The organism is Lactobacillus sp. N54.MGS-719 (assembly GCF_000980505.1).
Taxonomy (GTDB): Bacteria; Bacillota; Bacilli; order Lactobacillales; family Lactobacillaceae; genus Lactobacillus; species Lactobacillus amylovorus.
The window spans coordinates 1-40,457 of record NZ_LARO01000014.1 but is presented as its reverse complement, the minus strand read 5'-3'; the positions used below and the strand labels follow the sequence as shown (position 1 = coordinate 40,457).

Here is a 40,457-nt window from a genome sequence, read left to right as displayed (position 1 = left end):
ATTTAACTCGATTCTCCGGGAGCCATTTCCCGATTAGGCCTGTATTTCAAAATAAAATTGCTTAAAATCGTTGATAACACTTGACTTAGAGTAGAAAAATGCGGTAGAATTTTCTACCGCATTTTTTAAACGTAAAATAAAACTGAAAAGTACATCAAAATTGAACCCAGCATGACGAATAAGTGCCATATTGTATGAATAAATGGGACGTTGCGCATGCTGAACAAAATTGCACCGACTGTGTAGGCAATCCCGCTGCCAACTAACAGCCAAAATCCTGTTGGACTTAAACGGTTGTACAAATATGGTCCTGATAGAATTACCAGCCAGCCCATCGCTACATATAAAACCGTGTCCAAGATAACATGCTTGCCGCGGTTAAAGATGTAGTAGATAATGCCGAAAACTGTCAGTCCCCAAATTAAGCCAAATAAGGTCCAGCCCCAGGTACCACCGATTGCTACAAGAGAATATGGGGTGTAGGAACCAGCGATGAGCAAAAAGATCGAAGAATGATCAAAAATTTGAAAAACATGTTTTGCCCGGGTAAAGATTAAGCTGTGATATAGTGTTGAAAATAGGTAAAGCAGAACCAGACATGAACCGTAAATAGTAAAGGTTACGATTCTCATAGGGCTACCGGTATGAGCTGCCTTAACAATTAAGATGACCAAACCAGCCACTGATATGCCAAAGCCAATTCCATGACTGATGGCACTGAAAATATTGTCTAAAAGATAATATCTGTCTGACCTATGTTCAGGCTCTTGCCAGAGTTTGCTAATTTTCATTTTGCAACAATCCAATCAATCCTTTATTAATTAGTAAATTTTTTGATACAATACATTATATATTGCTCATATTTTATCATAAAACGGGTAAATAAATTAGAATTGAAGGCGAATACGTTGTCAAAGATCAAGGTTATGACGGATTCATCCGTCCAACTAACAAAAGAAGAAATTGAAAAATATGATATTACTGTAGTTCCGTTAACGATCACTATTGATGGCAAGTCGTATGTCGATGGAGTAGATATCACTAGAAGCGATTTTGTCAAAAAGATGAACGAAGCAGAAAACCTTCCAAAAACTAGTCAGCCGCCAATTGGCCGTTTTGTTGAAACGATCAAGAATTTGACAGCAGATGGCAGCCAAGTAATTGGCATTTTTTTAGCTAAATCATTAAGTGGAACAATTGACGCAGCTCGTCAAGCTGTAGAGATTGCTGAACAATCTGACAATGTTACGATCATCGATTCAGAATTAACTGATAGGGCAGAGGGCTTCCAAGTTTTAGCAGCTGCTAAAGATGCTCAAGCTGGCAAGACGATGGATGAAATTGTCGCTCATGTTGAAAAAATTAGAGATAACCAAAAATTGAAAATGATGGTTGTCAATTTGCAAAACTTAATCAAGGGCGGCCGTCTTGGTGCACTTTCTGGTAGAATTGCAACCATGTTAAACATTCGTATCGCATTGCAAATGCCTAAGGGTGAATTGAACGTCTTTAAAAAAGGCCGTGGCAAGAAATTTAGTCGCGCCTTTGATAAACGAGTTTTGGATGAAATTGCTGAAAATAAGGATCGAATTAAAGAAGTTGGTATTTCTTACGTTGATACGCCTGAACCAATGCATGAATTAGCAGCTAAGATTAAAGAAATTAATCCTGAGATTAATGTTTTAGTTGCCGAAACCAGTCCAATTATTGCTACTCATGCTGGTAATGGTGCTTACGCAATTTTATATTATTTGGAGTAATGTATGGCTTATCGAGAAAGTTTTTATCGTTATTTGATGACGCAAAGGGATGCTGATTCAACAGATGAGGTAGCTCAATTTGCTAATAATGCACAACATGATTTGACTTTTCCAAAGCAAGAACAAAATTATGAGAAATTGTCAGATTATTTAGAACTTAATGCTAGTTATTTACCAAGCATGTCAATTTTTGATCGTGCATACAGAATGTACGAAGACAAAATGATGTATTAAGCCCAAGCCTCAAACTCGCCTGGGCTTTTTTATTAAATTTAGAAATAAAACAATGAATGTAATAGTTTTTATCGGCTTTATCATGTTTGCTGTGGCTGTTGCAAACATGATTCAACAGCGCTTGTTTAGAAAAATCTCTGTCAATTATATTGCGATGCTCATCGGGATGGCCATTGCCTTAATTCCGCAAACCAATCAAATAATTGAAGGGTTTAGTTCGGAAATTTTTATGGGCGTGATTGTTGCTCCGCTTTTGTTTTTCGAGGGACAGCGGACGCGGTTGTATAATGTATTGCGCAGCTGGCGAGCTATCTTAGGCTTAACCGTGGTCATGCTCATTTTAGCTACGATAACCGCCGCCTTTGGTATCTATTTAAGTATTGGCGTCTCGCTGCCTTTGTCTTTTATTTTGGCGGCAATTTCTACGCCAACCGATGCAACTGCAACTGAGTCAGTGGTTCATGGACTTAAGTTGCCCAAGAAAATAGAATTTTACTTAAAAGATGAATCTTTATTCAATGACGCTTCCGGTATTATTTTGCTTAATATGGCGGTTGATTGGTACATCCATAAGCAGTTGCGCATAGGCGAAGCAATCGGCAACTTTATTTATTCTGCTGGTGGCGGAATCGTTCTTGGTGTTTTGATCGCCGTTTTCGTAATCTTCTTGCGACAATCTAGTTTAAGATCTAAACATCATTTGGCCAGCAGCGCCGTAATGCCAATTGAGGTGCTGTATTTCTTAACGCCACTGGTCATTTACTTTTTAGCAGAAAAAATTGATGTCTCAGGCATTATCGCGGTCGTAGCAGCTGGTTTGGTACATAATGTGGAATCTGAGCGCAGTCGTTTGACGAATGCGGTAGTTTTCTATGATAGTTATGCTTTTTCAGAAGTAATCATCAATATTCTGAATGGAATTGTTTTCCTATTACTTGGTATAATTATTATTCGCTCAATGCGTGAAGATGTTTTCAATCAGCAAACTATCGACGCGATTATTATCGGTGTAATTCTTTATTTTGCTAATTTGGCAATTAGATTCTTATATTGCCGTTTTTCTCTTACGCTGAGAGAAAAGATTAGCTCTAAAGATGCGTGGATCTTTAGTTTAGGTGGGATTCACGGTGCAGTAACCTTCGCCTTGGCTTATACTTTGAGCGAATTAAATGTCAATTTGGCTGACTTCCATTTGATTTTGGTTAGTGAAATTACTCTGATTCTTTTGAGTATGATTGTGCCAACCATTGCTTTTAGATTTATGCTGGAAAAGGATAAGCCGGATTATTCTCAAAGAGCGGAAGTTGACCGAGTTCGAGTAGAAATGGTGCAATATGCATTAAAGCAAATCGACAAGATTTATTTGCCGGTTAAAATTCGTAAGCAGTTGGAATTTGACTTAAGAGCGCAAATGAATCAAACTTCGGTCGAAGATTTTATTAAAGAAATTAGGCATACGGCAAGCCAAAAAGAACTGCCAGATGATCAAAAGGAATTTAGAGCAGTTGTTTACCGCTATGCTTTTAGACAAGAACGAAATTATTTAGGCAGAATAGCCCAAAGAGAACAAGAATATCGTCATGGTTTCTTGACTCTGTATAGGGAAATTTTGATGGCCGAAATTGTTTTCTTAACCGATGAAGAAAATTAATTATATTTAGAAAGAAGAGATATTATGGCAACAATTCAATGGTATCCAGGACACATGAACAAGGCCCGCAACCAATTAGAAGATAAAATGGGCCTCATCGATGTTTTAGTCGAAGTACTAGATGCAAGAATTCCAGAGGCTTCGAGAAATCCAATGATTGAAGAATTGGTGGGCAATAAGCCACATATTATTATTTTGAATAAGGCTGATTTAGCAGATCCTGCTTTAACCAAGGAATGGGCTAAAAAATTAAATGGTCCTGATAAATATGTGTTAGCTCTTGATTCTTTGCATAATACAAATATGCAAAAGCTAATTTCTTTAGTTAAAAAAGCAGCTTCAGAAAAGACCAAGAAACTAGAAGCACGTGGAGCTTCCAACCCAACCATCAGGATCGCTTTAACCGGAATTCCTAACTGCGGCAAGTCCACTGTAATTAACCGTCTTGTAGGTCGCAACGTAGCAGAAGTCGGCAATAAGCCAGGTGTTACTAAAGGGCAAAAATGGCTAAAGACTAGTGCAAATATTCAAGTGTTAGATACACCAGGAATTTTGTGGCCTAAGTTTTCAGATCAAGAAGTTGGCTACAAATTAGCCGCTTTTGGTGCGATTAAAGATAGTGTCTTCCATGCCGATGATGTAGCTTTATATGTTTTGAAAAACTTACGCGAATATTATGCTAAGGACCTAGTTAAGTTTTCTAAGTTAAATGAAGCCGATATTGCTAATATGGCAGATCCAGATCTTTTGCTGGCGATGACAGAGAAATATGGAATGCGTGACGATTACGACCGCTTCTCATTATTTATGCTGCAACGTTTACGTAAGTGTGCTATTGGAAGGATTACGCTTGATAGACCATGACCATTAAAGAGATAAAAGAGCTGTTAAAAACGGACGTTACTGAAGAACAAATCGCAGAATTAGAAAGTGATCCGCGTAGTGGCGTACAAAAATTATTAGTTAGCTATCGTAAAAGACAAGTCAAACTGTTGGAGAAAAAGCAAGCCTTTGAGCAGCGTTTTGCCTATGAGAAAGAATTCTGGGCTAAGAATCAATTGGTGGCTGGCGTTGACGAAGTTGGACGTGGTCCTTTAGCAGGTCCTGTCGTTACTGCCGCCGTGATTATCGATCATGATTTTGATCTAATTGATGTTAATGATTCAAAGAAATTAACGCCAGAAAGACGATTAGCACTTTATCCCAAGATTCTTGAAGAAGCAGTAAGCGTAGGAATCGGCGTTAAAAGTTCGCAGGTTATTGATCAGATCAATATTTATGAAGCAGATAGACAGGCAATGGCTCAAGCTGTTCGGGCACTTGATATAAAACCTGATGCTTTGGTGGTTGATGCTATGAATGTGCCGGTTGATTTGCCTCAAGTGAAATTGATTAAAGGGGATGCTAAGTCTAATTCGATTGCGGCTGCCTCTATTGTGGCCAAGGTGTTTCGAGACAAGTTGATGGATGATTATGATAAAATTTATCCTCAATATGGTTTTCAAAATAATGCCGGCTATGGTACCAAGGAACACATTGCAGCCTTGAAGAAATATGGTCCTACTGCCATTCATCGTAAAACTTTTGCGCCAGTCAGTGACTTTTTTGAGAAAAATTAAATCTTTAAAAAGAAAACACCGATTTTTTGCGTAATAAACAGTGGAGGCTTTTATGAACAAGACAGAATTTTTATTGAAACTGAAACTGCAAAAAGGAATTGGTTACGTAAAACTGCTGACAGTCGCTAAGCAGATGAATAGTGAGAAAACGATTGAAGTAGAAGATCTCAAGGAAATGGAATTACCCGAGCAATTAATGGAGGCGTGCTTAAAGGCTTTTCGAGATAAAGATCTTGATCGCTTGGTAAAGCAGATTTATTGTCAGTGCGATGTGATTGGCTTTTTTGATGAAGAATATCCCGAAAAATTGCGCCAGATCTATCGTCCGCCCCTTGTTTTGTTTGCTCAAGGCGATACTTCACTCCTTTCAAAAGAGATCGTTACAATTGTAGGTTCACGTTATCCAACTAATTACAGCAGACAAGTAATGGAAAAACTGGTACCCAATTTAATTGAACAGAACATGGTCATTGCTAGTGGCTTGGCCAAAGGCGTCGATGCTTTAGCACATCACACGACTTTGAATAATCAGGGTCGAACAATTGCGGTGATTGGCAACGGTTTAAATTATTCCTATCCTAGACAAAATACCTGGCTGCAAAATCAAATTAAGCAAAAGGGTCTAGTAATTAGTGAATATTTGCCTGATACGCCGCCGCGTCCATATCGTTTTCCTGAGCGCAATAGAATTTTAGCTGGCTTAAGCAAAAGCGTAATTGTGACAGAGGCTAAAGAAAAATCGGGTTCATTAATTACAGCAAGCATTGCTTTGCAAGAAAACCGCGATATTTATGCGGTGCCGGGTGCGATAACCAGTGAGCTCTCTGCTGGTCCAAATCAATTGATTGGAGCAGGAGCAACTCCAATCGTAAATTTCAAATTTAAAAACGGAAAGATTTGACAATTCATAAAGTATTAATTAATCTGTGGACTGTAATTATAAAATAATATTTTAATAAGGAGGCATTTAATGCCTACTAAAGCAAAGAGTAAACCAAAAACTAAAAAACGTAAGAAAACCTTGGTAATTGTGGAGTCACCTGCAAAGGCCAAGACAATTGAAAAATATTTAGGTAGAAACTATCATGTAATCGCTTCAAAGGGCCATATTCGTGACTTGCCTAAATCTCAAATGGGGATCGATTTTGACGATAATTACAAGCCAAAATATATTTCTATTCGTGGTAAAGGTGACACTATTAAAGAATTAAAGAGTGAAGCTAAGAAGGCTAAAGAAGTATATTTGGCTTCCGACCCCGATCGTGAAGGGGAAGCCATTGCTTGGCACGTAGCTCATGCACTTAATTTGGATGAAAATGCCAAAAACAGAGTAACTTTTAACGAAGTTACCAAAGACGCTGTTAAAGAAAGTTTTAAACATCCTCGTACCATTGATATGGATACGGTTGATGCCCAACAAGCTCGTCGAGTTTTGGACAGAATCGTGGGTTATTCCCTTTCTCCAATTCTTTGGGCTAAAGTTAAAAAAGGCTTGAGTGCAGGTCGTGTACAGTCTGTTGCTTTGAAGCTTGTTATTGACCGTGAAAAGGAAATCAAAGAATTCAAACCAAAAGAATATTGGTCAATCGATGCCGATTTCAAGAAGGGTAAAGACAGCTTTAAGTCAGCCTTTTATGGCGTTGACAGCAAGAAGAAGGAATTGCCTAATATTGATGCTGTTAAGGAAGTTTTAGCAAAGATCGATAAAAAGAAAGATTTCGAAGTTGCTAAAGTGGTTTCTAGACAACGTCGTCGTCAACCAGCAGCTCCATTTACTACTTCTACTATGCAACAAGAGGCTAACAAGCGCTTGGGCTACAGAACTCGTAGAACAATGAGCATCGCACAGCAACTGTATGAAGGAATTAGTTTGGGTAAGCAAGGAACCGTTGGTTTGATTACCTATATGAGAACTGACTCTAAACGTATTTCACCTGTTGCTCAACAAGAAGCATCTAAGTTTTTGCATGAAAAATATGGTGCAGAATATGCGGCTAAGAGTCAAAGACACTTCAAGAATCAAGAAGATGCTCAAGATGCCCACGAAGCTATTCGTCCAACTAGCGTTTACAGAACACCAGAATCACTTAAGAGCGTGCTTACAACTGAGCAATATCGCCTGTATAAGTTGATTTGGTCAAGATTCGTTGCTAGCGAAATGAAGCCAGCTGTTTACGACACTGTAAGGGCAGATATCGTGCAAAATGGCGTCATGTTTAGAACTACTGGTTCTAAGATGAAATTTGCTGGTTTTACCCAAGTTTACGATAACCAACAAGAAAAGAACGTTGACTTGCCTGACTTAGAAGAAGGCGACAAGGTCCAAATGACTAAGTCCGACAACAAGCAACACTTTACTCAACCACCAGCACGTTATACCGAAGCAAGTTTGGTTCATGCTTTGGAAGAAAACGGTGTAGGTCGTCCATCAACTTATGCTCCAACCATTGATACCATTCAACGCCGTTACTATGTCAAGCTTGAAGGTCGTTCAATCGTTCCAACAGAATTAGGTGAAATTGTTGATACTTTGATTGAACAATTCTTTCCAGATATTGCTAACGTTGACTATACTGCTCATCTTGAAGACGAACTTGATGAAGTTGAAGATGGTAAAAAGCAATGGGTTAACGTTGTCGATGAATATTACCAACCTTTCAAGAAGGAATTGGATAAAGCCGATAGTGAAATCGAAAAGGTTCAAATTAAGGATGAACCAGCTGGCTTTAACTGTGATATTTGCGGTGCCCCAATGGTGATCAAGATGGGTCGTTATGGCAAGTTCTATGCTTGTTCACGCTTCCCAGATTGTCGCAACACTAAGCCAATCGTTAAGGAAATTGGCGTTGTTTGTCCAAAGTGTGGCAAGGGTCAAGTGGTTGAAAAGAAGTCAAGAAGAAACCGTAAATTCTATGGTTGTTCTCGTTACCCGGACTGTGATTTTGTTTCTTGGGATAAGCCAATTGGCAGAAACTGTCCAAATGATGGTCATTTCTTGGTTGAAAAGCGCTCAAAGAAGGGCCCAGTAATCCTTTGTCCAAACGGCGACTACCGTGAAGATCCACAAGAAGATGAAATTGATAAGTAAAATTTAAAAATAAAGAAATAAAGGTGATTTGATGCCAAAAAATGTTACCGTAATTGGAGCGGGATTAGCCGGAAGTGAAGCTACTTGGCAATTAGCTAAGCGCGGAATCCATGTTGACCTCTATGAAATGCGTCCCAAGAAGGAAACGCCTGCACATGAAACTGGCGAATTCGCTGAGCTTGTATGTACAAACTCAATGCGTTCCAACCAATTGTCAAATGCAGTTGGTCTTTTAAAAGAAGAAATGCGTCAGTTGGATTCATTGATCATGAAGGCTGCTGATAAGACTCAAGTTCCAGCAGGTGGCGCATTGGCTGTTGACCGTGACAGTTTTAGCAAGTATGTTACTGACACGCTTCGTGATCTTGATAATGTGACTGTTCATGAAGAAGAAATTACCGAAATTCCAGAAGATGGCATTACAGTTATCGCTACTGGTCCATTGACTAGCGATGCTTTAGCCGAAAAAATTCAAGAATTTTCTGGTACAGATAGTCTTCATTTCTTTGATGCTGCAGCTCCAATTGTGGCTGCGGACTCAATCGATATGGACATTGTTTACAAGAAGTCTCGTTATGACCGTGGTGAAGCTGCTTACTTGAACTGTCCAATGACTAAGGAACAATATGAAAAGTTCGCTCATGAATTGATTAATGCGGAAACTGCTCAACTTCACGGTTTTGAGAAAAATGACGTGTTTGAGGGATGCATGCCAATTGAAGTGATGGCTGCTCGTGGTGCCAAAACAATGTTGTTTGGTCCATTAAAGCCAGTAGGCTTGGAAGATCCTCATACTGGTGAAACTCCATATGCTGTAGTTCAATTGCGTCAAGATAATGCCGCTGCTTCAATGTACAACATTGTTGGTTTTCAAACTCACTTGAAGTTTGGCGAACAAAAGCGTGTCTTCTCAATGATTCCAGGTCTTGAAAATGCTCGTTTCGTTCGCTATGGCAAGATGCACAGAAACACCTACATGGCTTCTCCAGATGTTTTAACAGCTAGCTATGAAGCTCAAAATAGACCAGGCTTGTTCTTTGCTGGTCAAATGACTGGTGTCGAAGGTTATGTAGAAAGTGCCGGTAGTGGTTTAGTTGCCGGTATTAATGCAGCAAGGGAAGCATTAGGCGAAGAGACTGTTGCTTTTCCAAAGGATACTGCATTAGGCTCAATGGCTAATTATATTACCACTACAAGTGCTAAGAATTTCCAACCAATGAATGCCAGCTTTGCTCTTTTGCCAGCTCTTGAAGGCAAGAAGATTCGCAAAAAGCGTGAACGTCATGAAAAGATTAGTGAACGTGGCTTGGCTAGTTTAGATAAATTTAAGGCAGAAGTCCTAGACTAATGAAAAATGACATGGATGAACTAGATCAATTTATCTCTTACTTGCAATTTGAGCGGTACTATAGTAAAAAGACAATATCGTCTTATGCTACGGATCTGCATGAGGCAAAAAAGTTTTGGCAGGAAAACGGTGGCTTTGCTGGCTGGAAAAAGGTAACTGAACGCGATATTCAGATCTATATTCAGCACTTGGGCGACCGCAAGCTTGCCCGCAGCAGTCAAGCAAGACAAATGTCGAGTCTGCATTCGTTTTACCGTTTTTTGACTAGGAGACGGATCGTGAAAATAGATCCAACTCAGACAGTTGTCATCAGACGTGGCGAAAAAAAGCTGCCGCAATTTTTCTACCAACCAGAGATCAAGCAAGTATTTGATTCTTTGCAAGGAGACAAGCCGCTAACTGTGCGCAATCTGGCCTTGTTTGAACTGTTTTATGCAACGGGGATGCGGGTCAGCGAAGTTAGTGGCTTGACTTTGCCGCAGATTGATTTAGACTTGAAGACAATTTTAGTTCACGGGAAAGGCAACAAGGATCGTTATGTTGCTTTTGATGATCGAACTAAAAACTCCCTGCTTAATTATTTGAATAATGCTCGTCCGCGTTTACTAAAGGATAAAGATGAACAGCATGTTTTCTTGAGTAATCAAGGAAAAGCAATTAGTGATCGTGGAATTCAATATGTAATGCAAAAAACTTTTAATCAAGCAGGGATTAGTGGTAAAGTACATCCACATGAGTTGCGACACACGTTTGCAACGGCAATGCTAAATAACGGCGCTGATATGCGTAGCGTCCAAGAATTATTAGGACACAGCAGTTTATCTGCAACTCAGATTTATACGCATGTGACTACAGCTCATCTAAAATCAGATTATGAAAAATATTTTCCTCGTAATAAAGAAAGTTGAGGTTTAATAATGACAACAATTTGTTCAGTAAGATTTAACGGCAAGACTGCTATTGCAGGTGATGGTCAAGTTACCTTAGGTGAAAAGGTAATTGCTAAGGCAACTGCAAGAAAGATTCGCAGAATTTACCATGACCGCGTAGTTATCGGTTTTGCTGGTGGTGTTGCTGATGCTGTAAGCTTGCAAGAAATGCTTGAAGGCAAGCTTGAAAGCTACAGCGGTGATTTACGTCGTGCTGCTGTTGAAATGGCACAAGATTGGCGTAAAGACCCCGCTTTGCAAAAATTGAATGCAATGCTAATTGCGTTTAACGATAAAGACCTTCTACTTATCTCAGGTAATGGTGAGGTGCTTGAACCAGATGAAAATGTAGTAGCAATTGGTTCAGGTGGTAACTTTGCTCAAGCTGCTGCTATTGCGATGACTCGTCATGCTAAAGACATGAAGGCTGATGAAATTGCTCATGAAGCAGTTAAAATTGCATCAGGTATTGATGTATTTACTGATGATCAAATTATTACTGACGAAATTTAGGAGAAAAAATAATGGCTATTAAGACTCCAAAAGAAATAGTTAGAATTTTAAATGAATATATTATTGGTCAAGATGAAGCAAAGAAGTCAGTAGCGATTGCACTTTACAACCGTTACCGTAGAATGCAACTTAACAAAGAGATGCAAAAGGAAATCACACCAAAGAACTTGCTCATGGCAGGTCCTACTGGTGTAGGTAAAACTGAAATTGCTCGTCGTTTAGCAGATATTGTTGATGCACCTTTTGTTAAGGTTGAAGCAACTAAATTTACTGAAGTTGGTTACGTTGGTCGTGACGTTGAATCAATGGTCCGCGATTTGGTCAGTGAAGCTGTTCGCATGGAAGAAAAGGACCAATTTGAACGCGTAAAGCCACAAGCTACTAAAGAGGCAAATAAGCAATTGGTACGTCTTCTTGCACCTGGTGTTAAACGCGAAAATCGTGAAAGCCAAATGCAACAAATGCAAGACATGATGTCAATGCTGATGGGTGGCAACAACCAAAATAATAATGACGAAGAAGAAGTTACTGATGAAGTACGCAACCAAAGAATGGATGTTGCTGAAAAGTTGAACAAGGGACTTCTTGAAGATCGTGAAGTTACTATTGAAGTTGAACAAGCTCCTAAGGCAAACCCAATGAGCGACATGATGGGTCAAATGGGCATGGACATGGGTTCAATGCTTAATGACATTATGCCAAAGAAGAAAGTTAAGCGTACCTTGCCAGTAAGAGAAGCACGTGAAGTCTTAATTCAAGAAGAATCACGCAAGATGGTCGATTACGATACTATTTACCAAAGTGCGATCGAAAGAAGTCAAAACAACGGTATTATCTTTATTGACGAAATTGATAAGATTATTGCTGGTAACAAGCGTAATTCTGGTGAAGTTTCCCGTGAAGGTGTTCAAAGAGATATCTTGCCAATCGTTGAAGGTTCAACTGTAAACACTAAGTATGGTCCTGTTTCAACTGATCATATTCTCTTTATTGCCGCTGGTGCCTTTGCTGAAAGCAAGCCAAGTGATTTGATTCCTGAATTGCAAGGTCGTTTTCCAATCCGTGTTGAATTGAACGCTTTGACTAAGGATGATTTCGTAAAGATCTTGAAGGATCCACAAAACTCATTGCTTAAGCAATATGTTGCTTTAATGAAGGCCGATGGCATTAAGTTAGTCTTCACTCAAGAAGCAGTTGACAAGATTGCTGAAATTGCCTTCAGTGTAAACCAAGGTACTGATAACATCGGTGCAAGACGTCTTTCAACTATTCTTGAAAAGTTGCTTGAAGATGTTCTTTACGAAGGTCCTGACATGGAAATGGGTGAAATTACCATCACTGAAGCCTACGTTGAAGACAAGTTAGGCGATATCATTACTAATAAGGACTTAACTAAGTTTATCTTGTAGAAATTAAAAAGCAGTCTGTTGACTGCTTTTTTTCTTGGCTAAAATTTGCTCTAACTTATCGGGTCATTATGTTAGAATAGAGTAAAAGCGATTACATTCCGATTTTTGTTATTTGATTTGATAGGTAGGGATAAATAGTATGAATTATACAATTGAAAATAATATGATCAAAGTGGTTATCTCAGACCACGGTGCAGAAATTCAGAGCGTAAAAGGTGCTCATACTGGTGAAGAATATATGTGGCAAGCTGATCCTGAAATTTGGGGCAGACATGCACCTATTCTTTTCCCAATTGTTGGTCGTTTAAAGAACGATGAATACACATATAAAGGCAAAACTTATCACATGGGTCAACACGGTTTTGCTAGAAACTGTGACTTTGAAGTTGAAAATCATACTCAAGAAAGCATTACTTTCTTATTAAAGGACAACGAAGAAACACGCAAGATTTACCCATTCAAGTTTGAATTCAGAGTTAACTACAACTTGATGAATAACTTGCTTGAAGAAAACTTCAGTGTTGTTAACAAATCCGATGAAACAATGATTTTCGGTGTTGGTGGCCACCCAGGCTTCAATTTACCAACTAAGAACGGTGAAAAGAAGGAAGACTACTACTTCGACATGCACCCATCAGTAGCACGTGTTAGAATTCCTCTTAAGGATGCTAGCCTTGATTGGGAAAACCGTTCATTGGCTTCAACCGATAGTATGATTGGATTGAGCGACGGCCTATTTAAGAACGATGCCTTAATTTATGAATTGCACGGACATGATAATAAAGTTTCACTTAGAACTGACAAGAGCAAGTTCCACATTAATGTTTGGACTAGAAACGCTCCATTCGTTGGTATTTGGTCACAATATCCAAAGACTGCAAATTATGTCTGCATCGAACCATGGTGGGGTATCGCAGACCGTAATGATGCGGACGGCAAATTGGAAGATAAATATGGCATGAATCACTTGGAACCAGGCAAGGAATTCCAAGCAGGGTTCAGTATTACTTACCACTCAGATTCAGATCCTGAATAATATGAACTATGAGGCGTTTAAATTTTTAAACGTCTTTTTTCGTGTTCAATTTCACCTAAAAATGTATATTTGTAAGGAAAAGAAAAGGGTGGAAATATGAATGAGAATAAGATAGTTGATCTACTAGTCAAATACAAGCAGTTAACTTTTATTAAAATATTACAGCAAACGATGGTCTCGATCTTTCCGTTTGCCTTAATTGGAACATATTGCTGGGCCTTAGCTAATAGTTTTTTAACGACTAATAGTTTCTTTGGGCGTTTAACCAACATTATTAAGTGGTTTCCAGCACATAATTTTGCTAGTGCGATCGTTAGCGATGTAAGTTTAGCGACAACCGGCGTTTTAGCGCTCTATGCGGCTTTTATTAGTGCCGAGTTAACTATGCGCCATTATGGTAAAAATTCGAATATCGTAGGCGTAGCGAGCGTTGCATCGTATATTTTGATGTTTATTCATACGATCCGTAATACGCAGCAGTATGAAATGAATTATTATAATGCCACATGGTTTATTTTCGGGATCATTGTTGGTTATTTTGTAGGTTGGGTATTTGCCAAATTTGGCCACGATATACCAGAGGGTAAGGATAGAGACCTCGTTAAAACGATTATCGTTAATATCAAACCACTGCTGATTGTTTTAGCTTGTGCGCTAGTTATTCACTTGGGCTTTGCTACATATAGGCAATACCAGATGGACAGAATAGTTGCTCAAAGCGTGTCGACAGTAGCTAACCAACATAGTAGTTATGGTTTGTCGATTTTAATTTCATTGATCACTACTTTTACGATTTGGTTAGGATATGCTGGTACTTTAAACTTTAGCAGCAATATTTTTGGTAATGAATCAATTGCCAATTTGTCATATGCCCTATCGCATAAGACACCTTGGAACATTCCTTATCCATATACTTTGCAATCACTTTTCAACGGCTTTGGAGGAATTGGTGGTGTAGGAGCTACCTTGGCCTTAGTCATTGCTTTGATTTTGTTTAGTAATAAAAAACAAAAAAGAGCAATTGCAATGAGAAGTTCCGTACCAGTATTCTTTAATGTTAATTTCTCACTGGTAGTCGGTATTCCAACAATCTTGAATCCTATTTATGTCATTCCATTTGTTTTAAGTCCAATTGTTAATATGCTTTTGGGCAGTATCGCCATTTGGATTAAATTGTTCCCACCATTGGTTTATCCAGTTCCAGACGGTACGCCAGGAATTTTAGCACCATTGATGGGAACAGGAGGTAATGTCGTAGCTTTAATTTATACGATTTTCATTTTAATAGTAGATGTCTTAATCTATGTACCTTTTGTTAAGTTAGATAATCAAGTAGCTAATAAATACGAGGCAAGTTTAAAATGAAAAAATATAAAAGATGGCTTTACCCAATATTGATTTTAGTGGCAACTATTGTTTGTGCGATTCCGGCCGCAGTTTATGCTAATCAAAATGCTAACAAATTACAGATGCGGCGTGATTCACGCATGTCACCAGTAATTATGATTCCAGGGAGTTCTGCTTCAGTAAATCGTTTTGATACTTTGGTGCAAAAAATCAATCAAAGAGATCGTAAAAACCATAGTTTGCTTAAAGTCTATGTTAAAGAAAATGGCCAGATGATTTTTACTGGAAGAATTAGACGTAACGACAATGAACCATTTATTGTTGTCGGCTTCCAGAATAATCATGATGGCTATAGCAATATTAAGAAGCAAGCCCGCTGGTTTAATATGGCTTTTAATGAACTGAAGCGGCGCTATAATTTCAATAACTTCAAGGCAGTAGGGCACTCCAATGGTGGTTTGATTTATACTGCATTTTTGGAAAATTACTTTAATACGACAAGTAATCGTTTGATCAGAATCAAGGTTTTGATGACAATCGGTTCACCATATAACTTTGCGGAAACGTCAAACCGTCCTACGCAAATGCTCAAAGACTTTATTAAAAACAGAAAGAAACTGCCTAGTTATTTGACGATGTATTCAGTCGCTGGGACGAAGAATTACGTGGCTGATGGGATTGTTCCTGTTTCTAGTGTAGAAGCCGGAAAATACATCTATCAAGGTGCTGTGAAGCACTATACGCAGATTACGGTAACAGGACGCTTAGCCCAACACTCGGAACTTCCACAAAATAACCAAGTGCTGCAGTTGATTGAAGAATATGTTTTGAATAATAATCATCGAGGCAGAGGTCCAGCACCAAGGAATTAGATAAAACAAAAGACGATTGTTCAACTAGAACAGTCGCCTTTTTTAGTCTAATTTAAAATCTTCGGTTTCAACATAAAGAGTCATATTCTTACGATAATAGGTAAGTGATTTAAGGGTGATGCGTAAAGTCTTCAATATCTGGTTATCAGACAACTGGTGATCAGAAAGAATCGAATAAACGAAGCTCATACGCAATTTATGTGTTGTTAGCTGCATCCCAATTATTTGTCTGTCAGGTGCAATTCTCTGATTGATATTGAAGTCTGAGGCGTAGGGCTCACCATTTTTACGAGCAAAAATATAAGGATCAGCACTTTTGGAATAATCAGTATGATCTTTGATATATTGCTTAACTTCATCATTATCTACGTGCTTAAGCAAATCAGTGGTTTTTAAAACAACGATTTCTTTTGGTTTGAATCCAGCCGCAATGGCCGCCATCATTTTTACGGTTTCGGGATGAATATCCTTAATTTTGATTAAATCAGGCAAATAGGGCATCCAATTGATAATATATTTTTGCTTGCGATCAAATTTATTGCCACGCAGACTTAAGAGCGGGTAGGTGATGATATAGTCGTATTCACTTAAGAAAACAAAGTACATCTTAATGTGACTCAGGTATTTGTTAACTGTGTTGCTTTTGAAATGCAGTTTAGTTTCAAGAGAAGCCAAAAAATTGCGGATGTCACCAGCTCTAACATCGTTGACATTTGCATCTGAATCAACGTTAGCCGCATAGTAATTCCAAAAAGTCGTAACGGATTTATCTGCTAGAGAAATGGTTGAATCGGCTAGTTTTTTCTTTTGCTTACAATACGTGCGGAATTCTTTTTCATAAGGAAAATTCATTGTGCTCACCCTTTCTTTTGGATTAATTATATCATTTTCAAGTATATTGTTACTAAATTTGCACTTGAATAATTTTGGTGATTGTTGTATATTCAATATATTAATTAAATAGGTGATGACGTTCACCATTAACCGAGAAATCTAATGACGTCTACTTTGTCCCATAGGGGTAGAGTAGGCGTTTTTTGTTTGGAGGAATTGTATTTGTCTACGAAAATTAGTAACTATATTAGTGTGGCATTTTTCGCTTTCTTTGGCGGAGTGGCACGTGCAAGTTTAAATGCTGTTTTTAGCTTTTATGGTACTTTCTGGGGAAATATTATTGGCTGCTTTTTATTAGCATTTTTCACGTATTTCTTTATGGAATTTAAAACAATGTACCAATGGTTGACGGTTGGATTAGGTACCGGCTTTATTGGAGCCTTTACGACTTTTTCAACTTTTAATTTGGATATCTTGAAAAATATTCAGGCTAATTTGCCTGGTACGGCATTAATTTACTTTTTGGCATCGATCGTCTTTGGCTTTTTTTTCGCTTATTTAGGCATGGGCGTTGGTAAAGCTGTAGGTCAGTTATTGAGAAGGGAAGATTAAGTTGAATTTATTATTAGCTGGTATTGGAGCATCAATTGGTGCCATGATTCGGTATGCAATCACTAATTATGGTAAAAAGCACTGGGAATGGATCGGCAAAAAGTTTTCTAATTTGCCTATCCCAACTTTGTTTATTAATTTAACAGGTGCCTTTATTTTAGGTTTTGTATTTGGCATTAAAGCAAATGTCTTTGTTTATGCTGTTGTAGGGACAGGTGTTTTAGGTGGTTACACTACTTTTTCAACCATGAATACGGAATTAGTTGAATTATATAAAAGCAAAAATTATCGTGGACTAGTTTTCTACGCACTAGCATCATACATAGGCGGTGTAGTTCTAGTATTTCTAGGATATTACTTGGGTCATATTTTTGCATAGAAAAAGCATCTTTGCGTTTTGCAAGGATGCCTTTTTGATTATTAGTCTTTAGTTAATTCGTAGATTGCTTCTGCATAAATAGCAATTGAGTTGATCAAATCGTCAACTTTCATGTATTCGTTAGCTTGGTGCATGACCATTGGCGCATCTTCAGGTTGGGCACCGTATGCGACACCATGCTTAAAGAGTCGTCCGTAAGTACCGCCACCGATGACAACTTCATGGCCTTTCTTACCAGTTTGACGTTCATAAACTGCAAGCAAGGTCTTAACTAATGGATCATCACCAGGTACGTAGTGAGGTTCTTCAAATGAAGCAAAGCTTGGAGTTAAAATGTCGCCAAATTTTTCGCTAACTTGCTTAACCATCTTGTCTGGATCAGTGCCTTGTGGGTAACGAATGTTGTCTTTAAGAATAGCCGCGCCATCTTCAGTGTATTCAAAAATTGAAGGAGCGGAGGATAAATCGCCCATTAGATCATCATGATGGAAGACGCCAAGCTTTTTACCTTGGAAGTCTTCGTGTTCAACGTCGGCTAAGAAGTGAAGATAGTTTTTATCACGACCAGCAAAGTCAAATTGATCTAAGAAGAGACCTAAGAAAGTTGCAGCATTGCGGCCAACTTGAGGAGCTGAAGCGTGCGCACCTTGACCATTGAGTTCAATCTTAGCAATGTTATCGTTGATATCGAATTGACCTTCAAGCTTGTTGTCAGTCAAGAATTGCTCGAATTTGGCTTTAATTTCATCAAGGTCATCTGCTTGAATAGTAGCATAAGCCTTTTGTGGGGTAACGTTTTCTGCGATACCTGCCTTGAAGGATTTAAGAATGACAGCGCCTTTTTCTTGATCATCCTTAAAGTTAAGTACTAAAGTGTAGATCCCTTGTTCACCATTGATGATTGGGTATTCGGCATCAGGAGAGAAAACTTGGTCTGGAGTATGTTCATGCTTTAAGTAGTATTCAATACCTACCCAGTTGGTTTCTTCATTGGTACCGACAATAAAGTCGATTTTCTTCTTAGGTTCAAAACCAGCTTCTTTAAGTAAAAGCATACCGTAGTAAGCAGCTAATGCTGGGCCTTTGTCATCGGCAGAACCACGACCGATAATTTTATCGTCCTTGATGATCATTTTGAAAGGATCGGTTACCCAGCCATCACCGGCGGGAACAACGTCCATGTGACCGATAATGCCAAGATGCTTGTCACCTTCACCGTAATCAACACGGCCAGCATAGTTGTCAACGTTCTTAATGTGGAAGCCGTCGCGTTCAGCAAAAGACAAGAACTTCTTCATTGCCTTAACGGGACCTGGGCCAACAGGATATTCTTTAGAAGTGTTGTTTAAGTCTTCGGAAGAATCAATTGCGATTAATTCATCCAAGTCACGTAAAATATCATCCTTTTTTGCTTGAGCTAGTTTCTTGTAATCTAAGTCCATACTCATCCTCTTTTCTTATTTTAAGTTAGTTAAAATTTTATCGAAAAAATGGATTTTTGGCAAACGATTAAGAAAAAATTGATATATTTCATGAGCATTAAAATAGTATTATGTTTTAATCTCAAGTATACTTACACATAAAAATATAGTTAAAGTTAAAATAGAATGGATAAAGATTATGAGACAACATGTTCCCAATTTAGACACCAATTTAACTAATAATGACTTTTTAGATTTAATCGTTTCTTGTTTTCACTCTGCAATTTTTGGTACGGTTGACCAAAATGGTGAACCTCACACCAATATTGTTGACATTGACTTTAATGAAGATGGACGGTTAATCTTCGCAACTACTAACCAAAAGAACTTTTACCGTAACATTAAAGGCAATAACCGCGTTTGTTTAACTGCTTTACGCGGCAGAGAGACGCTAAGCAGCGTAGGTTTTACGCTTAAAGGCTATGTCGATGAGATTAGTCCATCATACATAGATAAGATTCTTGAGATTAAACCAGAAATGCATCGTATTTATGCAAATAAAACCAAAGATATTAATACTTTGCGTCCATTTGCACTTACGCCTGTTTTAGGCTCTGTTTATGACTTGAGAGAGGGTCGTGCATTTCAAAAGCAATTTGATTTTATGAATGAAAAAGAACCAGTTTAAGGTCAAGTGATCAAACTGAAGAAGGCTTAATTCCGGTTTTGTTCGGAATTGAGCCTTTTTTCTGTGCTTCATATTTTTGTAAGGTATCTATTTTGTTATTTAAAAATATAATCTTATACCGCAAATTTGGGATGTTGTGTTCCAAAGCTGGAATAATATTCTATTTTTATGGTATATACCAAAATCGCTCCAAACTATTGTCTTATTTTTTGTTCCTCTTAAAATAAGGATTGCGAATGTGATAAAAGGAATAAGGAAAAACGTTAGATAGGATATAGAAGATGAAGAATAGATATAGTTTACGAAAATTATCAGTAGGTTTGTGTTCTGTAGTATTGGGTTGTACGTTGTTGCAAAATGCGACTACCCAAGAAGTAAAAGCAGATGCTGGGACTACTGGAGCTACTGGAGCTACACAAGCTTAATCAGCAGGTTCTACTTCTGATGGTACTGCTACTGGCAAATCAGGTTCGAACCCTGGTGGTGATGAAACACGCACTGCTAATGAAGGTCAACAAGTTCAAGGACTGGAAGCTTCTGATTATCAAGAAGAAACTGTAACTTCTAAGGATTTGAAAGACAAGTTTAATTTTCATAAATATGATAATGGAACAAAAATAGACCTATCTCTTAAGCAAAATGAAAAAGAAATGTAAAATGATGATGGTTCGATTACACTAACGCATGTAAACAAGGGACCGGTGATGAAGAAGGATGGCAGGGTAGCGCCGTTTGGGCTGATCGATATCAAATTGGTCAGATCAATCTAGAAGTAATCAATTATGTTGACCAAAATGGCAATGAATTGGCTCCATCTACAACGCAAAAGATTACTTTTTCTAGAGAATTGAAACATGATTTAGTTACTGATAAATATACTGAAGTAAGTCATAAGGGTACAACTACATTTAATGAGGTTCCCGTAAATGCAGTTATCACTAAGAATGGTGTTGACTACAGACTTGATTATGTTGATCCAGGTTATGCTGCTGGCAATAAGAGTGTCAAGGCTATTAGTCCAGATTTGAAGTTCACAAATGCTAAGGAAAATAATAATTCAGAAGAAAAAGCCAAAAGGCACAATTACCACAAACTGGTGATAAGAAAGCAACTGGCTTAACTGTTTTCGGTATGCTTGTTAGTCTCTTGGGTATGGCTGACTTATCTGTTTCAGATAGGTTTAAAAAGTTGTCCAAAGCTAAGAAATCAAAATAAATAGAATATAAAAAAGGCAGATGAAGAAAAATTCATCTGCCTTTTTTGATTTACTAGATTAAACTAATTTTTACATCTCATCTTCACGGTTTTCTTCACGTTTACGTAACCATGGTAATAAGAAACCTAAACCGAAGAGTACGATAACAGTGATGATGTTCATCATTAATTGGTGGTTAAATGCGGCACTACCAAATGTTGCTTCTGCTTCTTGAGGGATGAAACCTAAAGTTGCACAGATAAAGGTGAAGATTAGGCACCACCAACCCATGATTAAGGCACCGGTTCTGTTTTTTATGAAGACATAATCTGAATGGTAGTTCTTTTCATGCATACGAAGCATTATGAAGGCGAAGAATACCCAGCAAGTCTTGTATGGTGAAATAATACCGTTGATGTTTAACAACCAGTTATAGATTGAGTTAATGTTTGGCAAAGTACCAGTAAGTAAAAGAAGGAATAATGCCAAACCACAAGTCAAAGTGTAAGAGTGAACTGGACGACCAGTCTTGTCCTTCTTACCAGTAAGCCACTTAGGCATGTATCTGTCGGCAACGTCACCAGCAAATACACGACTTGAAGCATCAAGTAAAACAGCTAATTGAGCCATCATAAAGATAGCTTGTACAACTGCGAAGATGTACATCAAGACTTTGCCCAAGCCTAAACTTTCACCTAAAAGTTGGAAAGCGTAGTAAGGACCGTTCATCTTAAAGTCATGTGGAATGTGGTGGGCATTGAAGAAGACTGCCAATGCCAAAGTACCAAAGATGGTTAAGAAACCAGTCATGATAGCTAACATCCACATAGCCTTAGGAAATTCGTGCTTTGGATCACGCATTTGAACAATGTAAGGTGCAGCAAGTTCGGCACCAGACATAGCGAAGATCAACAAACCAGTAGTTGAGAAGTATCTCAAACTAAATGATGGCTTAAATGAATCCCAGTTGAATGGTTGGGTGGCAATGTGGTGACCGTGCATCACTGACCAAGCTGCAAGTAAAACAAAGAGCATGGACATGATGAACATGGCACCACCACCGATTAAGGAAAGAAGCTCAAGTGAGTTCTTAATCGCATTTTCAATTAGGATAAATGCCAAGATAATTACAAAAGTCAAGATCCCGAACCAGAAAGTGGACATGTGCTTGTCCAAGGTGTTATTGCCCAAAATAATCCATGAGAATGAAACAATAACTGAGTTGGAAACGTCTACTAGGTAAGGAACGGTTTGTACCCAGTACATCCATGAGGTCCAGTAACCCAAAGTATCGTTAGATGAGTGACGAACCCATGAAGCAAGACCACCGGCTTGGTCTTTGAAAGTCAATCCCATTTGACTACACATTAATGCGTAAGGGATAACATAAGCGAATAACAGGAATATCCATGAAACAACTACAGATAAACCTTGGTTTTGAAATGGGTAAAAGATGTTTTCAAAACTGATAATAGTTACGAAGTCGATTAAGGCAATAACCGGCCATTTCATGTAATGTTTTTTGCCCGGCTCGAAATTAATGGTTTCGATTTCTTCTGACATAAAAAATATTTTCCTCCAAGAATGTATTTAATTGTGAAACAAAAAATTTATCTATCCCTGCGGAGGAGAACACGGCAAGTGCACTTGTCTAAAACCTCCAATGTTTATATAATAATGTGTACTGTAAATTACGAATATAGGCCAGATTGCAACCCTACTGTAAAAAAAGATTATAAAGATTTTTATAAGATTTGCAATAAGCAACTTAAAATTGTAATCAAATTGGAAAGGGGAAAGATGGATTTTTTAAAAATTGCTATTGGAAATGGAGTAAATATTAGTCAATTACGGGAATGGTCATCTGTTCCGCTTGATCAAATCGACAACAGTTCTGAATTAGCAGCTATTGTCATTAAAAATGGCGATCGAACTGCTAAGCAGGAAGCAACAGATTTGCGAGCACAATCTGATTTTCCTATTCCTGTGATTGAGGTGGATGGTCAAGCAAGCAAGGCTGATATTGCCAAAATCAACCAAGCTGCTAAAGACTATGAACAAAAGATGGTGCCAGGCTTTTTGACTGATTTAATCAACTTCGCTGAAGCAAAGCCAATTAGTTTTACTACGCCTGGCCACCACAATGGCCAATATTATGATTTGCATCCAGCTGGCGTTGTCTTTAACAAATTCTTCGGCAAAAACTTAATGTTTGCCGACACCAGTGACACCGTACCTCAATTAGGCGATACGATGACTCATGCTGGTACGCCTCTTGATGCAGAAAAATTGGCCGCCCAAACTTATCATGCCGATAAAGTTTACTTTTGTACCAACGGTACAACCAGTGCCAACTCGATTTGTGCCAGTGCACTTTTGTCAGAAGACGATCTAGTATTATTTGACCGCAACAATCACAAATCTTTATACAATAGTGCTTTAGTCATGAGTGGGGCAAAGCCAGTTTATATTCCAACTGACCGCAATGGTTTAGGCTTAATTGGAGAAATGGATCCCGACTTTTTAACTGAAGATAAAATCAGAGCTGAAATTGCTAAAGTCGATCCGGAAAAAGCTAAGGCAAAGCGTCCATTTAGATTAGCTATTGTGCAAGCTGAAACTTACGACGGTGTCTTCTATGATGCTAAGTGGATCGTTGATAAGATTGGCAAACTCTGTGACTACATCTTATTTGACTGTGCATGGGGCGGTTTTGAAGAATTTGTGCCAATTATGGAGCACCTGTCACCATTACTCCTTAACTTAGGACCAGATGATCCTGGTATCTTGGTAACCCAATCTTTGCATAAGCAACAAGTTGGTATGGCCCAAGCTTCACAAATTTTGAAGAAAGACTCACACATTAAGGGCCAAAAGCGCTACGTTGATCACAAGCACTTTAACCATGAATACTTGAAGTTTGTTACTTCTTCATATGCTTACCCACTTTATGCCTCACTCACTGTTAATTCATATGTCACTGCTGGAGAAGGCAATAAGATTTGGTGGGACAAGATCTTGCGCATGGGGATTGAATGGCGCAAGCAACTTTTGAAGAAGTCTAAGTTGTTTAAACCATTTGTTCCAGATAACTTTGCGGATATTTCAACTGATGAATTAGCAACTAACGCTAAGTACTGGAATATGAGCAAGGAAAATAACTGGCACGGCTTTACCAAGATGGGTCAAGGCGAAGCCATGATTGATCCACTTAAGATTACAGTTAAAACACCAGGTATTGACGTCAAGAATGCTAAATACGAAGAAACTGGTATTCCTGGTGCAGTTGTAGCGGAATTTTTGATGGAAAATCATATTATTCGTGCCAAGAACGACCTGAATTCACTTTTATTCTTGTTAACTCCAGGCGATACCAAAGAAGAGCTTGATACCTTGCTTGATGCATTTTTGAAGTTTGAAAAGTACTACAATGACGATGCTTTAGTAAAAGACGTCTTGCCTGTTTTGTACAAGGAATATCCTGACCGCTACAAGGGCTACACTGTTAAGCAGCTTTGCCAGGAAATGCATGAATACTACAAGAAGAACAATACTTTTGTTTTGCAGCAAAAGTTGTTCGAAAAGCCAGGGATGCAAGACTACAAGATGACGCCTTCAGAAGCTGATCAAATGTTTAAGCGGAATGAAAATGAAGTCGTTGATTTTGAAGATGTAGTTGGCAGAACGGCAGCTGAAGGTGCGTTGCCATACCCACCAGGTGTTTTTATCGTAGCTCCTGGTGAAAAGTGGGACACAGTTGATCAAAAGTACTTTGAAGTTTTAGCCCATGCCATTGAAAAATTCCCAGGCTTTGTACCAGAAATTCAAGGTGTATACTTGGATCAAAATGAAGATGGTACCTTAAAAGTACAGGCGGAAGTCATTAAAAAATAAGAGAAAAGGGAGTAAAAAATGAGTTTTTCTTGGAAAGAAAATTTACCAGAAGAATTAAAAGAAAAGGTAACTAAGGTTGAAAAGATGATTCAGCCTCGAATCGAAGAAATCGATGAACAAGTTTTATACAACCAACAAAGAGTGCTTGATTTGTTTAGAAAGCACCATGTTGGTGAAGAAGACTTAGTTCCATCAACTGGTTACGGCTACGATGATATTGGTCGTGACAAGATTGAGGATATTTATGCCGACTACTTCAAGGTAGATGATGCTTTAGTAAGACCACAATTTGGTTCAGGTACTCATGCTATTACCGTTGGTCTTTTCAGCATGCTTCGTCCAGGCGACACCCTTTACTACTTGACTGGGACTCCATATGACACCATTCAAGAAGTTATCGGTTTAGCAGGTAACAAGCCAGGCAACATGAAGGAATGGGACATCAACTTCAAGACCACTGAATTAACTGATGATGGTCAAGTTGATTACGAAAAGGCTAGAGAAGATCTTCAAGATAAGTCAATCAAGGTTGTAGCTATTCAAAGATCTCTTGGCTATGCAACGCGCAAGACTTTTACCATGGACAAGATCAAGAAGATGCTTAAATTTGTTAAGGAAGTTCGTCCTGACGTTAACATCTTTATTGATAACTGTTATGGTGAATTCTCAGAATGTGAAGAACCAACATTTTATGGTGCTGATATGATGGCTGGTTCACTTTATAAGAACGCAGGTGCCGGTTTGGTTAAAGGCGGTGCCTTCTTGGTAGGCCGTCAAGACTTGATCGATGGTGCCGGTTCACGTTTGACTGTGCCAGGTGCTGGTAAAGGTGAAGGCGCAACTTGGGGCTACTTACGTGATATTTACCAAGGCTTCTTCATGGCACCTCATACAACTGGTGAAGCACAAAAGGGTATGGTCTTTACAGCTGCACTTTTGGAAGAAATGGGCCTGGAAGTATCACCTAAATGGAGCGATCCTCGTAGTGACATTGTGCAAACTGTTACCTTTGGTAAACCAGATCCAATGGTTAAGTTCTGTGCCGCAATTCAACACTACTCACCAATGAACTCATTCGTTGATCCAATTCCTTACCACCAAGATGGTTATGAAGATGAAGTTGTCATGGCTTCAGGTTCATTTGTTGAAGGCTCAACTATTGAATTATCATCTGATGGTCCGCTTCGTGATCCATACATGTTGTACATTCAAGGCGGTTTGTCTTATGCTCATGATAAGATTGCCATCACGCATGCGGTTGAAGAAACATTTTACAAGTAATAAAGAAAGGCAGATAATGCCTTTTTTGTTTGAGCTAAGGATAATCAGGATAAGAAAAATAAGTAAAATAAAACTGCCTTGAAATAATTCTCAAGGCAGTTTTTTATTACTTATCTTCTTGTAAGATATCGTCAATTTTTTGAACAGCTTCATTAGAGCCAATCAAAGTAATTTGATCATGTGGATTAATGACATCTGTGGCAAGAGGCACCTCATTCAAGTGTCCATCATGAACAATGCCAATTACGTTAACGTCGTAGTTCTTACGAAAATCTAATTCGCCGAGTGACTTATTAAAGAAACGTGGATTTTCAACGCTAACTTCAATCAAAGAAACATTTTTAGAAAGGTGGAAGAAGTTAACCACGTTAGGGTGAAGTTGACGGAAAATCAATTGACGGGCCATATCTTGTTCAGGTTCAATCACATGATCAGCTCCAATTTTTTCAAGAACCAAGCGGTGATTGTGGTTATTGGCCCGCGTTGTAACGTCAGGTGCGCCAAGTTTCTTAGCTAGCATAGTTGCGATAATGCTACCTTCGACGTTTTCACCCATGGTGACAAAAACATGATCGAAAGAACCAATATCCAAATCACGCAGTTCATCTTCATCGGTGGCATCCGCAATAACTGCGTGGGTAACCAGATGGGCTACATCGTTAATTACTTCTTCGTTTGAATCAATTACTAAAACATCTTGTTCGGCTTTTAAAAGGGCAACAGTAAGTGCCATGCCGAATTTTCCTAGTCCTAAAACAGCAAAACTTTGATCAGCCAATGATAATTTCCTCCTCTGGATAACGATAACTTTGTTTTGTAGGATGTGACTTGAAGATAGAATACATGAAAGTGTAAATTCCAACACGTCCAATAAACATCAAAGCCATAATAATAATTTTGCCAAATAAATTAAGGTGTGGTGTAAGTCCTAATGTTAGACCTACGGTACCGAATGCGGAGACTGCTTCAAAAACAGCCTTGGTAACACCATTATGACCTAAACTTGGTTGGGTCATAGTTAATAATAGAGTCGCTAAAATGATTAATAAAATCGCAGAAAAGAATAGGGTTAAGGCGCGATTGATGTTATCACGAGTGAAGCGGCGGTGCGAAAAGGCAGGTTCTTTTCCAGTAAACGTACCGATACTTTGCAAAAAGAGAATTCCGATAGTTGAGGTTTTAACACCACCAGCGGTGGAGCCAGGGGTACCACCGATGAACATCAAGATAATGGTAATGGCAATCCCGGCCGTACTTAGTTTAGAATAAGGAACCGAGAAAAATCCGGCCGTTCTTGGTGTTACTGCCAAAAATAGGGTGTTAAAGAAACGATCTACGCCATTAAGACTACCACTGAATTGCTTAAGGTTTTGCTCACTGAACAAGAAACCGATGATTGATAAAACTAAGATAATTAAACCAACCGTTAAAGCAAAACGGGTATGCAGGGTGATCTTGTGGCGAATATGGTAAGTTAATAAATCACGCCAAACTAAGAAACCAAATGAACCAGCCCCAATTAAGAGCATAATCACAGTTAAAACATAAGGATTATTATTCAATTGCTCAAGCGACGGACCAAACAAGTCAAAACCGGCATTACAATAAGCAGCTACCGAATGGAAAAGACTGTACCAGATACCTTTGCCAAGGCCAAGTTTGGGTTCTAGAGCAATGAAAAGCAACCCTGCTCCGATTAACTGAATCACCAATGAAAGGCGAATAATTAAACGAACAACCCGAAATTGAGAAAGGTGGTTCAGATTAAGGGCCTCCCCCGTTAACATTCTTGCACCTAAACTCATGCGCTGGTGAGCAAAGTTGCTGAGCATGACGGCAAAAGTCATAAAGCCCAAACCGCCAACTTCAACTAAGATCATGATCACAAGCTGACCAAAAAATGACCAGTGCGTAGCCGTGGTAACTGTACTTAATCCGGTAACGCAGACTGCCGAAGTTGCAGTAAAGAGCGCGTCAGAATAAGCAGTGGCTTGGCCTGCTTTATCCGCAAACGGCAGCGATAAAAGAATGCTGCCGATAAGGATCAAGATTAAGAAACCAATGGTTAAAGCAAGTGAAAATGTGATACGTCGATGAAAAAGATGTATCAAGTTTTTTCCTTCTTTCTGAGATAGAATACTTTATTAATTATAAGGCAAAAGAATTTTCATTGATACTCTGCTAAAATAAAGAAAGTATTTCATGCAAGTTAGGAAAATTAGATGAATCCAGAAAAAGTATTAAAACAAACTTTTGGCTATGATAGTTTTCGTCCAGGACAAAAGAAAGTCATTGATTTAGTTTTAAATAAACAGAATGTACTAGCGGTAATGCCGACTGGTGCAGGGAAGTCGCTGTGTTATCAAGTTCCAGCCTTGATGAATGCTGGCGTTACCTTGGTTATTTCACCTTTAATTTCATTAATGAAGGATCAGATTGATACCTTAAAGCAAAACGGAATTAATGCGGCTGCTTTAAACTCTGCGACGCCGCAAAAAGAAGTAAATCCGATTTTGCGTCAGGCCTATAAGGGCAAGATCAAATTGATCTATATTACGCCAGAACGTCTAGCAATCGACTATTTTAGATATCAACTTAATTTCTTAGATATCGATTTAGTTGCAGTTGATGAAGCACACTGTATTTCTCAGTGGGGACATGATTTTAGACCGGCTTACCGACAGCTGCTTGATGGAATAAATTCTTTGAAGAGCAGACCAAATATTTTGGCCTTAACTGCAACTGCCACGCCAGCGGTTCAAGATGATATTTGTGAGCAGTTGAATATTCCTAAGCAAAATATGGTTATCACTTCATTTGCCCGTCCAAATTTGAGCTTTAAGGTGGTTAATTCACCGCAAAACACGCCACTTTATATTGCACAGTACATCAAAATGCATCCCGATGAAGCAGGGATCATCTACACCAATACGCGTAAGAAAGTAGAGAGCCTAACTGATTATTTAGCTAAAAAAGGTATCTCAGTTGGAGCCTATCATGGCGGGATGAAGACTAAAGAAAGAGACGAAGTACAAGAAGCGTTTCAATTTGATCAAGTTCAGGTAATTGTTGCCACTAATGCCTTCGGAATGGGAATTGATAAAAGCAATGTCCGCTTTGTCATTCATGCCTCAAGTGCTCGTAATATTGAAAGCTACTATCAAGAAGCAGGACGTGCTGGTCGAGATGGCGAAGAAAGTGAAGCAATTATGATCTACCATCCGGGAGATTTGCGCCAGTATCGCTTCTTTATCGATGAATCAACGGCTGATGAAAAATACCGCGAATTGCAGTATCAAAAATTGCAAGCAATCACCGATTATGCCAATACGGGTGAGTGTTTGCAGCAGTTTATCGTGCGCTATTTCGGGCAAGACTGTGAACCTTGCGGCAAGTGCTCTAATTGTTTAAACCAAGATGAATTAACTGATATTACGGCCGATGCGCAAAAAGTGATTTCGATGGTTTACGAACTTGATGGTCGTTTTGGTAAAAACGTTGTAGCGCAGTGTCTAGTTGGTTCAAATAATCAAAAAATGAAAGAGATGAATGCTTCACAGTACGATCATTTTGGTAGCTTAAAAATGAATCAAAAAGAGGCAATCAGCTTAATTGACTATCTAATTGCGTCTAGATATTTAGAAATTGAAGGCACGAAATATCCGTTAGTTCATGTGACTAATCGTGGTTGGGATGTGCTCGATGGCAAAATAACAGTAAAAAGACGAATTGCCAAGGTCCAAAAGAAAAAGCAAATTTTTGCTCAGGATGAAAATCCAGATTTATATGAAGCATTACGAAAGAAGAGAATGGAATTAGCCAGAAAGCAAAGAGTACCTGCATTTATGATCTTTTCTGATCGCAGCCTGCATGATATGGCTAAGATCAAACCACAAAATGAAGCAGAGTTCTTAGAAGTCAGTGGGGTAGGTCAAGCCAAAATGCAAAAGTATGGTGCAACCATGATTCAGGTAATTAAGAGCTTTTAGTTATTACTTATAGAAAAATTAGTTACCTTTATATTGGCTTACTTATTCTTTTTAATCTACAATAGGGGTAATAAACGAAAGGAAGACTAAAGATGGCTAAAAAAACTTTAATTTTGTATTACTCATGGTCAGGCAATACCAAGAAAATGGCTGAAAAGATTAATGGTGAAATTGCCGGTAGTGACATTGAAGAAGTAACTGTAGCTGATGGTACTTTCGATTCAGATATGTATAAGACTAATGACATTGCATTAGATCAAATCCAAGGAAAAGAAGAATTTCCTGAAGCACAAGTTATAGATATCGACTTTAATAAATATGATTTGATTTTAGTAGGTAGTCCAGTTTGGTCAGGTTATCCTGCAACCCCAATCAAATCACTTCTTGAAAAGATGAAGAACTACAAAGGCGAAGTTGCTTCATTCTTTACTTCTGCAGGAACCAACCATAAGGCTTACGCAAGTCACTTTAAAGAATGGGGTAACGGTTTAAATATTATTGGCGTTGCTCGTGACGATAGTGAAGTTAGCGACTGGGTAAAATAGTTAAATAAAAATTATTATGTAAAGTAGCTGATGGGCTGCTTTTTTTGTTAAATGAAAATTAAAGGTTGATTCGCTCGCTTTATTAATATAAAATTAAATTAATATTAATTATTAAATATATTAATGTGAATAAGGTGAGGATATGGATTTGATTAAACAAATTTCTAGTAAGGGTCTTGTTTTGGATGGTGCGATGTCAACAGCACTTGAGAAACAAGGAATTGATACAAATACAGATTTATGGACAGCTGTAGCTTTAGACAAAGACCTAGATAAAGTTTATAAAGTTCATATGAACTACTTCCAAGCCGGTGCTCAAATGGCAATTACCGATACATACCAAGCAAATGTGCAAGCTTTTGAAAAGCACGGTTATTCTGAAGACAAGGCTAAAGAAATGATTGCTGATGCGGTAAAAATAGCGAAAAAGGCGAGAGATGATTTTGAAAAGAAGACAGGTATCCATAACTATGTAGCCGCTTCTGTGGGTTCATATGGCGCTTATTTAGCCGAAGGCGACGAATTTCGTGGCGATTATGATCTAACTAAAAAACAATACTTGGATTTTCATTTGCCACGCTTGCAAGTATTGCTTCAAAATAAGCCAGATTGTTTAGCTATTGAAACGCAACCTAAGCTTGATGAGGTAGTTGTCCTTTTAGACTGGTTAAAAGAAAACGCACCTGAAATGCCAGTGTATGTGAGTTTTACTTTGCATGATACAACAAAGATTAGTGATGGCACTCCTTTGAAAAAGGTGATGGAAAAAATAAATGAGTATGATCAAGTCTTCGCGGTTGGTGCCAATTGCTTTAAGCCATTTTTAGCCACTACTGCAATCGATAAGATGCGCGAATTTACCAAGAAAAACATTATCGTTTACCCTAACTTGGGTGGCGTATATAACGAATTCGAGAGAAATTGGATTCCGTTTAATGCTAAGTTTGATTTTGGTAAATTAAGCAAGGAATGGTATGAGCACGGTGCTTGCATTATTGGGGGATGCTGCTCAACTGGAGTTAAAGAAATTAGTCAAATCGCCGCCTTTTATAAAATTTTGAATAATCAGAAGAGCAAGCAAAAATTAGATCTTAAACCCAATATAAATTTAATGAAGTCAACCAGATCAAAAGTGTAATTTTTTAAAACAAATCTCTTCCAATTTTTTAGATAATTTGGTAATATAATAGCGGGGCGTGTGATGAGCGCTCCGAGGATGAAAAGGCTAAGCAAGATGTCTCTTAGGGCATCTGCTGATAGGAAGAAATTTGAAGGTGTAGAAAAGCCATTAAGGACATTTTCCTTAGTGACTTTTTTTTGTAAAAAAAGACCACTAGCAAATGCTAGTGGTTATTTTTTTAGAAATCATTTTTTGCTGTTCTCGGAGTTACCTTGTCCCAAATTGCATCGACAATGCCAATCCACATTGCACCAAGTGCAACTGAACCACAGACATCTGATGGGAAGTGAGCATACAAGTAAACTCTTGAGATCATTACTAGAACAAGCCAGACGACCAAAAGTACGTTTAACCAAACTCTAGTAGTTCTGTTTTTGACTAATGCTGGAATTAAAATGAGCATTAACCAAAAGACGATGATTGACATGCCCAATGTGTGGCCACTTGGAAAACTGAAACCGTCATCTACTGCCAGGTGAGCAACTGGACGAGCACGTTGGACAATGTGTTTAACGATCCAACCAAACGCATCAGCAGTAATTAATGAAACGACAATGCTGAGCGAGAGGGGTCGCCGCTTTTCAATCCATAGAATAATTGCAATAAGTAGCATCCAAACCAGATCAACCTTGGTATCGGCCAAGAACGTAATATTGAGCATCAGGCCCTTTAAGCCAGGGATTGTATGCACAAGTTGTTCAAAGAAGTTGTCGAATTCATTGATCCAGCTCGCATGCATCATGATTGAAATCGCCAAAATTAAGAAGATTGGCAAACCAACACAAATAGCTGTGATATTTTTCTTTCGCATATTTTCCTCGAAGTAAATTAATTTTTAAACAACATGAAAAGTTTACCATATAAAATATAAATAATAAAGATAATTTTCTTGGTAAGAAAATTGAAAAATGAAAGTTTAGAGGAATTATCCTTATTAATAAGTAAAAATTTATATAATATGTAACTCCAATGAAAAAAATAAATGCTAAGATTATGCTATGAAGAAACTAACATTTCTGGAGGGTTTTGAAAACGAGACATTTTAATTTTAAAAGAATATTAATCAAAACGGCCATTTCGCTTACTGCTGTTTCTGCATTGCCAATTGCTTCAATTGCGACAGCTAAGACTGCAAATGCGGCAGATGATCAAACTGAAATGCGCAGTTTTGTAAGAAAAACAATTGCAAACGACTATGCAAGAGGAACTACTGTTGTTGTTAAAAATGGTCAACCACAACAAATTAGTTACGGCTATGGCTATTATGGTAAGCGTCTTGGCGCAGGCAACAGCAAGGTGGTTTATCCAGTTTGTTCATTGCAAAAAGTAATTACTGCGGCAATTATTACGCAATTGATTTATGCAGGAAAGTTTACGCAAGATACTAAGATTTCCAATTGGTATCCTAACTTGAAGGGTGCATCAAATATCACTGTAGGTAACTTGATGACTCATACTTCAGGTCTTAAGGCAACAGATACTGAAGTTAACCGTGGTCGCATTTATTCAGAAAATGATGCGATCAACTGGGTGGTTAACAAGTTGAACTCAACTACCCAAAACCAACCAGGCAAGTTTTCTTACAACAACACTAACTACATCTTGCTTGCAGGTATTATTCGCCAAGTAACCGGTAAGTCTTACAAGCAAAATGTCCAAGAACGTGTGATTAATCCATTAGGCTTGAAGAGAACCTACTTCCTTGAAGACATTCCTTCAGGTATGACCGATGGGATTTCATATACTTGGAACTACAAGAACTATCAATGGGCTCAATACGTTAAAAAGCAACAAGCTTCACAACTTGTAGGTGCTGGTAACTTGTTCTCAACCCCAATGGATTACTACAAGATCCAAGTTGGTTTGACCAATGGCAAGATTTTGGACCAAGCTGAATTCAATTATATGACTAACCTTGATACTAAGCCTTCAAACGGTTATTCAGGTGGGATGTACGTTAAGGGCAACCTTAAGTCCGCTTATGGTAACTTGTACAATACTCACTTTGGTAACTGGGTACAATTGACCAAGGATAATCAAAATGGTTTAATCATGTTCTTGAATCAAACTCAAAACGATGAAACTAGAAACAAGAAAATTGGTTACCAAATTTTGAACCACATTCAACCTAATACTTTTAGTTCAAAATAGAATATTATTTTAGTCCTGCTATTAACCTATGATAAGCTAGTAGCAGATTTTTATTTAGGAGTGAGGAAATGATTAATGGAGGAGTTTTAATCAGTCAGGACCTGTCGTGTGCAGGGCAAGTGTCATCTTCGGTAGCTCTGCCTATTCTTGGTGCATGTGGCACAAGGTCAACTCTTCTGCCTACGGCCATTTTGTCTACGCATACCGGTTTTCAAGGCAATACTTATCTAGATTTAAGTAGTGAAATGACTAAAATAGTTGCTCATTGGCAAAAAATTAATTTGAACTTTGATGCTTTATATTTAGGCTACTTAGGTCAAAATGCGTTAGATTTTTGGCTTGATAAGATCGAACAAATAAAACGTGCCGATCAGGTAGTTTTAATTGATCCTGCGATGGCCGATCATGGCAAGATGTACCGCGGCTTGGACGAGGGATATGTCAAAAAGATGCGCCAGCTGATCCCCAAAGCGACGATTTTAACGCCGAATATCACTGAAGCAGCATTTTTATTAGGCAAAGATTTAACAAAAGTATCATTAGAAAAAGCACAGGAATTTGCCACAGAATTAGCTAAAAAGTTTTCTATTCCCAATGTGGTAATTACGGGAATTTCTATCACTAAGGAGAAAATCGGTGAAGTTGGTGTAACAGATGGTAAAAACTGGTCATTAATTCAAAAAAAATTGTCTGGCAGCTTCTTTGGCACCGGCGACATGTTTGCTAGTGCATTTTTAGCAGCAGTTTTACATGGCAACAACTTAGAAAAAAGCTGTTCAATTGCGGCCGATTTTATTAGATTAGCAATTATGAATACGAAACAAAATCCGCTGTTTGGGCCTAACTATGCGGCAGGCTTGCCATGGTTATTGGATGAAATAGAAAAGTAGGTGTGAGATATGAGAAAAGATATTAATTCGTTACAATCTTTAATTTTTACTGGTTTATTTGCGGCAATTATTTATATCGGGATCTGGGTACTGCGTATTCCCGTACCAGCAATGGTAGGTCGTCCGTTTATTCACTTCGGTAATACTTTAACTGCTGTAGCGATCCTTTATTTAGGCTATCGCAACGGTATGATTGCCGGGATTATCGGGTTAGGTGGCTTTGACCTACTTAACGGTTATGCGGCAACTTCATGGTTGACGATGCTGGAAGTCGTAGTTGTAGCAACGGTTTTAACCGCTGTTTATCGCGGGATGAACTATCGCGACTCCAAGAAGAACATCATTATTTTAGGTATCATTGCTGGGGTGACGAAAATTTTTACTACTTATTGTGTTTCAATTGTCGAAGCACTGATGGTGGGAACTAGTTTACAAGTTGCTTATATTGGAGCTTTTGTCAGTCTGCCAGCAACCGTCATCAATTCAATTTCCACCGCAATCTGTACGCCAATTTTGTACTTTGCTCTAAAAGATGCGGTGAAGGCAATTATGAAAAAGGCCAATTAAAGAAACAATAGATTTTACACACGTATTGATGGGTGCTATATTAAGTCTATTGAATGATAAAAAGGATAGAATTTTATGAACGAAGATCTGAGGAAAAGAAATAAACGAAATAATCTGATCATCTTAGTGGTCGGAATTGTCATTATCATCGGTATCATTGCTGGTTTTAGCATCCATAATCACCGTGTTGCTACACAAACTGCAGCTGAAAAGTTTGCACGAACTCACTTTAATCCTAATGTAAAAATCGATGGGGTTAAGGTAGGCAAGTTAACTGTCAAGAAGGCTACAGATAAGGTTAATAAGAATGCAAAGAATGTAGTTACATTGAAAGACAACAAGTTGGTGTACAGCTATAGCACTACTAGTCAAACAATTGATGAGCAAGAAACTAGTGAGCTATTTAAAAAGCAACACACTAAGACACCATCAGACAAGAGCTACAGTTACACCACTAAGGATTTAGCTACTGCCAAGAATAAGTTGAATAGTCTTAAAAAGGCAACTATTAACTATAAGATTAATGGTAAAAGCTACAAGTTAAAGGCTAGCGAACTCTTAAATGATGTTTCTTACCAAAATGGCAAATACAAATTTGGCAACACAATTAAGTTGACTGACAAGTTGAACCAAATTGATAAAGAAGTTTCTACTTTGCATAAGAGCTACAAGTTTACTGTTCCAACTGGCAATAAAGTAAAGGGTAAGACCATTACTGTTAAGAACAAGACTTGGGGTTGGGGCGTATACGTACAAAAGACCCGTCGTCTCTTGCTTGATGCCTTTGCACAAGGTAAGACTACTTTTGATGGTGCAGATGCCATTTATGGTTTAGGTTACAGTACTTATGCTCACGGCTACGGCAGATCAAATCATGAAATCGGCAATACTTACGCCGTTGTTTCTTTGAAGAAGCAAGAAGTATGGCTTGTAAGAAACGGCAAGCTTAAAGTTCACTTAAGAGATGTCGTTACTGGTACTATGGAAGGTAGCAAGGGCGATCAAACTCCTCGTGGCGTTTGGTACATCCACTACAAACAAAGAAATGCCACTCTCCGTGGTAGTAACGATGATGGTTCAAGTTATGCTTCACCAGTTAGTTATTGGATGCCATTTACTTTGAGTGGTTGTGGCTTCCACGACGCAAGTTGGAGAACTGACTGGAGCAAGACAGCCTACTTAAAGGGTGGTTCACACGGCTGTGTCAACGTTAAGCCAAGTGAAATTAGAAGCGTTTGGAACAACATTTCTAAGAACGAACCTGTAATTATTTACGAATAATCAAAATCTTTCATTTATAAATTAAATTTAACAAATAAAGAAAATAGGACTACCATAACAAGTGGCCGGATGAAAATCCTTCCTCCTGAAGTGATTATTACATAACCTATTTTCTTCATTATAAATCTCGCTAAGGTCGCAGTAATGTTATGTACATTGCTGTGGCTTTTTTATAATTTAATGTTTATAACCATAAAAAGAATGTTATAGTAAGCAATGTAGGAAAAGAGGATTTTGAAAGATGATCGATATTTATAATGAGAAACTTGCAAAATATGCAGATGGTGAACGCCGTATTTTTACTGCAACCTTTTTGCGTCCTGATGATCGTAAGGGAATTTTTCAAAATTTGACAGTTAATAATGAAGACAATGTTGTAGTTAAACAAATTGTTTTACGAATGACCAAAGCCTTTAAGGAATTAAACCTTGAAAAAGGCGACGTTGTTCAATTTGAAGCAATCGTTAAGCAAAACAGTCGTGGTGAATACACTGTTGAACGTCCTACTGGAATGGAAAGAATTAGTTCTGGTCAAGATGAGGAAGACAGCGGTGTTCACGTTGTTGGTGATGACTGGGATTGGTTTGAAAAGTAAAAAATAGATTAGATATAGAGATATTTAAGCATGTTCTGTATGGAACATGCCTTTTTATTTAAGAAAAGAAAAAGAACAATATTTTAAAAAAGAAAAGCATCAATTTTTACGTAATAAATTATAGCAAAGAGCATTACTATGAATTCATAGTGAAATAATATATAATTATGGTGAATTAATGGATAAAGAATTTGCCGCCGATTGTAAAATTAAATTGAACACTTGATAGAAAATAAAAAGTCCATTTGGACCTGTTTGATAGAATGTTAATAACCACAAAAACATCTATGGAGGTCAAAATGGACTCACTACATTCTATCATGGACAAGCGTAAAAAAGGAACACATCTATCGCTTGAAGAGCGGGTTATTATTCAAACTCGTTTGAAAGATCATTGTTCTTTGCGTTCCATCGCTCGAGAAATTGGCTGTTCCCCTAGTACAATTCACTATGAGATCAAACGAGGGGCTGTTAAGCTGTATCACGGTAAAGTTAAACGTTATAAAGCCCAACAAGGTCAGAGTGTTTATCAAAACAATCGTCGATACTGTGGACGCAAATCGGATTTTCTTAAGAAGCATAAGTTTATTGATTACGTCCAACAGCACTTTTTTGAAGATAGCTGGTCGCTCGACGCCTGCAGTAATCGCTGCACTGCTGTAGGGAAATTTACCAGCAACGATATTGTCTGCACCAGGACGCTTTATAATTATGTCGATCAAGGCTTGTTAAACATCCATAACTATGATTTGCCAGAGAAACTCAAGCGCAATACCAAAATTCATCGCATTCGTAAAAATAAGAACAAGCTAGGCCGCAGTATTGAACAACGACCACAGGAAGTTAATAAGCGTGATGTGTTTGGGCATTGGGAATGTGATCTTGTTTTAGGCCATAAGACCAAGGACGACGAAGTGCTGCTAACTTTGTCTGAACGCATGAGCCGTGAGTTCCTAATTATTAAAATCCCAGATAAAACAGCTGCCAGTGTAATGAATGCCTTTAAAAGTCTGCGCAAGCAATACAGCGAGCATTGGAACGATATCTTTAAAACTATTACGACTGATAATGGTTCTGAATTTGCGGATCTATCTCAGCTGGAAGATATTTCCAAATCACTAGTTTATTATGCTCATCCATATACTTCTTGTGATAAAGGCACTGTAGAGAGGCATAATGGCCTTATTCGCAGATTCATTCCTAAAGGTGACTATATTCATAACTACTCTCTCCAACAAATCATTGACATTGAAACTTGGTGCAATTCATTGCCAAGAAAGATCTTGGCTTATCATACACCAGATGAAATCTTTGAAAGAGAATTAGATCGCATCTATCAAACAGCCTAAACAAAAGTGTTCAAGTTATTATTGCAATTTACGTATATTAATCATTCCAGTTTGTGGGAAGATTTCAAGTTAATTATTAAGACTGTATTAGTTATGATTCATCCCAATGGTGCGTATTAAGGAGTTTTTTATGAGCAAGGTATTAATTACAGGTGGAGCAGGATTTATTGGATCAAATTTAGCGAAAGCTTTGGTTGATGATGGAAATAAAGTAGTTGTTGTAGATGATTTGTCAATGGGGCAAATTAAGAATATTAAAGGATTAGATCTTGAATTTCTAGAACATGATGTGACTGATAAGGAGTTTATGCATCATTTGTTAAGAGAATATAAATTTGATTATATTTTCTTTTTGGCTGCCGTAGCTAGTGTAGCTGATTCAGTAGAACGTCCACTTGAAACTCATGCAGTAAATCAAGAAGCAGTTTTAGATACATTAGAATTTATTCATCACAATAATTTACCCCTCAAGCGTTTTGTGTTTACTTCTTCAGCTGCAGTATATGGTAATCTGCCAGATATGCCTAAGAGTGAGACTACCAGATGTCAACCATTGACTCCATATGCAGTTGATAAATATGCATCTGAAAGATTTACAATTGACTATGAAGGACTATATGGTTTACCAACTGTAGCAGTTAGATTCTTCAATGTATTTGGGCCTAACCAGAATCCAGAATCACCATATTCAGGTGTTCTTTCAATTATTACTGATAAGTTAAAAAATAATGAAACTTTTAATTTGTATGGTGATGGTTCACAAACTAGAGACTTTGTGTACGTTGCTGATGTAGTTAAAGCATTAAGGCTTGTGGCTACTAAAACACCTAAAGCAACAGTATATAATGTTGCGCAAGGCGAAGAAACTTCTTTATTAGATATGATTCATATTTATGAAGAAGTTAGTGGAGCAGCTGTAGCAGTTCCATTTTTTTATATTGGAAAATTAATGGGTGCTAAGACTGTATATATTGAAGTATTTGATCGTTATGATAAGCCAACCTTAACTGGCAAGTTGGTTTATCCAATAACAGATAAATTCATTGTTGAATGGGAAGAAATGAAGAAAGTCTACCCCAAAGCAATTAACTTAGGAAGTATTTTTTGATATAAATTATTATGAATAAACAGGCTGTATTAGTTATTGCTCATAAAAATAGCTATGTACTAGAAACGAATTTAAGATTATTAGATTCACCATATATAGATATATTCATTCATGTAGATGCAAAATGCTCGAATTTTAATTTTGAATATTACAAAGAAATTTTGAGATATTCAAAGTTAATATATGTAAAACCAAGAATAAAAGTATATTGGGCTGGATATTCTCAGGTTCAAGTTGAATTAATTCTGCTACAATTTGCACAAAAATATAGCGATTACTCATACTATCACCTTATTAGTGGGCAAGATTTATTAATAAAACCGGTAGATGAGTTTATTAATTTCTTTACTAATTCTAATAAACTTTTTTTAGAATCAAGAAAGATATCTAAAACAAATAAATGGAGTAAAAAAGTTTATTATCGAGTTTCAGTAAAACATATATTTATTAAATATGCTAGATATCCAAATAAGTTGATTCAATATAGTGCTAGACTTGTTAACAAGTTGTATGCTCATTTACAAGTGAAAATAGGTATTGATTTAGTAAAGAAAAATCAAATAGCTTTGAGATATGGTTCGCAATGGTTTAGTTTACCAGATGATTGTGTGAGCTATATTTTAAGTAAAAAAAATCAAATTCGCCGATTGTAAAATTAAATTGAACACTTGATAGAAAATAAAAAGTCCATT

General features: G+C 37.8%; 39 protein-coding genes, 1 pseudogene and 1 riboswitch. Of the genes and pseudogenes, 33 read left to right on the top strand and 7 right to left on the bottom strand.

Translation table 11 applies throughout. The features are described 5' to 3' along the window. Window positions 1-125: 125 nt before the first annotated feature. A complete protein-coding gene (locus WS44_RS04165) occupies window positions 126-791 on the bottom strand; it encodes a hemolysin III family protein (protein WP_046433276.1) in 666 nt (221 codons plus the stop codon). A 117-nt stretch (window positions 792-908) separates the two neighbouring features. Here WS44_RS04165 and WS44_RS04160 point away from each other — a divergent pair, with 117 nt between their 5' ends. The 14 genes from WS44_RS04160 to WS44_RS04095 all read left to right on the top strand — a co-directional run bounded on the left by WS44_RS04160 (window position 909) and on the right by WS44_RS04095 (window position 15,806). Further along, on the top strand, window positions 909-1,760 hold the full coding sequence (locus WS44_RS04160; protein WP_013437781.1) for a DegV family protein: 852 nt from the start codon (window positions 909-911) through the stop codon (window positions 1,758-1,760). Between the two features lie 3 nt (window positions 1,761-1,763). Next, complete coding sequence (locus WS44_RS04155) at window positions 1,764-1,994, top strand: YozE family protein (RefSeq protein WP_013437782.1); 231 nt, start codon at window positions 1,764-1,766, stop codon at window positions 1,992-1,994. 52 nt (window positions 1,995-2,046) lie between these two features. Continuing rightward, window positions 2,047-3,645, top strand: coding sequence for a sodium:proton antiporter (locus tag WS44_RS04150; protein ID WP_046433273.1), 1,599 nt, complete (start codon window positions 2,047-2,049; stop codon window positions 3,643-3,645). 24 nt (window positions 3,646-3,669) lie between these two features. Continuing rightward, complete coding sequence (gene ylqF, locus WS44_RS04145; RefSeq protein ID WP_013437784.1) at window positions 3,670-4,509, top strand: ribosome biogenesis GTPase YlqF; 840 nt, start codon at window positions 3,670-3,672, stop codon at window positions 4,507-4,509. Then, entirely contained in the window at window positions 4,506-5,264 is a 759-nt protein-coding gene (locus tag WS44_RS04140; RefSeq protein WP_046433268.1) for a ribonuclease HII, read from the top strand. Before ylqF ends, WS44_RS04140 begins: the two co-directional genes overlap by 4 nt. A 52-nt stretch (window positions 5,265-5,316) precedes the next feature. Continuing rightward, window positions 5,317-6,165 (top strand): DNA-processing protein DprA, encoded by an 849-nt coding sequence (gene dprA, locus WS44_RS04135; protein WP_013437786.1) that lies wholly within the window; start codon window positions 5,317-5,319, stop codon window positions 6,163-6,165. Between the two features lie 69 nt (window positions 6,166-6,234). Then, window positions 6,235-8,352: a type I DNA topoisomerase gene (gene topA, locus WS44_RS04130; RefSeq protein WP_013437787.1), complete on the top strand. Its 2,118-nt coding sequence runs from the start codon at window positions 6,235-6,237 to the stop codon at window positions 8,350-8,352. A 31-nt stretch (window positions 8,353-8,383) separates the two neighbouring features. After that, a complete protein-coding gene (gene trmFO / locus WS44_RS04125; RefSeq protein WP_014565793.1) occupies window positions 8,384-9,700 on the top strand; it encodes a methylenetetrahydrofolate--tRNA-(uracil(54)-C(5))-methyltransferase (FADH(2)-oxidizing) TrmFO in 1,317 nt (438 codons plus the stop codon). After that, the gene (gene xerA, locus WS44_RS04120) at window positions 9,700-10,608 is read left to right on the top strand and encodes a site-specific tyrosine recombinase/integron integrase (RefSeq protein ID WP_013641828.1); all 909 of its coding nucleotides are present in this window, start codon (window positions 9,700-9,702) and stop codon (window positions 10,606-10,608) included. The genes trmFO and xerA overlap by 1 nt, the downstream gene beginning before the upstream one ends. A 9-nt stretch (window positions 10,609-10,617) precedes the next feature. Further along, a complete protein-coding gene (hslV, locus tag WS44_RS04115) occupies window positions 10,618-11,142 on the top strand; it encodes an HslU--HslV peptidase proteolytic subunit (protein ID WP_013437789.1) in 525 nt (174 codons plus the stop codon). Between the two features lie 11 nt (window positions 11,143-11,153). Continuing rightward, window positions 11,154-12,551, top strand: a complete 1,398-nt coding sequence (gene hslU, locus WS44_RS04110; protein ID WP_013437790.1) for an ATP-dependent protease ATPase subunit HslU — start codon at window positions 11,154-11,156, stop codon at window positions 12,549-12,551. Window positions 12,552-12,690: 139 nt separating this feature from the next. Continuing rightward, on the top strand, window positions 12,691-13,587 hold the full coding sequence (locus tag WS44_RS04105) for an aldose 1-epimerase family protein (RefSeq protein ID WP_046433264.1): 897 nt from the start codon (window positions 12,691-12,693) through the stop codon (window positions 13,585-13,587). A 96-nt stretch (window positions 13,588-13,683) separates the two neighbouring features. Further along, the gene (locus WS44_RS04100; RefSeq protein ID WP_046433262.1) at window positions 13,684-14,952 is read left to right on the top strand and encodes a PTS transporter subunit EIIC; all 1,269 of its coding nucleotides are present in this window, start codon (window positions 13,684-13,686) and stop codon (window positions 14,950-14,952) included. Beyond that, window positions 14,949-15,806, top strand: a complete 858-nt coding sequence (locus tag WS44_RS04095) for an alpha/beta hydrolase (protein WP_013437793.1) — start codon at window positions 14,949-14,951, stop codon at window positions 15,804-15,806. Before WS44_RS04100 ends, WS44_RS04095 begins: the two co-directional genes overlap by 4 nt. Window positions 15,807-15,848: 42 nt before the next feature. Here WS44_RS04095 and WS44_RS04090 read toward each other — a convergent pair whose 3' ends face one another. Further along, complete coding sequence (locus tag WS44_RS04090) at window positions 15,849-16,658, bottom strand: site-specific integrase (RefSeq protein ID WP_046433261.1); 810 nt, start codon at window positions 16,656-16,658, stop codon at window positions 15,849-15,851. A 102-nt stretch (window positions 16,659-16,760) separates the two neighbouring features. Beyond that, window positions 16,761-16,819: riboswitch (Fluoride riboswitch) on the top strand. Between the two features lie 43 nt (window positions 16,820-16,862). Between WS44_RS04090 and WS44_RS04085 the strand changes: the two genes are divergently transcribed. Next, window positions 16,863-17,252, top strand: a complete 390-nt coding sequence (locus WS44_RS04085; protein ID WP_014565795.1) for a CrcB family protein — start codon at window positions 16,863-16,865, stop codon at window positions 17,250-17,252. A gap of 1 nt (window position 17,253) precedes the next feature. Further along, the gene (gene crcB, locus WS44_RS04080; protein WP_013437796.1) at window positions 17,254-17,631 is read left to right on the top strand and encodes a fluoride efflux transporter CrcB; all 378 of its coding nucleotides are present in this window, start codon (window positions 17,254-17,256) and stop codon (window positions 17,629-17,631) included. A gap of 41 nt (window positions 17,632-17,672) precedes the next feature. Here crcB and pepV read toward each other — a convergent pair whose 3' ends face one another. After that, on the bottom strand, window positions 17,673-19,073 hold the full coding sequence (pepV, locus tag WS44_RS04075) for a dipeptidase PepV (protein ID WP_046433257.1): 1,401 nt from the start codon (window positions 19,071-19,073) through the stop codon (window positions 17,673-17,675). Window positions 19,074-19,251: 178 nt separating this feature from the next. Here pepV and WS44_RS04070 point away from each other — a divergent pair, with 178 nt between their 5' ends. From WS44_RS04070 to WS44_RS04065, 3 genes are all read left to right on the top strand, one after another. Next, window positions 19,252-19,740: a pyridoxamine 5'-phosphate oxidase family protein gene (locus tag WS44_RS04070; protein ID WP_014565797.1), complete on the top strand. Its 489-nt coding sequence runs from the start codon at window positions 19,252-19,254 to the stop codon at window positions 19,738-19,740. A 281-nt stretch (window positions 19,741-20,021) separates the two neighbouring features. Then, on the top strand, window positions 20,022-20,165 hold the full coding sequence (locus tag WS44_RS09905; protein WP_288145685.1) for a YSIRK-type signal peptide-containing protein: 144 nt from the start codon (window positions 20,022-20,024) through the stop codon (window positions 20,163-20,165). A 326-nt stretch (window positions 20,166-20,491) separates the two neighbouring features. After that, window positions 20,492-20,860 carry a hypothetical protein gene (locus tag WS44_RS04065; protein ID WP_333562528.1) on the top strand — a complete coding sequence of 123 codons (369 nt, stop codon included), beginning with the start codon at window positions 20,492-20,494 and terminating at the stop codon, window positions 20,858-20,860. A 165-nt stretch (window positions 20,861-21,025) separates the two neighbouring features. On the opposite strand, the gene WS44_RS04060 is transcribed toward WS44_RS04065, so the two are convergent. Further along, window positions 21,026-22,498: an APC family permease gene (locus WS44_RS04060; protein ID WP_013437804.1), complete on the bottom strand. Its 1,473-nt coding sequence runs from the start codon at window positions 22,496-22,498 to the stop codon at window positions 21,026-21,028. Between the two features lie 237 nt (window positions 22,499-22,735). Between WS44_RS04060 and WS44_RS04055 the strand changes: the two genes are divergently transcribed. Together WS44_RS04055 and WS44_RS04050 are read left to right on the top strand one after the other, a co-directional pair. Next, window positions 22,736-24,829 (top strand): putative ornithine decarboxylase, encoded by a 2,094-nt coding sequence (locus WS44_RS04055; RefSeq protein WP_046433254.1) that lies wholly within the window; start codon window positions 22,736-22,738, stop codon window positions 24,827-24,829. Window positions 24,830-24,847: 18 nt separating this feature from the next. Further along, a complete protein-coding gene (locus WS44_RS04050) occupies window positions 24,848-26,110 on the top strand; it encodes a methionine gamma-lyase family protein (RefSeq protein ID WP_013437806.1) in 1,263 nt (420 codons plus the stop codon). A gap of 106 nt (window positions 26,111-26,216) precedes the next feature. Here the strand turns inward: WS44_RS04050 and WS44_RS04045 are convergent, their stop codons facing one another. Together WS44_RS04045 and WS44_RS04040 are read right to left on the bottom strand one after the other, a co-directional pair. Next, window positions 26,217-26,888 carry a TrkA family potassium uptake protein gene (locus WS44_RS04045; RefSeq protein ID WP_013437807.1) on the bottom strand — a complete coding sequence of 224 codons (672 nt, stop codon included), beginning with the start codon at window positions 26,886-26,888 and terminating at the stop codon, window positions 26,217-26,219. Beyond that, window positions 26,881-28,221, bottom strand: a complete 1,341-nt coding sequence (locus WS44_RS04040) for a Trk family potassium uptake protein (RefSeq protein ID WP_014565800.1) — start codon at window positions 28,219-28,221, stop codon at window positions 26,881-26,883. Before WS44_RS04040 ends, WS44_RS04045 begins: the two co-directional genes overlap by 8 nt. Window positions 28,222-28,332: 111 nt before the next feature. Between WS44_RS04040 and recQ the strand changes: the two genes are divergently transcribed. The 3 genes from recQ (at window position 28,333) to mmuM (ending at window position 31,782) form a co-directional block, all read left to right on the top strand. Next, a complete protein-coding gene (gene recQ / locus WS44_RS04035) occupies window positions 28,333-30,099 on the top strand; it encodes a DNA helicase RecQ (protein WP_046433251.1) in 1,767 nt (588 codons plus the stop codon). A 92-nt stretch (window positions 30,100-30,191) separates the two neighbouring features. Beyond that, window positions 30,192-30,644 carry a flavodoxin gene (locus WS44_RS04030; protein WP_046433248.1) on the top strand — a complete coding sequence of 151 codons (453 nt, stop codon included), beginning with the start codon at window positions 30,192-30,194 and terminating at the stop codon, window positions 30,642-30,644. A gap of 142 nt (window positions 30,645-30,786) precedes the next feature. Then, window positions 30,787-31,782, top strand: coding sequence for a homocysteine S-methyltransferase (mmuM, locus tag WS44_RS04025; protein ID WP_046433247.1), 996 nt, complete (start codon window positions 30,787-30,789; stop codon window positions 31,780-31,782). A gap of 220 nt (window positions 31,783-32,002) precedes the next feature. Here mmuM and WS44_RS04020 read toward each other — a convergent pair whose 3' ends face one another. Continuing rightward, window positions 32,003-32,635 (bottom strand): phosphatase PAP2 family protein, encoded by a 633-nt coding sequence (locus WS44_RS04020; protein ID WP_013437812.1) that lies wholly within the window; start codon window positions 32,633-32,635, stop codon window positions 32,003-32,005. A 251-nt stretch (window positions 32,636-32,886) separates the two neighbouring features. Here WS44_RS04020 and WS44_RS04015 point away from each other — a divergent pair, with 251 nt between their 5' ends. The 9 genes and pseudogenes from WS44_RS04015 to WS44_RS09895 all read left to right on the top strand — a co-directional run bounded on the left by WS44_RS04015 (window position 32,887) and on the right by WS44_RS09895 (window position 40,418). After that, entirely contained in the window at window positions 32,887-33,975 is a 1,089-nt protein-coding gene (locus WS44_RS04015) for a serine hydrolase (RefSeq protein WP_118027927.1), read from the top strand. A gap of 68 nt (window positions 33,976-34,043) precedes the next feature. Further along, complete coding sequence (locus tag WS44_RS04010; RefSeq protein ID WP_013641840.1) at window positions 34,044-34,865, top strand: PfkB family carbohydrate kinase; 822 nt, start codon at window positions 34,044-34,046, stop codon at window positions 34,863-34,865. Between the two features lie 9 nt (window positions 34,866-34,874). After that, the gene (locus WS44_RS04005) at window positions 34,875-35,432 is read left to right on the top strand and encodes an ECF transporter S component (RefSeq protein ID WP_013437815.1); all 558 of its coding nucleotides are present in this window, start codon (window positions 34,875-34,877) and stop codon (window positions 35,430-35,432) included. A 75-nt stretch (window positions 35,433-35,507) separates the two neighbouring features. Beyond that, window positions 35,508-36,713, top strand: coding sequence for a L,D-transpeptidase family protein (locus tag WS44_RS04000; protein ID WP_013641841.1), 1,206 nt, complete (start codon window positions 35,508-35,510; stop codon window positions 36,711-36,713). 241 nt (window positions 36,714-36,954) lie between these two features. Beyond that, window positions 36,955-37,308 carry a hypothetical protein gene (locus tag WS44_RS03995; RefSeq protein ID WP_046433242.1) on the top strand — a complete coding sequence of 118 codons (354 nt, stop codon included), beginning with the start codon at window positions 36,955-36,957 and terminating at the stop codon, window positions 37,306-37,308. Window positions 37,309-37,607: 299 nt separating this feature from the next. Continuing rightward, complete coding sequence (locus tag WS44_RS03990) at window positions 37,608-38,657, top strand: IS30 family transposase (protein WP_046433240.1); 1,050 nt, start codon at window positions 37,608-37,610, stop codon at window positions 38,655-38,657. 33 nt (window positions 38,658-38,690) lie between these two features. Then, window positions 38,691-38,777, top strand: a pseudogene (locus WS44_RS09900) (sugar transferase); the annotation flags it as partial. A 10-nt stretch (window positions 38,778-38,787) separates the two neighbouring features. After that, entirely contained in the window at window positions 38,788-39,765 is a 978-nt protein-coding gene (locus WS44_RS03985) for an SDR family NAD(P)-dependent oxidoreductase (RefSeq protein ID WP_288145684.1), read from the top strand. A gap of 11 nt (window positions 39,766-39,776) precedes the next feature. After that, complete coding sequence (locus WS44_RS09895) at window positions 39,777-40,418, top strand: beta-1,6-N-acetylglucosaminyltransferase (RefSeq protein ID WP_288145683.1); 642 nt, start codon at window positions 39,777-39,779, stop codon at window positions 40,416-40,418. Window positions 40,419-40,457 lie beyond the last annotated feature (39 nt).

Coding starts and splice junctions, on each gene's coding strand:
- WS44_RS04165 (WP_046433276.1), bottom strand. CDS start 791: ATGAAAATTAGCAAACTCTGGCAAGAGCCTGAACATAGGTCAGACAGA.
- WS44_RS04155 (WP_013437782.1), top strand. CDS start 1,764: ATGGCTTATCGAGAAAGTTTTTATCGTTATTTGATGACGCAAAGGGAT.
- WS44_RS04150 (WP_046433273.1), top strand. CDS start 2,047: ATGAATGTAATAGTTTTTATCGGCTTTATCATGTTTGCTGTGGCTGTT.
- ylqF (WP_013437784.1), top strand. CDS start 3,670: ATGGCAACAATTCAATGGTATCCAGGACACATGAACAAGGCCCGCAAC.
- WS44_RS04140 (WP_046433268.1), top strand. CDS start 4,506: ATGACCATTAAAGAGATAAAAGAGCTGTTAAAAACGGACGTTACTGAA.
- dprA (WP_013437786.1), top strand. CDS start 5,317: ATGAACAAGACAGAATTTTTATTGAAACTGAAACTGCAAAAAGGAATT.
- topA (WP_013437787.1), top strand. CDS start 6,235: ATGCCTACTAAAGCAAAGAGTAAACCAAAAACTAAAAAACGTAAGAAA.
- trmFO (WP_014565793.1), top strand. CDS start 8,384: ATGCCAAAAAATGTTACCGTAATTGGAGCGGGATTAGCCGGAAGTGAA.
- xerA (WP_013641828.1), top strand. CDS start 9,700: ATGAAAAATGACATGGATGAACTAGATCAATTTATCTCTTACTTGCAA.
- hslV (WP_013437789.1), top strand. CDS start 10,618: ATGACAACAATTTGTTCAGTAAGATTTAACGGCAAGACTGCTATTGCA.
- hslU (WP_013437790.1), top strand. CDS start 11,154: ATGGCTATTAAGACTCCAAAAGAAATAGTTAGAATTTTAAATGAATAT.
- WS44_RS04105 (WP_046433264.1), top strand. CDS start 12,691: ATGAATTATACAATTGAAAATAATATGATCAAAGTGGTTATCTCAGAC.
- WS44_RS04100 (WP_046433262.1), top strand. CDS start 13,684: ATGAATGAGAATAAGATAGTTGATCTACTAGTCAAATACAAGCAGTTA.
- WS44_RS04095 (WP_013437793.1), top strand. CDS start 14,949: ATGAAAAAATATAAAAGATGGCTTTACCCAATATTGATTTTAGTGGCA.
- WS44_RS04090 (WP_046433261.1), bottom strand. CDS start 16,658: ATGAATTTTCCTTATGAAAAAGAATTCCGCACGTATTGTAAGCAAAAG.
- pepV (WP_046433257.1), bottom strand. CDS start 19,073: ATGGACTTAGATTACAAGAAACTAGCTCAAGCAAAAAAGGATGATATT.
- WS44_RS04070 (WP_014565797.1), top strand. CDS start 19,252: ATGAGACAACATGTTCCCAATTTAGACACCAATTTAACTAATAATGAC.
- WS44_RS09905 (WP_288145685.1), top strand. CDS start 20,022: ATGAAGAATAGATATAGTTTACGAAAATTATCAGTAGGTTTGTGTTCT.
- WS44_RS04060 (WP_013437804.1), bottom strand. CDS start 22,498: ATGTCAGAAGAAATCGAAACCATTAATTTCGAGCCGGGCAAAAAACAT.
- WS44_RS04055 (WP_046433254.1), top strand. CDS start 22,736: ATGGATTTTTTAAAAATTGCTATTGGAAATGGAGTAAATATTAGTCAA.
- WS44_RS04050 (WP_013437806.1), top strand. CDS start 24,848: ATGAGTTTTTCTTGGAAAGAAAATTTACCAGAAGAATTAAAAGAAAAG.
- recQ (WP_046433251.1), top strand. CDS start 28,333: ATGAATCCAGAAAAAGTATTAAAACAAACTTTTGGCTATGATAGTTTT.
- WS44_RS04030 (WP_046433248.1), top strand. CDS start 30,192: ATGGCTAAAAAAACTTTAATTTTGTATTACTCATGGTCAGGCAATACC.
- mmuM (WP_046433247.1), top strand. CDS start 30,787: ATGGATTTGATTAAACAAATTTCTAGTAAGGGTCTTGTTTTGGATGGT.
- WS44_RS04020 (WP_013437812.1), bottom strand. CDS start 32,635: ATGCGAAAGAAAAATATCACAGCTATTTGTGTTGGTTTGCCAATCTTC.
- WS44_RS04010 (WP_013641840.1), top strand. CDS start 34,044: ATGATTAATGGAGGAGTTTTAATCAGTCAGGACCTGTCGTGTGCAGGG.
- WS44_RS04005 (WP_013437815.1), top strand. CDS start 34,875: ATGAGAAAAGATATTAATTCGTTACAATCTTTAATTTTTACTGGTTTA.
- WS44_RS04000 (WP_013641841.1), top strand. CDS start 35,508: ATGAACGAAGATCTGAGGAAAAGAAATAAACGAAATAATCTGATCATC.
- WS44_RS03995 (WP_046433242.1), top strand. CDS start 36,955: ATGATCGATATTTATAATGAGAAACTTGCAAAATATGCAGATGGTGAA.
- WS44_RS03990 (WP_046433240.1), top strand. CDS start 37,608: ATGGACTCACTACATTCTATCATGGACAAGCGTAAAAAAGGAACACAT.
- WS44_RS03985 (WP_288145684.1), top strand. CDS start 38,788: ATGAGCAAGGTATTAATTACAGGTGGAGCAGGATTTATTGGATCAAAT.
- WS44_RS09895 (WP_288145683.1), top strand. CDS start 39,777: ATGAATAAACAGGCTGTATTAGTTATTGCTCATAAAAATAGCTATGTA.